This is a genomic window from Deferrivibrio sp., assembly GCF_055117995.1.
Window position 1 is genome coordinate 115,075 of record NZ_JBSQOT010000001.1, and the last position, 56,037, is coordinate 171,111.

Sequence of the window (56,037 nt, forward strand, 5' to 3'; positions counted from 1 at the left end):
TCACAACAGTATTTGTTCTGACCATATAATCGTATTGTTCAAAAACCCACCTTTTGGAAGCAATGTTTTGACTATTTAGAAGGTTGAAAAGGCAGGTGTTAAGATCATCAATCTTTTTCAGCTTTAACGGAGAAAAGCTTCTTAAATCTTCAATATATTCAGGTTTTTTATATGGTCTGTCGTAAACAGGGGCATTGTTTGAAAGAGGATCAGCAGGTAAAAAGGCCACTTCCTCGCCATTCCAGAATAATCTTACAAAGCCATCGTCTGTAACCTCACCAATTATTGCAACATCAAGATCCCACTTTTTAAAAATTTCGATTACTTTTTCTTCAAACCCTTTTTTGGCAACCATCAGCATTCTTTCTTGAGACTCAGAAAGCATTATTTCGTAAGGTGTCATCCCCTTTTCCCTTACAGGGACTTTGTCAAGGTAAAGCTTTACCCCTGAGCCCGATTTGGATGCCATTTCAAAAGATGAGCTTGTAAGCCCTGCTGCACCCATATCTTGAATGCCGATTATATACTCGTTTTTCATAAGCTCAAGACACGCTTCAAGAAGGAGCTTTTCTTTAAATGGGTCGCCAATCTGTACGTTTGGCCTTTTGCTTTCAGAATCGGCACTAAATTCTTCACTTGCCATCGTGGCACCGTGGATACCATCTCGTCCCGTCTTAGCACCCACATAAATTATCGGATTGCCCACCCCTTCAGCCTTTGCCAGAAATATTTTATCTTTCTTCACAATACCCAATGCAAAGGCATTTACCAGAGGATTTTTTTGATAACATTCGTCAAAGAAAACTTCTCCACCTACCGTAGGCACCCCAAAACAGTTTCCATAACCAGCAATACCGGCAACAACGCCATCCATGATTTTTATTGTTTCGTCATTATCCAGTGTCCCAAACCTGAGAGAGTTCATTGCTGCAACAGGCCTTGCGCCCATGGTAAACACATCTCTTAAGATTCCTCCAACACCCGTAGCGGCACCCTGATACGGCTCTATGTAAGAAGGGTGGTTGTGGCTTTCTACCTTGAAGCAGGCACAGATATCACCATCAATTTCAATAATCCCTGCATTCTCTCCCGGCCCCTGAACAACACATTTTCCTTGGGTAGGAAGCTTTTTGAGGTGAATTTTACTGCTTTTATAACTACAATGCTCGCTCCACATCGAAGAAATAATTCCGATTTCTATATAATTTGGATTCCTGCCAAGAATTTTTTTGGCAAGTTCATATTCCTCAGTTTTCAGTCCCATCTCTTTTGCAATTTTTTCATCAACATCTGGGTAATTAAAAGAATTATATACGCTCATATTCCACCTTTAAGATACTTCTTGACGGAGTTGAATATATGAAATCCATCCATATTGCCCAAAATCTCCTCTGCACACCTTTCAGGATGGGGCATCATTCCAAGTACATTCCCTTTTTTATTGACAATTCCGGCAATATTATCCACAGAGCCGTTTGGATTTGCATCATCGAAAGTCTCCCCGGTTTCGCTGCAATATCTGAAAACTACCTGTTCGTTTTCAATCAGTTCATTAAGACCTTTCTCATCTATAAAATAATTACCGTCCATATGGGCAATGGGTATTTTAATAATCTCTCCCGGCGTATAAAATCTTGTAAAAGGTGTGTTTACATTGCTCACAACAAGATTTACGTTTTTACATATAAATTTAAGATCCCTGTTTCTTAAAAGTGCTCCCGGCAATAACCTGGTTTCAGTAAGCACCTGGAAACCGTTGCAAATACCAAGCACAAGGCCACCTTTCTCTGCAAACTCAACCACAGAATCAATAATCTCTGAATGACTTGCAATAGCCCCGCATCTTAAATAATCTCCATAAGAAAATCCACCCGGCAATACTATAAAATCAACCCCTTTTAAATCTCTCTCTTTGTGCCACAAAAATACAGTGTCCACTTCCAAAACATGCTTCAAAACGTGATAGCAGTCATGGTCACAATTTGAACCGGGAAAAACAACTACCCCTGCTTTCATAATTATTCACCTACTTCAATGCTGTATTCTTCAATAATTGGGTTTGCAAGCATCTTTTTTGAGATTTCATCAATCTTTTCATTAAGGTTTTCTGTCTTGGAAACCTCAAGCTCAAAGATTTTTCCAACCCTAACGCTATCAATAAAATCATAGCCGTTTCTCTTTGCTGACTGCAATATAGCTTCACCCTGAGGGTCCAATACCGTCTCTTTAAGTTTAACATAAACCTTTATTTTCATCTGCATACCTCGAGTTTTTCTTAAAACTTAGCACAAAATAAGGAAAGTGTCATTGATTTTTTGCTCCAAATTCAATCAATAAGGTTTAGGAACAAAATTATTAAAAATTACTAAACGACCTTGCCTGAAACTTTGTTTAGAATAAAGTTCCAACCATTTTTAATATGTTTTTCGACCAATTTTTCTACTCTGTCTGCATCCCTCTCTTCAAAGGCCTCAATAATCTCTTTATGTTCTTCAATAACTTTAGAAATCCTCCCTGTCTCAGTAAAAGAATATGCGGTAGCTCGTTTAAACTGTCTGAGCAGGCTCTCAAGAAACCTTACCAGTCTTGAATTATTGCATTTGCTTATAAATAGATTGTGAAACTCTGAATTAAGCTTGATAAGATTGGCAACATTTCGTGTCAATGAATATTTTTCCATTTTGTCATTAATATCTTTCAATTTGGCAATATCTTCAAAACTAAGATTTTTTATTGCAAGCTTTGCAGCAAGAGACTCAAGCTTCATCTTCAAAACAAATATGTCATCCACATCCTTGTCCGTTACTACCGAAACTACTGCCCCGCGCCTTGGAAAAATTTCCACAAAGCCTTCCATTTCAAGCAGTCTCAGTGCCTCTCTTATGGGAGTCCTGCTTATGCCAAGCATTTCTGAAAGCTTTGGCTCTGTGAGCCTGTCACCTGCTTTCAAAGTACCATTTAGAATATATCCTCTAATTGTTTCAGCAATCTTTTCACTCAATGTTGTATTGTCGATAGATATGTCTTTCATAAGCCATTATCCTCTTTATTTATGAATTTTCTTAAATATCTCCAGCTGCTGTTGATGTGCTCTCTGACAGTGTTTTCAGCCAGTACTGAATCTTTTTTCTCAAAAGCTTCAATAATTTTTAAATGTTCGACATAGGCATCTCTTGACCTGTCCGCCTTAGCCACAAGAATACCTTTAAATCTTTGAAAATTCTTTGATAAACCTTCGAGTATTTCAATCAACTTATTATTTTTACTGGCAAGAATAAAAACATTATGAAAATCAACATTATATGACAAATACTCTTCCACTATATTTTTACTGCTATTTGACAAACTGAAAAATTTTTCATTTATTTTTTTTAGCTTTTCAATCTCCTCCGTCCCCATATTCAATGTTGCCTGACTTGCCGCAAGTCCCTCAAGATTAGCTTTGATTGCATAAAGATCGTCCAAATCTTTCAAGGTTATTCTTTTGACAACAGCTCCACGTCGTGGAACAATCTCAATAAAACCTTCACTTTCAAGCTGCCTTAACGCTTCCCTGATTGGAGTCCTGCTTATTCCAAGAGTCTCAGCGAGTTTAGGCTCTACAAGTCTCTCTCCATCAGTATAAACACCTTTAATTATATCTGACCTGATTCTGTCAGCTATTATTTCCCTTAAAGGCTTTGCATCATAATAGTAAATTTCCTGTGCCACATCAAAATCCTTGTCATGTTTAGTAAAATTGTATTCTGTATACAGTATGCAAATATACTATAACATTATTTTATCGTCAATAGATTTTTTTCTTTTAAATTAGGAATTTAAATTAAACACAATCTATACAACAACAAATAAGTTACATAAAAATAACTGTTATTGTTTTTTTTAATTTCACTTGAAGTTTAATTTTCACCATTTTTTAAGAAACTGTAAAGGTGATAAGCACAGTCAGGACCAACAAGTTTTTTTACCATCGAAGTCTTTAATTTAACTTTCTTTTTGAGAATCAATTCTTTGTATTTGTATTTTTTGGCAATAAGTTGCGCTTTGTCAGACAATTCTTTTTCCATATTTATTTACTCAGCTCATAAAAAATAATAGCAGCACTTTGAGAAGCGTTTAGAGAATCGATTTCAGATTTCATTGGTATCTTGAATATCACATCAGCTCTCTTTAGCACATTTGGACGCACCCCTTTGCCTTCAGAGCCGATAACAATTGCTTTTTTACCATCATTTTTTATTTGATAAATATCTACATTCGTGTTCACATCGGCAGCATACACAAAAAAACCTATTTTTTTCAGTTCATCAAGAGTTTTGGCTATATTTGTAACCTCAATAATCTTTGAATATATCAAGCTGCCGGCACTTGTCTTAAAAACAGTGGGTGTAATTTTGCACTGGTTATCCTTTGCAATTATAAAATATCTTACGCCAAAACAGTGGCCTGCTCTTAAAATTGCTCCGAAATTATGGGGATCCTGTATATGATCCAAGACTCCGATGCAAGATTCATTCCTCAAACTTTCCAAAACATCATAAAAGTCATATACCAAAAAATCGATATCAGCAACAACACCTTGATTTTTTTCGGGAAACTTAACATCAAACTCATCCTTTTTCATTACATTGACTTTAACTTTTCCAAGATTTATTTCTCGTATATTTGATGTACCTTCCCTGATTATTATTTCATTTATTTTTATTTTTGCCTTTAACGCTTCAATTAAAGCATTTTTTCCATATATCAGCATATTATCCTCTTTAATTTAACAATAATTTACAATATTAATCTTTACAAAAAAATATTTTTAACTATAAGCTTTTTTCCATGTTAATATTAGAGCATATATCAAAAGGTTTCAACAACGGAATTAAAATCAGCAAAAAAATTGTGATATTTACATTCCCTTTTTACATAGCCGTTGATCTTCTTAAGCAACTTGAAATACTTGATAAAATAGGTTCTTTTTTTTCACCGGTGATGAAACTAATCGGACTTCCGGGCGAAGCATCCATTGCAATTATCTCCGGTATGACGCTTAATCTATATGCTGCCATTGCGGCAATAGGCCCGCTTGATTTAAATGCAAAGCAGATTACAATTATGGGATTATTTTTAGGGATTGCTCACAATCTCATCATTGAAACCGTAATACTTACAAGAACAGGGATAAAGGCTTTACCTGTATTGTCAGTTAGATTCTTGATGGCCTTTTTTGCTGCATTTATAGTAAACGTGTTATGGATATAAATTTAATTGAGCCGTTAAAAAATGCTTTTATGTTGTGTCTGAAACTTACACTTATAATTGTAACATTAATGGTGATTTACGAATTCTACGAAAACTCAAGGCTATATAAATTATCTCAAAAAGTACTGAACAAACCGTTTTACAAACTTGGAATAGACTCAAATGCTTCGATAACAATGGTTGTGGGATTAGTATTGGGGATAGCATACGGAGCTGGCATTTTGATAAAAAACGCCATATCCGGAAATATGACTCAAAAAGAGATAGTCCTGACTTCATTATTTTTAAGTGTATGTCATGCAGTATTTGAAGACACACTACTTTTCGTAGCTGTTGGTGCAAACGGTTTCATAATTATTGGTATGCGGATTATATTGGCATTTTTAATGATTATTGTACTTAATTACTATTATTTAAAGAACAGATAGTAAACATAACCTGTATTTTTAAAAAATAATCCTCATTTCTCTTGATAAATTAAGGTTTTAGTGCTAAAAATCACCCTCAAATAAAATTTTAAGAGGGTAAAATGGAGTATAAAGACACCTTAAATCTGCCTAAGACCGATTTTCCTATGAAAGCAAACCTTAGCAACAGTGAGCCCGAAAGGATTAAAAAGTGGGAAAACGATAAACTTTACCAAAAAATCGTCGAATCAAGAGATAAAAATAAAAAATACATACTTCACGACGGCCCCCCTTACGCAAACGGCCACATACATATTGGTCACGCACTGAATAAAATTTTGAAAGATTTTATTATTAAAGTAAAAACACTCCAAGGTTACTACACCCCTTATGTGCCTGGCTGGGATTGTCATGGTTTACCGATTGAGCATCAGGTAGATAAAATGCTCGGCAAAAAGAAATATGAAATGGAAAAATCCCAGATAAGGAAAGAGTGCAGAAAATACGCTGAAAAATTTATTGATATACAAAGGGACGAATTCAAAAGGCTCGGAGTCCTTGGTGACTGGGAAAATCCTTATATCACAATGGATTATGTATATGAAGCTGTTACACTAAAAGAATTATATAAGTTTTTTAAGAATAAAGGGGTCTATAAAGGACTAAAGCCTGTTTATTGGTGTACAAGTTGCGTGACTGCGTTGGCTGAAGCTGAAGTAGAGTACGACAATCATACATCAAACTCAATCTACGTAAAATTTCCTGTAAGAACAAATACTGCAAAAGAGTTAGGTATACCCGAAAACACAAGTGTAGTAATATGGACAACTACACCATGGACATTGCCTGCAAACCTGGGGCTTGCATTTAATCCGGAGTACAAATACTCGCTTATAAAGATTAACGATACAGAAAATAAAAATCTCTCAAAAGGAGAACATATAATAGTTGCAAACGAACTGCTTGAAAAATTAACAGAAATTTTCAGCATCAGCTCTTACGAAAAAGTTAAAAGCTTTAGCGGCTCTGATTTCGAAAGAAAAACCGCCAAACACCCGTTTTATGACAGAGATTCATTAATGATACTTGGTGACCATGTAACTCTTGAACAGGGTACAGGAATTGTTCACACTGCACCTGGTCATGGTCAGGAAGACTACGAAGTAGGCTTGAAATATGGTTTGGAAATCTTAAACCCTGTTGATGACAATGGTTTTTTCAAAAAAGATACAGAGATATTTGCCGGAGAACATATAGTAAAAGCAAATGATAAAATAATTGCTTATATGGATGAAAATGGTACCCTTTTAAACTCTGGAAAAGTTGACCACTCTTACCCTCACTGTTGGAGATGTAAAAATCCAGTTGTTTTCAGAGCTACGCCACAATGGTTTATTTCGATGGAACAAAATAATTTAAGAGACAAGACTTTGGAAGAGATTAAAAAGATTAAATGGATTCCAGCCTGGGGTGAAAACAGAATTACGGCTATGATTGAAAATAGACCTGACTGGTGTATTTCAAGACAAAGAACATGGGGTGTACCGATAGCGGTATTTTTGTGTCAGGAGTGTGGCGAAATTATTATCAATGATGAAATAATGGATAAAGTTTACAATGCATTTCTAAAGCAAGGTGCAGACGCATGGTTTGACCATGACAATGAATACTTCTTGGGTAAAGACTTTAAATGCCCACACTGTGACTCAGAAAAAATAAGAAAAGAAACTGATATTTTGGATGTTTGGTTTGACTCTGGCGTCAGTCACGCTGCGGTATGTGAAACAAGAGAAGAGTTGGGCTGGCCTGCCAATATGTATCTTGAAGGAAGTGATCAGCACAGAGGATGGTTTCACAGCACCATTTTAGAAAGTGTCGGGACACGAGGAAAAGCACCATATTCAGAAGTACTAACCCATGGTTTTGTGGTTGATGGTAGCGGTAAAAAAATGTCAAAATCGCTTGGAAACGTTGTCACACCTGAGGAAATAATCAAGAAATATGGTGCGGAAATTTTGAGACTTTGGGTAGCTGCAGAAGATTATACTGAAGACGTCAGGATATCTCAAAACATTATCACAAGACTTGTAGAATCATATAGAAAAATTAGAAACTCTTCAAAGTATATCCTTGGCAATATTTCTGACTTTAATCCTGATACCGATATGGTAGATTTTGAAAACTTGCTTGATATAGACAAATATATGTTAATGAAATGGCAAAAAGTTAAGAGTAAAGTATATGAAGCCTTTGATAAATACCAGTTCCATATTTTTTATCATACGCTTAACAACTTTTGCATTAATGACTTATCTGCGTTTTATCACGATATAATTAAAGACAGACTATACTGTTATAAAAAAGATTCAAATTTTAGAAGGTCTGCTCAAACAGTAAACTTTGTCATACTGAAAGAGCTTTGCGTGCTAATGTCACCTATTCTTTCTTTTACTGCCGATGAAGTCTGGGAATATTTGCCGGAATTTAAAGGTAAATCAAGGTATGTTTTTACTGAACATTTTGCTCCCGTAGATGAATCAATATTTGATGATAAACTTTATAAAAAATGGGAAACAATTTACGAAATAAAAAAAGATGTAAATAAAGCTCTCGAACTAAAAAGAGTTGAAAAGGTTATTGGCCATCCACTTGATGCCAAAGTAACAATTGGAGCAAGTGATGATATACTCTCTATTCTTAAAGCTGATGAGGGGATAGAAAAGATATTCATTGTTTCAGAAGTTGTGTTGAAGAAATTTGAAGAGGTTGAAGAGGGATTTATCCCTGAAAACAGAAAACTTAAAATTGCTGTAGAGGCATCAAATAATGAAAAATGCGAAAGATGCTGGATAAAATCTGAAACTGTTGGTAAGTTTGAAGACCACAAGACTATCTGTGAGAGATGCTATAACGAAATTTCTTAAATTTTTTAGGGGCTTTGCGCCCCTTTTTTTATAATCTGAAGGAGTAATTATGAAAAAATATCTTCCTATAATTTTTATCTTGGTGTTAATTGATCAAGTAACAAAATTTTACATAAAACACGTTTTTGATCTATATGAAACAAAAGAGATAATACCGGGTTTTTTCAATCTTACTTTTGTGCTAAACCCCGGGGCTGCATTCGGTTTTCTTGCAAAATTAAATGAGTCGTTCAGGCAGATATTTTTCATTATAGTAACAACTATTGCTATAATTATAGTTATCTACCTTATGTATAAAGAAATGCAACATAAACTCAGGGCATTTTCATATGCTTTAATCCTCTCAGGTGCTATTGGCAACTTTATTGACAGGATTTATCTTGGAAGTGTTGTTGACTTTCTGGACTTTTATATAAAAAATTATCACTGGCCTGCTTTTAACATAGCTGATTCCTGCATCACCGTCGGGATAATTTTGTTAATATTAGATATGATAATAAATAAAAAGGGGGCACAAGATGCTAATCAAACCTAAAAGAGCTCTAATAAGCCTGTCGGACAAAACGGGTATTGTAGAGTTTGCAAGCAAGCTTAATAAGTTAGGAGTTGAAATTATTTCGACAGGAGGAACAGCCAAGCTGTTAAAGGAGTATAAAATCAACATAGTGGAAATTTCTGAATTCACCGGATTTCCGGAAATCCTTGACGGCAGAGTTAAAACTTTAAACCCTAAAGTACATGCCGGAATTTTGAACATAAGAGATAATGAAGCCCATCAAAAGACTATGAAAGAACTCGGGCTTGTTGATATTGATATGGTGGTTGTAAACCTTTACCCTTTTGAAAAAACCATTTCCAATAAAGATGTAAAGCTTGATGAAGCAATTGAGAATATAGACATTGGCGGCCCTACAATGATAAGAAGTGCTGCCAAAAATTTTAAATTTGTTTCTGTTATAGTTGATAATAATGATTTTGGAAAAATAGAAAAAGAGCTTGAGGAAAAAGGTGGCATAACTTATGAAACAAGAATAGACCTTGCAAGGAAGGCTTTTACTCATACTGCAGTTTATGACAGTATTATCTCAAACTATTTCAATCAAATACTCAACATCAAATTTCCGGAAGAAATAGCAATAGCTGCCAGAAAAAAACAGGGTATGAGATATGGAGAAAATCCTCATCAGGAAGCAGCATTTTATACTCAGCCAAATATCAAAGAACCAAGTGTTTCCACAGGCAAACAGTTGCAAGGGAAAGAACTGTCATTTAATAACATCATAGATATAAACGCTGCGGTAGAAATTGTTAAAGAATTTAAAGAACCCGTGGTAACAATAATAAAGCACACAAATCCTTGTGGGACAGCCATTGGGGAAAACAATCTGGATGCATACTTAAAGGCGCTTGAATGCGACCCCGTAAGTGCATTTGGGGGTATAGTTGGAACAAACAGGGAAATTGGAAAAGAATTGGCTGAAAAACTGGCAGAAATTTTCCTGGAAGTGGTAATTGCGCCAAAATTCGATAATGAAGCACTTGAAATATTGTCTGCCAAAAAAAATCTAAGACTCATTGAGATAGAAAATCTTGACAATTTTATCAGAGATGAAGAGCTTGATATTAAAAAAGTTACTGGCGGAATGCTTCTTGCTGACCGCGACCTGCATGTATTTGAAGACGTCAGAACACTTGAAGTACCTACAAAAAGAAAACCCACTGAAGATGAATATAAGGCTCTAAATTTTGCATGGAAAGTTGCAAAACACGTAAAATCAAATGCAATAGTTTATGCTAAAAATGACAGAACAATTGGTGTTGGTGCTGGCCAGATGAGTCGTGTGGATTCATCAAAAATTGCCGCAGACAAAGCAAGAAGCCCTCTTAAGGGGTGTGTAATGGCAAGTGATGCATTCTTCCCTTTCAGAGACAGTGTTGATGAGGCAGCTTCAAGAGGCATAACTGCTATTATTCAGCCTGGTGGTTCAATCAGAGATAAAGAGGTGATTCAGGCCTGTGACGAGCACAACATAGCAATGGTTTTTACAGGCATAAGGCATTTTAAACATTAATAAAGGGGAAATATATGAATATATTACTCATAGGCTCAGGCGGAAGGGAACATGCAATAGCATGGAAGCTTGCTCAAAACGAGAGTATCCAGACAATTTTCTGTGCTCCTGGAAATGGCGGGACCAAACACGAAATAAAGTGCAAAAATACTGAAATTAAACCTGATGACTTTGATGCACTCATCAAATTTGCAAAAGAAAACAATATCTACATGACTGTTGTTGGCCCAGAAGACCCTCTTGCACTTGGAATTGTTGACAGATTTGAAAATGAAGGCCTTAAAATATTTGGTCCACGCAAAGATGCGGCAAAAATAGAGGCAAGCAAAGCGTTTTGCAAGGAGATTATGGTAGCAGCAGGTATCCCAACAGCTTTTTACAGTGAATTTACTGATTTTGAAGAAGCTAAAAAATATGTTTTAGAAAAAGGGGCTCCTATTGTCGTAAAAGCTGATGGCCTGGCTGCTGGTAAAGGGGTAACTGTAGCCTCAACTATTGATGAATCAATAAAAGCTCTTGAAGAAATTTTTATTGATAAAGTATTTGGAGATGCTGGCAACAGGGTTGTCATTGAAGAATTTTTAAAAGGTGAAGAGGCTTCATTTTTGGCTTTTACTGATGGAAAAACTGTTATTCCAATGGTTTCAAGCCAGGATCACAAACCTGTTTTTGACGATGACAAAGGACCAAATACCGGCGGAATGGGGGCATATTCACCTGCACCAATTATGACGGAAAAACTTTATAATTTTGCCCTAAACAAGATTGCATACCCTCTGGTAAAAGAACTCAAAAAACGAAATATCACATATAAAGGGATTATATATGCAGGACTTATGATTGATGGTGACAATGTAAAGGTTTTGGAATTTAATTGCAGGTTTGGAGACCCTGAGACTCAGCCAATTTTGATGAGACTTGAGTCAGACCTTCTTGAAATATTTGACGCCTGCATAAATCAAACATTGGATAAGGTTAATATAAAATGGTATAATGAGCCGACAGTATGTGTCGTAATAGCTTCCGGCGGATATCCCAAAAGTTATAAAAAAGGATATGAAATTACTGGAATTACTGAAGCAGAGAAGCTCGGCAATGTAAAAGTATTTCATGCCGGGACCAAATTTGAAGGTGATAAACTTGTCACTAATGGCGGAAGAGTTTTGGCGGTAACTGCAAGAGGGGAAGAATTAAAGAGTACCATCAAGCTTGCCTACTCTTCAGTGGAAAAAATATATTTCAAAGATATGCACTTTAGAAAAGATATAGCACAAAAGGCATTAAGGAGGCTTTAAATGGCAAAAGTAGGAATTATAATGGGCAGCAAATCTGACTTTGGTATTGCTGAAAATGTAATAACTGTTTTGGAGGAATTTGGTGTAGATTACGAAGTAATTGTATCAAGTGCACACAGGACACCGGAGAGAACTTCTGAATGGGCAAGAAATGCCGAAAAAAATGGCATAGAAGCAATAATTGCAATTGCAGGAGCTGCAGCACATTTGGCAGGTGTGGTGGCAAGTGAATCCAATCTTCCAACAATAGCAGTACCGGTTGCAGCCACTTCACTGGCTGGATTCGACGCCCTTTTATCAATGGTGCAGATGCCAGGCGGAATCCCTGTTGCAACAATGGCTATCGGCAACGCAGGCGCAAAAAATGCCGGCATTTTTGCATGTCAGATTCTGGCTGTAAAATATCCTGAAATAAATGAAAGACTAAAAAAATACAGACAATCAATCAAGGATAAAGTTTATAGGGATAACGAAGAAGTTCAGGAAATTCTTAAAAATAAGAGGCAATAATCTTTGCTAATATTAAAATCAAACAAAGAAAATTTTATAAATATTTTTTCACAGGCTCATAAAAAAAATGAGCCTGTCATTTTTCCTACCGACACAATCTATGGAATCGGTGCTTTTTTTAACGATGAAAAGGCCAACAATAAAATATTTGAACTTAAAAATAGGGACTACTCAAAACCTTTCCCCGTTTTAATTTCAAATATCAATCAATTGTCATATTTAAAGGCTGATTTATCTGATGCCCAGTTAAAAGTTTTGAATAAATTCTGGCCAGGAAAATTTACTTTTATCTTGAATACAAATTTAAACTATAAATATTGTGTTTTGGAAGCAAAAATAGCCGTAAGATTGGTTTCAAACTTACCGGTAGCAGATATGATAGATTATTTTGATAAACCAGTAACTGCTACAAGTGCTAACTTTTCAGGTCAGGAATACGACCCATCAATTAAGAATATAATTAAAAATTTTTCCAATAAGGTAAATTATTATATTTATCAGGGCACAGATAATAAAAATCCATCCAGTATTATAGATTTGACAATTCCAGGCTATAGGATTATAAGAAATTCCCATAATATCAAATTAGAAGATTTATAAAAATTAAATGGGACTGCTTATGAGTAAAATACTTTATTTCGCTTTTCTAACACTATCATTAATGCCTTTTGTAAAGTCGCATCATGCGTTGTTATTGGGTCTTATTTTAGGTATCTTTTTTGAAAATCCATTCCCCAAACAGTCAGCAAAAATTAGCAAACAGCTGCTTAAACTTGCTGTTGTAGGGCTTGGATTTGGAGTGCCACTTTATAAAGTCGTTGAAGTGGGTAAAAATTCTATTCTCTTCACTTTTTTAGGTATAATTTTTGTTATTTTTACAGGCTATATATTAGGCAAATATATAAAAATAGAGCCTAATGCAAACAAATTGATAAGTTTCGGTACAGCAATCTGCGGAGGAAGTGCAATTGCTGCATTAAGTCCTGTTATTAATGCTGATGAAAAAGATATTGCAGTATCACTTGGTGTGGTATTCAGTCTAAATGCCTTAGGACTTTTAATATTTCCGTTTTTTGGCCACCTTTTGGAAATGAGTCAACATGCTTTTGGAGTATGGGCTGCTCTGGCAATTCATGATACAAGTAGTGTTGTCGGAGCAACATCGGTTTACGGCAATGAAGCGCTTATGGTAGGCACAACAGTAAAACTAAGCAGAGCGTTATGGATTGCTCCTTTTGTAATATTCTTCAGTATTAAAAACAGAAAAGGTGGCAAAATAAATCTTCCATATTTTATACTGTTTTTTATCTTAGCTGCTTTTATCAATTCCTACTTTAAATCTTTTTCAGATGTTTGGCATATTATTTACTTAACAGCCAAACAGATGTTGGTGGTGACACTTTTTTTAATAGGGACAGGCATCTCCCGAGAAACTTTAAAAAAGGTAGGACTAAAGCCGATAATTTTCGGAATAGCCCTATGGATTATTGTAGGTATTTCAAGTTATTTTGCAGTAACCGTATTTAATTTCATTTAGCATTTATAATTTGCAGGAATGTAGTCGCAAAATGGCTCTTCAGCCATATATGACCCTGTAACAGCATATGCCCTGGCTCTACACCCGCCACACACACCTAAGTGTTTGCATACACCGCACTTGCCTTCATAATCTTTAAAACTTCTCAAATCATTAAATAGTTTTGAGCTTTCCCATATATCTTTCAGGCTTTGTTCAAACACATTACCGGCCGGCATTGGAAAATATGAACAAGGCAACACATCCCCATCAGAGTTTACAAAGCAGATAGACTGGGCAGCAATACAGCCTTTTCCGCCACCGGTAGAAAATGTCAAGCTCCTTCTCGTTTTGTCAGTCCCATCCTCTTTGCTTCTTTCATGCCAGATTCTATAATATTGAGGTGCACAGGTTGGTCTGACAAGAATCTCCTCTTCACCTTTTTCCATTTCATAGTGCCAATTTAAAATATCCTCATAATCCTCTTTACTAACAAGCTCTTTCATTATTTCTTCCCCTCTTCCGGTCGGCACAATCAAAAACATATACCAGGCAGTAGCACCAAGCTTCTTTGCAAGTTTATACGTATTTTGGATATCATGCTGATTTCTCTTTGTAAAAGATGAGTTTATAATAAATTTTATACCGTGCTTATTAAAATATTCAGAAGCCTTCAACACACCTTCAAATGCACCTTTTTGCCCTCTAAAATCATCATGAATTTCAGCCGTTGACCCATCAAGACTCAAAGAAACTATTTTGATTCCGCTACTCTTAATTTTTTCGCAAACTTCATCATTTACCAGCACACCATTTGTAGCCATGCACATTCTAAAACCTTTATCAGTTCCATATTTGGCAATATCAAATACGTCCTTTCTCAAAAGTGGTTCGCCCCCGGAAAGCACTATAACAGGGGATGCAAAAGTGGAAATATCATCAAGAAGTGCTTTGCACTTTTCTAATGTAAATTTCCCTTCGGCAGAATGTATGTCTGAAGAGGAACGGCAATGCACACAATTTAAATTGCATTTTGCAGTTATTTCCCATGCCATCCATTTTAAAGTCCAATCTTTATTCATTTGATTCTCCATAAAAATTATTTTCTTCTATCAAATCCATAATATTATTGTAGAGATTATAGTTTTTATTCAGTTTGTCAATAGTTTCTCGAAAACCACTTCTTAAATTACTTTGAAAAGTACACTTATTTTCAATATCATATAGATTATTTTTCCTTGCATAAGTTTCAATATATTTTCTATCGCAAAATGCAAAAGGTCTTAAAAAATTGTACTTGCCAAAATACGTTCTTTTTAGAGGCATACTTTCAAGTCTTTTGTGGTAAATTTGATTGTATAAAAAATTTTCTACAAAATCACTTTTATTATGTCCAAGAAGTATGTTGGTAATATTGCTTTTTTCAGCATATTCAAGCAATGCCCTTTTTCTTATTCTGCTGCACAAACTGCAGTTTACGGGGAATTTTATACTATCGTTGATTTCAAGCTCCACTACGCCAGTAGATTCAAGACGTTTGATACCCTCAGCAAAAACAGGGACATGACATGCGATTGTCCTGGCTTTTATTTTCATATCAGATTTATACCTTTTAATGACATCCAGGAGCACCTGGCTATCAAGGCCACCTGAAAATGCTACGATACAATCATCTTTTAAAAAACTATGAATCTTCTCAAATTTTATTACCGCACCGATTATCTTTTCATAAACCTTCATATGTCAAATATCACAAATGCATTCCAATTTCCTTCTTTATTTTTCACAAAAAAATTGTGCTTTGTAACGGCCTTCACTTCAATTTGCAAAATATCATCAGCTAAAATTATTTTCAAAGAAACTTTATATGAGCCATCCTTTTTTTCAACTTTATCAACTTTTAAAATACAGCTTTTTGTATAAAGATAAAAAATAGCCTCATCAAGAATTTCGAAAACCAGCTCTTCAACAGTCTTAAACTGAAAAGAGATTATCCCCACTTCATTTTTGACATCAGGCATTTTGTCAAAACATATAAAATAAAGTCCTTGAAGACAATTTTCCAAAAGCTCTTTTTCATTGGTTCCAAAAGCCTCAATACCTACATCAGCAGTAGTTGGCACAATCCTATATTTATCAGGCATCAATATATACCTATAAACCCAAGTTTGTAACTAAAATATCCGTCCACATTAAGCCTCTCTAAACCAAAAGAGTCGCTCAACGGAACCTTGCCCATATTATTCAGCGCATTTACAGCTGCATTGTCAAGATCAGGATAACCGCTGCTTGATACAATCTGAATATTGGTAATAGTACCATCTTTCAATATGGAAAATTTTATTCTTACAGTTCCTTCTTCATAATTCATTACTGACCTTGAAGGGTATGTCCATACATTGTATAACCTTCTCTTAAATTTATAAAAATATGAGGCATATTTAAACTTCATAGAATTAAAATTTACATCGTCCTCCCCTTCTCTGGACGTACTTAAATTATAATTTGCCACATCATTGATAATTTCGCCCGGATTAAGTATATTTTTTATAAGAGACTTGTTATCAAGAATGCTTATCTGTTTATCATTTGCATTGTTTTCTTCCCTTTTATTTTGCTCATCTTTAAAAATTTTATCATCTTTTTTTTCTGCAATATCCTTTGATATTTTTTCTTTTATCTCATTTTTATCAATTTTCTTTTCGACATTTTCTTCCTTAACAATTTTATTTTGAGGTTTTTCAGGCAATATATATTTTTCAGCAGGAGAAGATTTTATTTCCTTTTTTGTATCTGAAAAATCATCTTTTTTGACATCAGTCTTTTTTTTCAAATCAATATCTTTATCGCTTAAAATATCAGGCTTGTCTTTTTTTTCACTTTGAGTTTCTTTTTTTTCCTTTTTTATTATATCTACATATGTAGGTTTCTCATTTTTAGGCTCTGCTTTTTCAAAATGAAAAAGATAAAAGAATCCAATATGCACCAAAAACGATAAGATTATAAAAAATATTATTTTTCTGTCTTCCATACAAAGTTTATAATATTCAAAATTTTTATACAAATAAAGGATTTTTAATTTTTTGAAACGTTCAGAAAATAATATTATAAATACTCAATAAAAAAACTTGACATAAATACACTCAAATATTATTATATTGTTAGAATAAAATTTCAGGAGGTGCGATATGGCAATCGTAAGATGGGACCCATTTAAAGACATCATGTCATTGCAGGAAAGAATCAACAAAATATTTGACGAAACTGTTCAAAATGACAGAAAGTCTCAGTATGGTGAATGGTACCCACCAGTAGACATATTTGAAAAAGAGAACGGAATCTCTATTGTAATGGAAATACCAGGTGTATCAGAAAATGATATTGACCTTCAGATTACTGATGGAATACTCACAATCAAAGGCGAGAAAAAACTGCCTTATGAAAAAGACAGCGACAATTTTTACAGACTTGAGAGAAACTTTGGTAAATTTGCAAGATCATTCTCATTGCCAAACACAGTTGATCACAACAAAATTAAAGCAAGTCTCAAGGAAGGGATATTGAAGATTGAAATTGGCAAAAAGGATGAGATAAAGCCAAAAGTAATTAAAGTTGAAAAAGAGGACTAATATAACAAATAAGTGGTGATTCTATGACAAAACAGAACTATTATGAAATACTTGGAATAAACAAAAATGCGACTCAGGATGAAATAAAAAAAGCTTACAGAAAGCTTGCACGCAAGTACCATCCTGACATAAACCCTAACAACAAGGAAGCTGAAGAAAAGTTTAAGTTGGTTTCGGAAGCTTACGCTGTTTTGTCAGACCCAGAAAAAAGAAAGCAGTATGACACATTGGGGCATGATGCCTTTACATCCGGTGGTCAGGGATATGATTTTTCAAACATGAATTTTGAAGATTTGAGAAACTTCAAATCCCATGGTTTTGACATATTCGGAGATATTTTTGATGAGCTTTTTGGAGGCAGAAGAGGTAAAAAACACTCCTCTTCTGCTGCTCAAAATGGTGAAGATATCTACTATACAATAAACATACCTTTCAGGGATGTAATTTACGGCAACACGTATGAACTCAACATAGCAAGAAAAGTCACCTGTAGCAAATGCCTTGGCAAAGGTGGAAGCAAAACAGTTTGCCCTACCTGTAATGGTACGGGGGTTTCAGGGCAAAGGTCAGGATTTATCAATATGATGTCCACATGCAGATCATGCGGTGGTAGCGGAGAAGCTTTTACATCAGTTTGTTCAGGTTGTGGCGGTTCCGGATTTGTTACTGCAAAAGAAAAACTAAAAGTAAAAATCCCTGCCGGGGTAGACAATAATTCAAAAATCAGAATTTCCGGTAAAGGAAACGACGGAAAAAATGGCGGGAAACCTGGAGATTTATATATAATTACAAATGTAAGCCCTCATAAATTGTACAAAAGACAGGGGAATAACCTGTATATAGACGTGGAAGTTGATATGTTTGAGGCATCACTTGGAGAAAAGATAACTATCCCAACCCCTTATGGAGCGGTAAATATAAATATCCCTGCAGGGACACAGCCAAATCAGCAACTTAGAATCAGAGGAAAAGGTGTACCAATAATAAATGGGAGCTCAAAAGGTGACCTTTATGTAAACATAATCGTCAAGGTCCCACAGGTAGCAATCGAACAGGATAGGCAAACACTTAAAGAAATAAAAAAGAGATACAGCATTGCTGACAGAAAACACTTGTTAGAAAAAGGACAATTATAAATCCGGGGTGACTTATGAAAAAAAAACCTTTGTATATGATAAGCATAGTTTCGGAAATGTTTGAAATTCACCCCCAGACACTAAGGCAATATGAAAGGCTGGAGCTTCTAAAACCTTCAAGGAGCGAAGGTAACACCAGATTATACTCTGATGAGGATATTGAAAAGTTAAAATTTATCCTGACACTTACAAGGGAAATGGGGGTAAATTTGGCAGGTGTTGAAATAATAATGAACATGAAGGAGCAGATTGAATCACTGCAAAATCAGGTAGATATGCTTCTGAAATATATAAAAGAAAATTGCGACAAATCAAAAAAGGAAGGTGCACTTGTACCTTCCCCCAAAAAGGAAATTATAAAAATAAAAGTGGAAAGAGAGGAGTAAGAATATGATAAACTGGAACAAACTAACAATAAAATCTTCCGAGGCCATTCAAGGTGCACAGGCACTTGCTGAACAGCTCAGCCATCAGCAAATTGAACCGGAACACCTTCTTACTGTTTTACTCAAACAGGAAGAAGGGATAGTTAAACCTATTTTGCAAAAAATCGGTGTAAACGTACCGGGACTGCTTGAGGATACACAGGATATTTTAAAAAAACTTCCAAAGGTAAGCGATGTAAGCCAGATTTACATTTCTGGTGACACAAAAAAGGTGCTTGATTATGCCTTTAAAGTTTTAAAGGAATTTCAGGACAGTTACGTTTCAACTGAGCACCTTCTGCTTGGAATTGTCGAAAATGCCGGTTATTCTCTAAGACAAATTCTAACCAAACAGGGGATAGACAGCAGCACAGTTAAAAAAGCCATCAAGGAAATCAGAGGCTCAACAAAGGTTGATAGTGAAGATCCAGAGTCAAAAACTGAAGCACTAAAAAAATATACAATTAACTTAACAGAATATGCAGAGCAAGGCAAACTTGACCCGGTTATCGGAAGAGATGAAGAGATTAGACGTGTAATACATGTTCTTTCCAGAAGGACAAAAAATAACCCTGTGCTTATTGGAGAGCCAGGTGTAGGTAAGACTGCAATTGTCGAAGGTCTTGCCCAGAGAATTGTAAATAAGGACGTGCCTGAGACATTAAAAGATAAAATTGTGCTGACACTTGATCTTGGAGCCCTTATAGCAGGCACAAAATACAGAGGTGAATTTGAAGACAGATTAAAGGCAATATTGAAAGAAATAAAAGAAAGAGAAGGAGAAATTATCCTTTTCATTGATGAAATTCATACACTTGTGGGTGCTGGTGCTGCAGAAGGTGCTATGGATGCTGCTAACCTATTAAAACCTGCTCTTGCAAGAGGTGAACTGCACTGTATCGGTGCCACAACCCTTGATGAGTATAAAAAACATATTGAAAAGGATGCTGCCCTTGAGAGAAGATTTCAACCGGTGATGGTAGATGAACCATCTGTTGAAGACACAATTTCAATTTTAAGAGGATTAAAAGAAAAGTATGAGGTTCACCACGGAGTAAAAATAAAAGACTCTGCTCTTGTGGCTGCTGCATATCTTGCCCATAAATACATTTCTGACAGATTTATGCCCGACAAGGCAATAGATTTAATTGATGAAGCTACAGCAAAACTTAGAATGGAGATTGACAGCCTCCCAACAGAGCTTGATGAACTTGACAGGAAATACAGGCAACTTGAGATTGAAAGACAGGCTCTTTTAAAAGAAAAAGATGAAGCAAGTAAAATCAGACTGGAAAAAATTGAAGAAGAGCTTGCAAACCTCAATGAAAAGATTAATCAACTGAAAGCTCACTGGAAAAATGAAAAAGAACTTATTCAGAGCATCAGGGAAGTAAAAGCTAACATCGAACAGCTTAAAACAGAAATGCAAAACGCAGAGCGCAACGGCAATTTTGAACTTGCTTCCCAGATTAAGTATGGAAAACTTGTGGAAGAAAACAAAAAACTTGAAGAACTCAACAGCAAACTGAAAGAGATACAAAAAGACTCCAAGATGCTCAAAGAGGAAGTTGAAGAAGAAGATATAGCTGAAATTATCTCAAAATGGACAGGGATTCCTGTGACAAAGCTTTTAGAAGAGGAAGCCGATAAATTAATTAGAATGGAGGATTTTCTTCACAAAAGAGTAATTGGTCAGGAAAAAGCGGTACAGGTCATAAGTGATGCTGTAAGAAGAAGCCGCGCAGGACTTAACAATCCAAAAAGGCCTATTGGTTCATTTATATTTTTGGGGCCAACAGGTGTGGGAAAAACCGAACTTGCAAAAGCCTTGGCTGAATTCCTTTTTGACACTGAAGACGCTCTGATAAGACTTGATATGAGCGAATATATGGAAAAGCATTCCGTAGCAAAACTTATAGGAGCCCCTCCCGGATATATAGGATACGAAGAAGGGGGACAGCTCACGGAAAAAGTAAGAAGGAAACCTTACAGTGTTATTTTAATGGATGAGATTGAAAAGGCACATCCTGATGTATTTAATCTCCTGCTTCAAATATTGGACGATGGAAGACTAACTGATGCTAAGGGTAGAACTGTAAATTTCAAAAACACAGTAATAATAATGACATCCAATATTGGCAGCGAAACCATACAAAGCTTTTTTGAACAAAATAAAGACTTTACATCAAAATATGATGAAATCGCTTCTATGGTGTTTAAACAGTTGTCAAATTTTTTCAAACCAGAATTTTTGAACAGGGTTGATGATATTATAGTATTTCACCCGCTTGATGAAAATCACCTTAAAAACATTGCAAAAATTTTGCTTGACGAATTTAAGGAAAGATTAAAGGAAAACTTTATAGAAATAGAATTTGACGAAAGCGTTATAAACGAAATAGTGAAAGTTGGCTTTGACCCCAAGTTTGGAGCAAGGCCGATGAAGAGAGCGATACAAAAAATAATAGAAAACAAAGTAGCCGAAGCAATACTTAAAGGGATAATTGTTAAAAACTCAAAGGTGTTTGCAACATTTGAAAATGGAAATTTAAATTTTGATGTTAAAATAGGATAATTATGGTATAATACAGTGAACAAAAAGTGATTTTTTTAAATCATTATCTTAAGGTAGGTAAATGGATAAAGAAAAAAGCAAGATAGAAGAGATTGATGATATTGAAACAGAAGAAAATGACGAGGGGATAGATTTCCTTGTGGAAGATATCCCCTTCCCCCCTGTTTCTGAAGACTCCCTAAAAACCTATTTAAACAAAATCTCCGAATATACTCACTTTACAAAAGAGAAAGAGTATGAGCTTGGAAAAAGAATCCAGCAAGGGGATGAAGAGGCCATCAAAGAGCTCGTACTTGGCAATTTGAAGTTTGTTGTTTCAATTGCAAACAGGTATCGAAATTCAGGGCTTTCCATGAGCGATATAATAAATCAAGGAAATTTGGGCTTATTAGAAGCTGCGAGAAGATTTGATCCGGATAAAGGGGTTAAATTTATCTCTTATGCCGTCTGGTGGATTCGTCAGGCAATAATTCAGGCGCTGGCTGAGCAGTCAGGCACTGTAAAACTACCAATAAAACAGGCAAGCATTTTGTATAAAATTAATGAAGCCACTGAAAAATTAAGTAAAGAGCTCGACAGAGAGCCAACGGCAGATGAGATTGCATCATATCTTGACATGGAACTTGCTGACGTAGAAAATGTTTTAAGGGTTTCAAGAAATTACCTCTCCCTTGAAGCACCCCTTAAAGAAGGTGAAGATAAAACATTTATAGATCTTCTTGAATCCGAAAGCAAATCTGTCGAAGATGAAATAATACATACCAATCTTAAAAACTCCCTTGAAGAAATTGTAGAAGAATTACCTGAGAGGGAAGCTGAAATTATAAAACTTAGATTTGGACTTGAAGGCGAAACACCAAAAACTCTTGAAGAGATTGGTGAAATGATGAAAATAAGCAGAGAGAGAGTCAGGCAAATTGAAGCAAGGGCTCTCAGCAAGCTCAAAAAAAAGGCTATGAAGAAAAAACTTTACGACTATCTTAACTAATGACTCTAAGAAAAAGACTATATGAAATTATATTTGAAGCTGAAACAAAAGCAGGTAAGCTTTTTGATCTAATTCTTCTTTTGTCAATTTCACTTAGTATATTTGCATCGATACTTCAAAGTGTAAAAAGCTTAAATTTTGAATATGGTAACATTTTCTATGCTGTTGAGTGGCTTTTCACTATTCTATTTACAATTGAATATTTCTTAAGAATTTATACCATTGGCAAGCCATTAAAATATATTTTCAGTTTTTATGGCATTGTTGACCTTCTGGCTATCTTGCCTACATATCTTGAAATTTTTTTGGAAGGCACACATTTTTTGGTAGTAATCAGAGCAATTAGACTTCTTAGAATTTTCAGAATATTAAAACTTACTAAATATGTAAATCACGGCTCTGTAATTATAATGGCATTAAAAGCCAGTAGATACAAAATAACTGTTTTTTTATTTGCCGTTTTGAATGTGGTTATAATTGTAGGAGCAATAATGTATGTTGTTGAAGGGCCCGAAAACGGTTTTACAAGTATCCCCCGCTCGATATATTGGGCAATAGTTACACTTACAACAGTAGGTTACGGAGACATATCCCCTTCAACTGCTCTCGGGCAGTTTATTGCGTCCTTTGTAATGATAATCGGTTACGGTGTAATTGCAGTGCCAACAGGAATTGTTACATCTGAAATGAGCAGATACAATAAACCTGTGACCACCGAAGCCTGTCCTGCATGTGGTCAGGATGGACATGATCTTGATGCCAAATACTGCAAATATTGCGGTGCAAAGCTATAAACTTTGTTTTTAAAAATTAACTAAATCGTTTCAACTTTATCAATTACCTTTTTTGCAATAAAAAACAAAACCACCATCATGACAAATAAAAGAAAAAAATCATAAAAAGAAAAACCGTTACCAAGCAAAGAACTTCTTATCAGCCTGTTAGAATATGTTAAAGGGAAAAAATACGCAATATATCTGATAACTGCTGGCATATCCTCAACAGGATAGAATGTACCGGACAAAAAAATCATCGGTGTCATTACAAATGTATTCACGCTAAATTGATCTCCATGATTTTTTACAATTAATGCAACAATAAAACCGATTAAAGAAAATGTCAAAAGATGCACTATTAGAGATATTATAAATAAAAAACCAGGTCTCATTCCTACATTCAGGAACACGCCATAAATATAGACAATTAAAACAGGAATTAACCCTTTTACTACACCGTATAAAGACTCACCGGCAATTATCTGCCATCTTTTAACCGGGGCAAGCAAATATTCATCAAAAATTTTGAAATAAAACCTTGAAATATTGATTTCAGTTGAAATTCCATACGCCTGATTCATCGAACTCATAGTAATAAGACCTGGTATCAAAAAATGTACATAATTGATTCCACCTATATCAGAATTTTTTTCAATTCCAAAGCCAAATGCCAATAAAAACAACAATGGGGACACAGAACTTGAGAGAATAACTTTCCAGATTCTTGATTTAAGTACTAATATTTCTCTTAAAAAAATACCTGAAATCCCATGCATCAATTTATCCTTTTACCCGTTACTTTAAGATAAACATCCTCTAAATTCACTTCTCTTATTTTTGCAAATGTTGCATCTTTTATTGACTCAAGCCTATGTACAGCGTCGTCCCTACTCTGATAAAACTCTTCCAATGTTTTGTCATCCTTAAAAATCTCAAGAGCATATTTACCCATTTCACTTTTCAGAATCTCAGGCTCCCCTTCCTTAACAATCACCCCATCACTTATAAAATATACATAATCTGACAATCTTTCAGCCTCTTCAATGTAGTGAGTGGTAAGAAGTATAGTGCACCCGGTTTCAATCTTTATCTTTTTAATAAAATCCCACAATATTCTTCTTGATAAAGGGTCAAGCCCCACAGTTGGCTCGTCAAGCAGTAACACTTTTGGATTGTGAAGAAGCGCTCGTCCTATAACAAGACGTCTTTTTAATCCTCCTGAAAGATTCCCTGCCTTTTTGTTTTTATGTTCATTTAGTCCGGTAAAATGTAACATCTTATCTATGGCATTATCTATTTCACCTTTTTTATATCCAAATAAAACAAGATGGATTAACCAATTTTCAATAACGGTTAAATCTCTGTCAACGTTATTGATTTGAGGAACAACACCTATAGCCCTTTTAACATTGTTATTTTCGGTATAAAAAAGAGATTCTCCATAATAAACTTCACCGGCGTCTGCTTTTAAAAGGCCTGTCAAGATATTAATAAGAGTTGTTTTGCCCGCACCGTTTGGTCCAAGAAGCGCGGTTATGGAGTTATTTTCAACATTTAATGTAACTCCGACTAATGCCTTAACATTTTTATAACTTTTGCGTAAGTCCTTTATAAATATGTTCATACTTTACCAAAAAAATTGTCAACCTATATAATTCTACTCATTACATTGTTATTTCAACAAACCCATATCTTTCCAGAGAATTGCATAATAGCAAATAACTTATTCTACTCGCAAACTTTCTTTATCTCCTCTTTTGAAAGACCAATTTCCTGCATTTTCAATATCTTATCTACTGTGCATTTGGTGCCTTTATTTTCTGTATTATCAGTTGGCTCTTTTGGCTCAGGTTTTACAAGGTCAAGTTTTATTGGCTTTGCCTTAATTGAAGCCAGAGCCTCAACAAATTTATAAGCTGCATCCTTATTGTTAAATGTCAACTCAAGATTATGAGAGCAGCCAAATTTGGAATAATCATCCCAGACAACTTTCACGCCATTATCAGAAACTCTTGGCTCATCAAAAACATATCCGTAACAATTGTTATCCACCGAGTCGCTCTTAACCTTTATAGTATATTTGCCACTGTTTTCTTTTACATAAGCTTCAAGATTGCTCCCATAAACTTCCCAAAATCTCAAAAATTTTTTATTTGTACCTTCCTTGCTCCATAAAAAAGCAAAAGCATTCCCCTCATCACTTACAATTGTTTTCGCAAACTTTAAGTTTGAATCAATTTCCAGAGATTGAAGGCTTGACTTTAGGATATTTATTGCCTCACTTCTCTTTAATTTTGCCCCCTTTGTATCTATTTTCACACCTTTGGAACACGACACAACGAGCAAAACAGCAACCAAAATGGCAAATAACTTCTTCATAAAACACCCCTTTATATAAATTTAAAAAATATAATCTGAACACAACCAAAAATAAATCCAAGCACAAAACCAAGTATGTTAATCCATTTAAACTGGTCTTTCATAAAAGAAAACAGCATATTCTCAACTTCATACAAATTAAGAGAATTTATCTTTTCCTCAACAATACTCTGAATATTAAGTGTTTCAAGTACCGGAGTGATATTCCTGTGTAAAAGTTCATTTGCTTCTCTTGTAACAAAATCAACAATATTTCTGAATGTTTTTTGGGAAATTTTGTCATAAATTCCGGAAATTTTTAAATTACCAATATTTTTGCAAGATATTCTCACAATGGTGCTTTTTATATCTTCATTTTTTAACTTTTTCAAAAGAATCTTTTTATAAACATTTTCTGAAGAGCCTGGACTAATCAAATCGTAAATATCTCCGACTTTTATATTATTCAATTCACTGGCATTTGAGTCAATAATGTATGAAATTTTATCAACTATAAAAGGGGAGTTCATAAAGCTTAATAGTTTCCCCTCAAAGAATGTTTTTATCGAGTAGAAATCTTCTACTTTTAATTTTTCTACAAGCTTATAAACCGGCATATCAAGAAAATCAGCTACCTTATTCTTTATTGTAATGCTTATCTTTTCTTTAATCTCTTCACTTTCTGTTATATTTTCAATAATTTCTGGAAATTTGGAGTTTACAATATCTGCTATAACGTCCTCATTAAGAAAAAGATTCAGCATTCCAAGTTTGAGCTGGTCAAAGAGACCAGTTTTGAAAGAATTATTTTTAATATCAACAAGTTTTTTTACAATTTTCTTTTTTACTTCTTCATCTTCTGATAATTTTTTTATGTACTCAAGTATTTTTAATGTGATATTTCCCGAAGAATTTATCAGCGATTCATAAAAACTTGCAGGGATAATCTGCCTTAAGCAAACACCTGAAAGTATTATATTGTTTAAATAAGCAGAAATTTCCTTTATAAGTTTTTGCTTCCACTTTTCATTTTCAAATACTTTTTTAATGATGTCAGTCAACACTTCACCAACATCAATAAAATCACCAAGTTTGAATTGTTTTATATTTTCAACTATAATTTTAATCAAAGAATCGATAAATTCTTCATTCAGCAATATTCTGTCGTATACCAATTCAATCAATTCACCTAAATTTAAACCAACCTTATTAATCAGCTGCTCGAAATCACCGTAATCCTTGCTTAAAATATTTCGCAGCTCTTTCCTGATAAATTCCTGCAAGTAAGCTTGAAACTCTTCTTTCTTGAATGATTTCAAAATCTCTTTTTCTGTAAGAAGGTTATTGCCGACAAGGATACCAACTTCTTTGGCAAGTTTTCCTCTGTTTTTAGGTATTACGCCCTGCCAGCCAAGACTATATATCCTTTTTTTGTGTGGCCTGAAAAGCATTTTGATGGCAAGGTAATTTGTGAAATAACCTACAAAACCGGTAACAAAAGGTATTGCTATCTCATTTGCAGTAAGAAACAACAAGTCCCTCCCTTAACCCAAAATCACTGATTATCAATTCATCAATTGAAAATATTTCCATACTTTTGATAACTATTGCAGCACCTGCAATTATCAAATCTGCCCTCCCCTTTTCAAGGCCTTCGATTTTTTCTCTTCCTTTTATGTCCAAATTACAAAGAATATCAAATATCTCTTTTATCCTTTCATATTTTAACCTGTAGTTGTTTACCTTTCTATAATCGTAATCAACAAGTTTCATATCGATTGCGGCAAGTGTTGTAGCTGTCCCTGCAGTTGCTATTGCGCAGTCAATTTTGCGAAGTGGTAAACTTAAGATTACAGAATTAACTCTGTCAAAAAGCCTAACTTTCATCTCTTCTGAAATTTTGCCGGTAAAATCATACTCGTCAGACAATTTCACCACACCAAGATCAAAACTTTTGTTAAATACAATACTTCCTTTATCAGATATAATATATTCCGTAGAACCACCACCTATGTCGAAAATAAGAGATACCTTATCCTCAATATCAATTACAGAAGCCACCCCTTTAAACATGTACTCAGCTTCCTCCTCGGAAGAAATAACCTCAATTTTTATTTTAAGTTTTTCAAATATTGCATCAACTATTTCCTTGCCGTTTTCTGCTTCCCTGAGGGCACTTGTTGCAACATATCTTATACCAATATTATCAAAATCAGCTACTGATTCTTTTACGGATAAAAGTGCGCATAAAAGTCTTTCAAATGCTGCCATAGATATTCTATTGGAATTTTTAATACCTTCAGCGAGCCTTATGATATGCCTTTGCTCATACAGAATGTTGTTAATCTTACCTGAAACAACATCTGCAACAATAAACCTTAAAGTGTTGCTTCCGATATCAACAGCACCGCAAATCACTTGTTAACACCCTGCAATAACTGAGCTATATTAAATGTATGGTCACCTGCTTTTTCAAGGTTGTTTAATATATCCACATACACAATACCTGCATCCACTGTACAAACCCCTTCATTGAGCCTTTTCATATGGTTATTCTTAAATTCCTTACGTAATTTATCTATAATATTCTCGTCCTCAGTATTAATATTTACTTCATATGTTTCTTTATTATAGATATTCAAGATATTTCTGGCAAACCTGATAACCACATCAAATATCTCTGCCATTTCCTCATTGGCCTTTTCTGAGAAATATATATCCTTTTCAATAATTTTTTCCGTAAATTTTGCTATATTTTCAGAATGGTCAGCTATCTTTTCTATATCATGAAGAACATGAAGTATGCCATCAACAGTTTTGGAACCTTCATCGCTTAGAGATTTTTGAAATAATTTTACTACAAATACCGAAATGTCTTTTTCCAGCTGGTCAACTATATTTTCACGTTGATAAATACTTTCAATAAGTTTCAAATCTCTGTTAAAAAATGCTTTTTTTGCATCTTCAAGCATGGACAGAGCAATATTTGACATCCTCTCGACCTCTTTTTTTGCCTGAGCAACAGCAAGTGCTGGTGTATCAATAAGTCTGTCATCAATATATTTTGTAGTTTTGGTTTTCTCGGCACTATCTTTGACAAGCCTTTCGCAAGCTTTAGCTAACAGGCCAAGCATAGGTAAAAATATTATCGTATTAATTATATTAAACATAGTGTGAAAATTTGCGATGTGTCTTGCTATATATGGCGCATTCCCCTGTGAGTCAGTAAAATAAGGGTCACCTGGTGTTATAATGTCCACAAAATGACCAAAATATTTTAAGAATATATACATATATGCTACACCAAAAACATTAAACAGGAAATGGCCTACTGCAGCCCTTTTGGCATTAGCATTTGCACCGATTGCAGCAAGATTGGCTGTTATAGTAGTTCCGATATTTTCACCAAGTACAAATGCTATTGCAGCTGAATAGTCAATTATACCTGTGCTTGCAAGTGCTATAGTTATACCCATCATAGCAGAGCTACTCTGAACAATCATAGTCAAAACAGTACCAGCAAATATGGCAGCTAAAGGATTTTGTGAAAAATATACAAAAATATCCATAAATTCTTGACTCTTTCTCAAAGGTACAAAAGCACCTTCCATTGTTTTCATTCCTAAAAACAAAAGGCCAAAGCCAAGCAATATTTCTCCAAAATATTGACGTTTTTGTTTTTTTGAAAACATTTTAAAAGCCACACCAAGTGCAATTGCTGGATAGGCAAGCTTACTTATTTTAAATGCGATTAGCTGCGCAGTCATTGTTGTACCTATATTTGCTCCCAAAACAACACTTAATGATTGGGACAAATTCATTAGCCCTGCATTAACAAATCCCACTACCATCACCGTAGTAGCGGAACTACTTTGAATAATTGAGGTTACAACAAGACCTACTATAACCCCTAAATATCTATTGGTAGTAAGCTTTTCAAGTATCTTTCTAAGACTGTTACCTGCCCTTTTTTGCAAACCTTCGGACATTATTTTCATACCAATAAGAAAAAGTCCCAAACCACCAATAAAGCCAGAAATTACCGTCGACCAAGCAATATTCTCCACTTCGCCCCCTTATTTTACTTAATATTTTGAATTATTTTTTCCACTATATCAAAACTTCTTTTTGTACAATCATTAATTCCAACCCCGTACAAGATATTGCCGCCAACATAAAAATTCCCAATCTCTGAAGAAATCTGCTCAACAGATTCAGCTATTTTTAAATGACCAATATAATATTGTGGTATTGCATATTCCCATCTAAAACAAACATTGCTGACAGGCTTACCGGTTATTTTTAGGGTATCCTTTATCTCATTATAGGCAATATCAATAAGCTCCTCATTTGACTTTTCAAGAATCCATCTGTTTCTATCACCACCCATAATTACCCTTATAAGCCTCTTATCATTTTTAACTCTTTCTGGAAAAATTGAAGATGTAAAAAGGGCACCTAAAATCTTTCTATTTTCTTTGGCAGGGATAAGATACCCAAATCCATCGAGACTATCCTTAATATCTTTTTCATCAAACCCAAGACCTACCACAAATGCAGGGGCGTAAGGGATTTTGCCAAAATTAACGGCAAGTTTTTCACTCAAAGGTCTTATAATTTTTTCTGCTTCATAGGCCGGGCAGGTTAATATGACCACATCAAAAGAAATGGAATCATCACCATAACAAATTCTAAATTTTTCATTTTCTTTAAAAATACTCTTAACTGCAGCATTAGTCTTTATGGTAACATTCTCAAATTTCTTTGCAACATCGTTTATTAGATTTATAAGTCCACCTGAATATGATGTAAGCACACCGCCAGGCCCGGCAGGTCCACTTTTCTTCTCTCTTTTTTTAAGCATCCCTTTAAAAAGACCGCCAAATTTAACTTCCAGCTCATAAATTACAGGAAAACATGCCCTCAGGCTCATTTTTTCAGGATCGCCTGCAAAAATTCCTGATACCATAGGGCTGATAAGATAATCACATGCCTCAGAGCCAAGTCTTCTTCTTGCAAAGTCAGCAACTGTTTCATCTTCAAGTATCTTTTGGGGTACAAAATATTCAGCAATTACTCTCAACTTACCCTTCAAGGTAAGAAGGTCTGTTTTGAAGAACTGCGGTGGTTTTTCCGGCAACCTGATAAGCCTGCCGTATCTCATAATATACCTTTTTCTTGCCAGATCGTTGCTTTTGTATAATTTATCCGACAATCCGGCATCATCAACCAACTTTAGTGTATAAGGCTTTGAGTCAAGGAATCCATTGGGGCCAGCCTCAACAGTAAAATCCCCTTTTGTCACTGTGTCAATCGACCCACCAAGCTTTTCATTTTTTTCAAAAAGTGTGATTTCATAGTCTTTCTTGAGCTCTTTCAAGCTCTTGGATAACCAAAACGCGGCAGAAACGCCCGAAATACCACCACCAATTACAGCTATTTTCATCGTCTACCCCTTAAAAACAAGTATTGTTCAGATCAGATAAACTTTCAAATGGAACAAGAACAATACCAGTTTTATAATTTTTAATCAACGTACAAATGCTGTTAACCTCTTTGCTATTAATTAAGCTTTTATCTGAATTAAATTTTCTTACCTGAATTTTCATAAGAATATTGTCAGCAGAAACAGAACTTAAAAGGTTATTTAACATTTTATTCAAGACTTCAAGACTTTCATTAAAATTGAGATTAAGCTCATTCATAATTTGTTCATGGTATCCCATCACTGCAAAATACGAAAACCCAAGCTCTTTATACCTTTCAATAGTTTGTGAATACCATTTTAACCCTTTGGAAGCATCAAGGGGGGTTTCATAATAAATATTAACTGCAAATTTTATTTTGGGATTAACCTTTCTTGTTTCATATCGTAACTCATTCAAAAAATCAGACAAATTTTTAACCTTCCACTTAAACCAGTCATAATCATCAACAGAAGGTAATTTCCCGTAATCAACACTATATCTGTAACTGCTTAAACCTGAAATCCCCTCACCCATTCTTAAGATAAAATCATCCTGTATCAGGATGCCATCAATATCATAGGATGCAAGTTCTTTGAAAAGTGTTATTAATGAATCTCTTGAACCCTTTTTGAAAATGTTTACACCATAACCGTTTTGAATTTTATTATCCCTAATTTCTACTTCATAGCCGTATTTTTCCTTTAAAAAACTCAAGGAGCGTGTCGCCATCCAGGCAAACACTTTGATATCATATTTTTTTGCATAAGGAATTATCAAATCAAGCAAATCAAAAACTGTACAGGTTACTTCGGATTTAAAATAAACACCGGAATCACAATTTGAGACTTCATTAAAGTGAACTCTGTCTGAATTATTTTGAAACACCCTCAAAAATACGGCATTCACATTGTGAGATTTCAGTGTTTTAAAATAATCATCCAGTTGATACCTATACTTTTTATCAAAATTAAATATTTGAACACCATTTATTTTATAAACGGTGTTATCAATAATTGTTATTGCAAAACTGATGTCCGCAATAATAAAAAAGAACAATGTGAACAAAATTCTAAACATCACTTTTTCACAATAAATCCCTTTATTTTAAATCTATTATCTAAATCCTGCAATTTTGACTTTGCTTCTTCGATTGTTGCACTACTGCAGCACCTAACTCTGTACCAAGTCCCCTTTTCTCCAAGATCAGCTTTGATATAATAAATATCATTTATATTGTTTCTCAGTTTATCAACAGCAGATTTTGCATCATTTTCATCTTTGAATGCCATTAATTGAATCACAAAATTAGAATCTGAATCTACGGCTTTTGGAGGTTTTGAAACAGTTTTTAAATTTTCCATTACATTGGAAGAGGTTTCAAGTTTTTCCGTTTTCTTGTTATCAGTATTTTTGGAAATATTGGTAACTTCTTTTTTTATTTGTTCAGAACCGGGATATTCTGTTTTTTTCTCAACAGATTTTTCTTTTTCAATATTTTCAATTTTTTTTTCATTTTTCAAAGTCTTGTTATCAGGTAAATTAATATCAACACTATCTTCTCTTAAAATATTTTCGGCCACTCTTTCAGCTTCTTTCTTTATTTCCTGTACTTTTATCTTATCCCCTTCAAGCTTATACTCAATTTTTTTACCATCTTCGGCCGGTATGGTAGTCAATTGCTCTTTTTTGGTCTCTTCCAGCTCCTTTTTGAGCGCAAAATATTGCGTGGATAGTTTTATAATTGCGTAAGTTATTATTCCAAATATTATAAGAAAGAGGAGGATGAAGCCCAAAATAGATTTCACTTCATCCTTTTCATTCTTTTCTTTTATTTTATCAATATCTTTCATCATATGCCCTTCTACATCCTTTCAGGAGCATCAACACCGATAAGATTCAGTGCAAATTTTATAACCTCTTTCACAGCAAGACAAAGAGTTACTCTTGCAGATGTTACCTCAATATCATCTTCATTTAAAATTTGATTGTTTTTGTAATAATTATGAAACAATGCCGCCAGATCCTGAAGATAATAAGGTATCCTGTGCGGTTCTCTCAGGTTTGCAGCAGTCTCAAGTACTGACTTGAATTCGTATAATTTTTTAATCAATGCCATGTCCTGCTCAAGGTTAAGTTTCTCAAGATATTTTCCGACAAAAAACTTTACCCCTTTTTCTTCGGCATTTCTTAAAATTGAACACACCCTCGCATGGGCGTATTGGACATAATATACAGGATTGTCAGATGATTTGCTTAATGCCAAATCTATATCAAACTCAAATTGAGAATTAATGTCCCTCATAATATAAAAATACCTTGCTGCGTCACTACCTACTTTATCAAGTAGCCATCTAAGCTCAACAAATGTCCCGGCGCGGGTCGACATAGATATCTTTTCGCCACCCTCTACCAAACCAACCATCTGAACAAGCTTAATTTCAAGCATATCTTCATTAAATCCAAGTGCACTTACGGACGATTTCAGCCTTTTAACATATCCATGATGATCTGCACCCCAGACATTTATCAAATAGTCAAATCCCCTTCTGATTTTATTCCTGTGGTAAGCTATATCCGAAGCAAAATATGTCAGCTCGCCGCTGCCTCTTTTCAAAACTCTGTCTTTGTCGTCCCCATATTCCGTCGATTTAAACCACAACGCACCGTCATGTTCATAAACTTTTTCTTTGTTTTGAAGCTCAGTCAGAGTATCATCGACTTCACCACTTTGATACAAAGACTTTTCACTAAACCAGTTGTCAAAAGTAACACGGAAATCTTCCAGATCTTTTCTTATAGTCTCAAGTATCTGCTCCACCCCGATTCTGAAACACAGATTTATCGCCTCTTCTTCTTTCATTCCCAGTAAACTATCACCGTATCTATTTTTTATATCCTTTGCGATATCAATAATATATTCACCTTTGTAGCCATCCTGCGGAAATTCATAATTGACCCCTGACAGTTCAAGGTATCTGCTGTAAATACTAAGAGCGAGATTATTCATCTGATTTCCGGCGTCATTAATATAATATTCCTTCTGAACATCAAACCCGCAGGCAGACAACAATCTTGCAAGACTATCACCGTATGCAGCGCCTCTGCCATGTCCTATATGCAAAGGACCGGTAGGATTTGCGCTGACAAATTCCACCTGCACTTTTTTACCACTACCAATATCCGACATTAAATTATTTTGGTTTTCAATAATTTTTAATAAAAAATCATAAAAAAAGCTTTTTGAAACAAAAAAGTTTATAAAGCCCGGACCTGCCACTTCTATTTTCTCAAAAAAAGAATCTCCAATTTTCAACTTAATTTCTTCAGCAATTGCTCTGGGAGATTTTTTTAACATTGAGGCAAGTTTCATGGCTACATTTGTAGCAAAGTCCCCATTTTTAGAGTCCTTGGGTACTTCAACATCAAATGTAAGTTCTGATAATAATTCTTTATTGTCAACAAGTTTATAAAGAGTTTCGTTTATTTTTTTTCTTATTAAATTTTCCATAACACCTCCATTTGTCTGCTACCATATAATTGATATAGCTGTTTATGTAAAGAGTGAAATACACTATTTTTGACAAACTTTCTTACCATTTGCAAAAATAAAAAAACTTTAGTTGCAAAATAACATTTATAGTGTAAAATGTTTATATGAAAATCAAAATAATATTTTCTGTTTTAGCTTTCACTATTGTTTCATCCTTGGCAAATGCTTATGAATTTTACAGCAATAATTTTGTCGCTCAGTATCAAAAAACTATCAAAAATCCAACAGAAGAGAATTTAAATTCTTTATACAAAGCCTTTATAATAAACAAGGGGATTAGTGACAAAACTGTGGCATACGGCCTTGTCGAGGCACTAATTAATCAGCCGGAGAAGATAAATGATAAAACTATATCTGCTGTAATAAACTTTAACAAGGAAAACGCCAGTAAGATAAAGGCAATTTTATCCCAAAGCTTTGTTAACAAAATTTTAGGATTTTATTTGTTTTTTGATAAATTTTCGATCTTTGTTATCTTAAAATATGTTTCTTCAATTTTTATATTTCTTACAATGCTTTATCTGTTGTTTAAAAATTACTATATATTTTTTCACAGTCACAAATTTAAAGGATTTTTTATTGGAGTATCAAAGCTTTTAGCTTTCATTGTTATAGTAATAGTTTGCTCGGTAATCTTTAACAACCATATGTTTGCAATTTTAGGAGGTTTCTGTATTTTATTGCTTGCTCCTGAAAAAATTAATTTTAAAATGCCTATAATAATAGCTACAATCGTCTTTGTTTTGATTAATTCAGTAGATTATCTGCAATCTCCATCTTCAAAATCTCAATACATCAATATTGTTAACAAGCCAGTTTCAAAGGAGTACCTTATTTCAATAGCCGAAAAAAATGACAGCCCAATGGCAAAAATAATTGCAGCAATAAAATATCCTGAGCTTATAACCTCTTATAAAAATATTTCATTCAACCCTAAAGACAGGTTTGAAGCAGGCAACTATGCTGTTTATCTGCTGATGACAGAAGACATAGATAAATTTAACAAAATAGCAAAAGAGTATAATCTGCTTGAAGACCCTATAATTCTTATAAATGTTGCATCATTGTTTTCAAAAAACTTCAAGTATGAAGAATACGAAGAAACCATAAAAAATCTTTATACATTCTACCCTGAATACCATAAATTACTGCAAACTTTTCAAATAAACTTAAATTCATATGTTTTTTTACCATATTTTACAGAAATATATAAAGTCCGTACAAAACTGTACCTTGATTACGTGAACATTATAGTTTTTTCAATACTTTTAATAATAGGACTTGTTACTAACAATATATTATCAAAGTTCAGATTTTTCAGGTGTACACAATGCGGTGAAAGCTTTTGTGTAAAGTGTGATGATGGATACCTGCATAACAATGTATGCGAAAAGTGCAGAATATTGTCACACAAAATTGCCAAAGCCGATGCTGTTACACTTGTAAAAAAACAGTTTCAGGTCGAAAGATACAGACAAAATAAAAATTATAAAAATATAATTCTTACATTTGTTGCCCCTGGAGCTGACAGACTACTAAACAATCAGCCAATTGCCGGGATATTGATGGTTTTGATTCATTCAATCTTTATTTTTATTGTCACTTTCAGAGGGTTATTTTTTATAAGCCCAGAAAATATAGGTTTTCACCTTGTCATAAAATATTTGTACTACATCTATGGAGCATTTTTCATAATTGCTTACATACTAAATATTTTTGTAAAAAGGGATTTTGATGGCGTTTAAAGGAAATATAAAAGAGTTTAGCCTTATTGATGTTATACAACTTATCTGCCAATCGTCCAAAACCGGCATATTGCAGGTAGAAACAGATAATTTTAATGCAAAAGTTTTCATCAAGGAAGGGAAGCTCATCGATGTAAAAGCTGATACAGAAACATTCGATTTTAAACTTGGTAATTATCTTGTTTCAAGAGGAATAATTTCTGAAAATGATCTTGAAGTTTATCTGGAAAAACAGAAAAAAATGCCAATCAGACTTGGCCAACTCCTAATAGACGATAATGTTGTCACAAATGAAACTTTAAAAAAGCTATACACAGAGCACATTAAGTCAAACTTTGAAAAAATACTTGCGCTGGAAAAAGGTAAGTATGAATTCGTCCCATCGGTGGTTGAATATAACACTGACGAAGTAATGCCTATAAGTATAGACTCAATTCTCCTTGATACGCTTAAAAATATTGATGAAATAAAATTGTTTAAAACTAAAATCAAAAGTTTGAGTCTCATATACAAAAAGGTTGAAAAAGATTTATACATTGCAGTTGACAATAAAGTAACCAGCAAAGATGAGCCTGTAGTTGTGAAAAAAAATCGTGTATTTTTCAACTCAGATGCGCAAATTGTTTTTAACTTTATAGATGGGCATAATACTATTCAAAAAATTATTTCCAAATCCGCCCTTGATGAGTTTTACATTCTTAAAATAATTTATCTTCTAATAGAAAATAATCTAATTGAACTTAGCACCACTGAAAAGGAAACTGTCCAATCAAAAAAGATTAATTTAGTAAATGTATTGGTCGGGCTTGTATCATTTGCCATTCTTGTGACTTTAACCTTTTTTGTCTCAAAGAAACTGCTATCTGTAAAACTTACATACAATGCAAAGTTTATTGAATATCAAAAAGAAAGAATGAATGAATACAAAAGCGAACTAATCAGCATTTCAAACATCTATCATAACAATAATAACTACAAAGACCTAAAACTTTTCTACCAAAATGAAAGGGTATTCAAATGAGCAAAAAGCATATACATATTATTGAAGACTCAGAATTAACAATTTATACAATAAAAAATGCTCTCGAAGGGGAATACATAATCTCGTACAGCGCAAATTCTTCCGAGTTTTACAGGACGTTCAAATCTGGAATTTTGCCGGACTTATACATAATAGATTTAAATCTGCCCGATATAGACGGCACTGAAATTTTGCTTCAACTAAAAGAAATAAAAGTCCCCAAAATAGTATATTCAGCCCAGACAAACCCTGAAGTTATTGAAAAATGTTTTGAACTGGGTGCCTATGATTTTTTCAAAAAACCCACACCTATCAAGGAAATGAAAACCAAAATCTTTAAAGTTCTTCAATATCATGAAATGATTTCAAACAATAAGAATGTTAATATTGATGAGGTTAAAGGAACTATTGCTCACTTTTTCGGACAACCACTGACTGCAATAGGCGCCGAAATCTACATTCTTAAAAAAGAACTCGCTGAATCAGATGATTCTACCGCATATACATCCTTGCTGAGGCTCGAAAAGGCATACGATATTCTGGTAAAATATTATCACGCATTTAAGAATATTGACTCTTCAAAAAAACTGCCTTATTTGAATGAAAAAAATATATTGGATCTGCTGAATGAACAGAAGTTTTAATTCTAACATAAGATACAATGGCAAAATATATCATATACAAACTGAAATTTACTCGGATAAAGTTGTCACACAGATTTTTGACGGTGGAAAAATAATAAACTCAATAAAATCACCTTTCGTGGACTTTAAAACCACTGTCAGTCAACATAAAAAAGTGGAGCAGGCCGTACTTAAAGGAAATTTCTTAAAAGATGATAAAACTTTTTAATGTATCTGTTTCATTCTATGGGGAAAAAAAAGCATTAGACAACGTAAGTCTTAAAATTGACAAAGGGGAATTTGTCTATATTACCGGAGCAAGCGGTGCCGGGAAGTCAACAATGTTAAGACTTATATACGCAGACCTTCTGCCGACACGTGGTGTTGTTTTAATAGCAAATAAAGATATTACTAATATCACCCCCAAAAGTATTCCGTATCTTAGAAGAAACATCGGAGTAATATTTCAAGATTTCAAATTGCTTGAAGAAAAAACTGTTTTTGATAATATATTTATGACTCTTGAAATATTCTACATTAAGCCTGAACAAATTGAAAACAGAATTTTCTCCATACTTAGAAGGTTAGGACTATTCAGCAGAAGAGATACTATAGTAAAAAAATTATCCGGTGGAGAAAAACAAAGGGTAGCTATTGCAAGAGCACTTATTAATGAACCATCAATTATCCTCGCAGATGAACCAACCGGAAACCTCGATCCGGAACGCGGAGAAGACATAATAAAGCTATTACAGGATATTGCCAACCAGGGGAATACAGTTTTGGTTGCAACTCACGACAAGGCGCTTATTGAAAAAATGCCGGCAAGAACAATTTACCTTAAAAATGGCAAAGTAGAGGCTGACACAAAAAATGAGTAAATTTTCCTACCTTTTCAATAGAAGTATTAAATTTTATAAACTGAATTTTAAAACTTCAATAGTTTCTTTTCTCACTCTTACCACAATATTTTTCATATATCAGTTTATTTTTACCATAGGCTATTCAACAAATTCTTTTTTTAAAAATCTCTCTTCAGTCCAAAATGTAAGAGTTTACCTTAAAACTGACGATACTGAAAAAATAAACGAATTCATTAAAAATATTAAGAACTTAAACTCAGTTGAAGATATTATATATTACACACCGGAAGACTCCTACAAATATCTGAAGAATAATACTCAAAATCTAAAATATTTGGAAAACATATCAAAGGACTTTTTCCCATCGTTTATAGAAATAAAGCTAAAAGACAACTTCAAAGACCTAATTTTTATAAATCAGATCAAAACAGAAATTAACAAGTTTGAAATAGTAGACAAGGCATCATTTGGTGAACAGTGGGTTTTAAAATTTGCATCCATAAAGTACTCCCTGCAAATATTTATATTCATTGTAACAATATTGCTTTCGATATCAATCGCATTTATTACAATAAATGTAATCAACCTGAATCTCTACAAGTTTAAAGAAGAAATTAAAATTTACAGCCTTGTTGGCGCTACAAGAACATTTATAATCGTTCCGTTTCTTTTTGCATCTGTTATTGAATTTATCCTGAGCTTTGCCATATCTGTTCTTATAAATTTTTCAATCTTTTTTGGAATTAATGACTATATATTATCTTCGCTGAACATAAACTTTATCAAATTACCAAATATTTATATATATTCTGCCATGGCAGTCTATTTTTTTCTAATAAATGTGATCGCTGCTTTTTACATCTCTTTAAAATTTTTAAAAAAGGCAAGCAGAATAAATGATTAGATGGATTTGCATTTTATTCTTGATTCTTACAAAAATTGCTTTTTCAAACGTTATTGACGATTACGCAACATATGAAAAATATATAAACCAACTGCAGGAAGACATAAAAAAACAAAACAAATTCTTAAAAGAAATAGATAATTCCAGAAAAAATTTGTTGTCAAAAATACAGGCAGTGCAAAAAAAGGTCTCTGCCCAGGAAGAAACGGTAAAAATTACTACCTTGAGCATAAAAAAATTAAATGAGCAAATTAAACAAATTGATGAAAAAATAAACATACTCAATGCTGATATTGACAGACTCTCTTTACAGATTAAAAATTTTAATATCTATCTAATTGATAACAGAGATATCGCTTCAATCAAAGTTCTTTTATTTTCCAAAGATTTTTATACACTTCTCAAAAATATGGAAATTATCGAGCAGATAAATTCCAATCTCAAAGAAAAAATCGATCAGGTAAACAGGAAAAAAAACGAAATCAGTGAACTAAAAAATGAGCTGGATTTAAGGAATAACGCTCTTCTTCGCATTCTAAATCTAAAAGAAACTACACTAAACGACTTAAAAAATGAAAAGTTAAAACTGGAGCAACTTGTAAAAATATTAAACGAAGATGAAGAAGGTAAAAAAGAATATATTAAACTATTAAATAAGAAGTACTCTGAACTTCAGGAAAAATTAAAACAAATAAGGCCACAAATTGAAAAAGAAGGTGGAGAAAAATTAGCCTCAAGCAACTTTTTTAAATCTCAGGGTAAAATCCCATGGCCTGCCACAGGAGAAGTCATAGAACATTACGGGCCCAAAAAGATTAATGACTTCAACGGTGAGATTTTCATTAAGGGTATAAAAATCAGGATAAAAGATGAAGGGTATATCAGGGCAGTTTTTGATGGTATTGTAAAATATATCGATTGGGTAAGAGGTTATGGAAATATTATTATTGTAAAACACGATGAATTCTTCTATACACTTTATGCGAATCTCGACGAAATTTTTGTAAGTATTGACCAGAAGGTAAAAATGAATGAAAAAATTGGTATTATAGATGTTGACGTAAAAGATATAACACCATATCTTTACTTTGAAATTAGAAAGCAGGATAAAGCAGTTGACCCGGAAAAATGGTTGGCTGCAAACGGAGGTTAAAATGATTAAAAGAAAGGTGTTAGCTTTGTTTTTCAGCCTTATTGCAATGGTGGGTTTTGTTTTGGGCGCCCTTACGATTAAAATATCAGATGTATATGCAAAAAGTGAAAGCCGGTATCAGCAGCTTGAAAATTTTTCAGATGCCCTGAACATTATCGACAAATATTACGTAGAAAAAGTTGAGCTGAAAGACCTTATAAATGGAGCAATCCAAGGTATGCTTCAAAATCTTGACCCTCATTCAAGCTATATGGACAAGGAAACATACAAAGAGTTTAAAGTGGAAACAAAAGGGGAATTTGGCGGATTGGGTATTACAATAGGGATGAGAGACAAAATCCTGACTGTAATTTCACCGATTGAGGACACACCGGCAGACAAGGCTGGAATAAAAGCAGGCGACAAAATAATAAAAATTGATGATAAGTCTACTGCAAATATCACCCTTGATGAAGCGGTAAAAAAACTGAGGGGAAAGCCCGGCACAAATGTTAAAATAACAATTTTGAGAGATGGAGTTGAAAAACCATTTGACGTCACCATCACAAGAGCAATTATAAAAATTCAGGCTGTCAAAAGCAAGATGATTGATGACATAGCTTATATCAGACTTACAAACTTTAAAGAAGATGCTTCCAGGGAAATAATGGATGCTCTTAAAAAACTTTCAAAAAATAATTACAAAGGGATTATTCTTGATTTGAGAAACAACCCCGGAGGTCTGTTAACCGAAGCTGTAAATGTGGCCAACCTTTTCCTTGATTCAGGAAAGACTGTTGTCTTTACCAAAGATAGAGATGGAAAGGAAAATCACCTTAAAACTTCGATGTTTGCTGACTTTGATGACTCAACTCCTCTTGTCGTTCTGATTAATGAAGGCAGTGCTTCAGCATCAGAGATTGTTGCCGGCGCTCTTCAAGACTATAGACGAGCAGTAATAATCGGGCAAACAAGCTTTGGGAAAGCTTCAGTCCAAACTATAATTCCATTATCTGACGGGTCGGCAATAAAGCTTACTACGGCCAGATACTACACACCAAAAGGAAGATCCATTCAGGGTGTTGGTATAAAACCCGATATAGAAATAAGTGCAGGTAAAATTGTTTTGACAAAGTCGCACTTTTCCCTGAAGGAAAGCGATCTTGAAAATCACCTTGTAGGTGAACAGGAAAAAATAATGGATAACTCCACAAAAAGTGAAGAAGATGCAGATAAACCGGAAGATATCAATAATGACATACAATTAAAGTCTGCTGTCGATGTATTAAAAGGTCTTATCATATATGGCAAGAAAAGCAACTAAACCCAAAAAAAATAAACGAAAAAATATATCAAAAATTCCGCCGGGGCTAATTGTCGGCGGAGTTTTTTTTCTTATAATACTTATCATTATTTTTTCAGTTGTAAATCTCAAAGTCAACAGCCTAAAGTCTGAGGTTGTGCAGCTAAACAATTATCAAAATGAAATCAGTTCGGCAGAAAACATAATAAAAATTGTGTTGTTTGATTATGAGTTAGATAAAGAACACTTAAAAAAATATTCCAAAAACAATATTACAACATTTGAAATATCAATACCGGAAGACAAAATTTACAGTATAAAACAAAGCTTAATTTCAAGACTTTCCAATAAAGGTTATGCACACCGTAATAGTTTATCATTTTACAAAGATAACAATCTTATTTTTAATATAAATATTGTATCTTTTGAGGAAATTAAAGACAAAGTTGACAAAAACCCTGTCAATGTTGAAAATCTTATCAATAAAGAGATAAAACACAAAATAGCACTTATCCTTGATGATGCCGGCAACAGTCTTGAACTTGCAGAAGAAGTTTTAAGCCTCCCCTATCCTGTAACTTTATCGGTAATCCCATTTACCAGATATGACAGAGAAACTTCTGAACTGGTAAGAAAAAATAACAAAGAGCTGTTTTTGCACCTGCCTATGGAACCAAAGTCTTATCCTGAAACTGACCCGGGAAAAGGCGCTATTCTTTTAAACACACCTGAGTCATTAATCGAAATCATTATCAAAAAAGATGTTGAAAGGCTTGGTAAAATTGATGGAGCAAATAACCACATGGGCTCCGCCCTCACGGAAAGCAGGACAAAAATGCAACAGGTTTTGAAATATCTTAAAATATATACTGATACTTTTGTAGACAGTCATACTTCCAAAAATACTGTTGCTTATGATATATGTAAAAAATATTTACCTAATTGCGGTATTAATAATGTATTTATTGATAATTCTGACGACCCCGAATACATCAAAAACAAAATCAACAAGGGGATTAATCTTCTTGAAAAAAATAAAAATGTTATTATGATTGGCCACCTAAGACCAAATACGGTTAAAGTATTAAAATCATATCTCCCGGAGCTTGAAAAAAAGGGGATAAAATTTTCTACTGTAAGAGAGGTATTAAATAATTGATAACACTTGGTATCGAAACTTCATGTGATGAAACTTCTGCTGCTGTTATAAAAAATGGATCCGAAATACTGGCTTCCAAAATATTCTCACAGGCAGACATACATAAAAAATTCGGTGGTGTAGTACCTGAGGTTGCTTCAAGAAACCATGCATTAAAAATACATTCTGTTGTAGCTGAAGTTATTGAAAATGCTAAAGTTAGCTTGAATGACATTGACCTGATAGGTGTTACAAACTCACCAGGACTTATAGGAGCGCTGTTTGTGGGTGTATCATTTGCAAAAGGCTTAAGTTATGCACTAAAAAAACCTCTTATCCCTGTAAATCACCTTACTGCCCATATACTTTCAGGAGAGATTGAAAATAAAGAGCTTACTCCGCCCTATGCTGCTCTTGTGATTTCAGGGGGGCATACACACCTGTTTTTAGTTTCCACATCATACAACTTCAATTTGATTTCCAAAACAATCGATGATGCTGTCGGAGAGTCATTTGACAAGGTGGCAAAAACCCTTGGACTTAATTATCCAGGTGGCCCGGAAATTGAAAAAAACGCACTCAGGGGAGATGAAAATAAAATTAATTTCCCTATAGCAATAAAAAATAAACTGGATTTCAGTTTCAGTGGCCTTAAGACCGCAGTTATAACTGCATTTAAAAGTGATCATTATCTTCCTGAAGATATATGCGCATCTTTCCAAAAAACAGCAGTTGACACACTTATCCATAAAGTAAGGCTTGCCCAAAAAAAATTTAGATTTTCCAAACTTGTAGTTGCAGGTGGTGTGGCATGCAATGGTTATTTAAGACAGAGATTTAAGGATGAGCTAAAGAACATTAACGTATTTTTTCCTTCAAAGGTTTTATGTACAGACAACGGCATAATGGTAGCTTACACGGCCTTCAAATTCTTTAACAAGAGAATATTCATGGACTATAACTCAAGAGTTTTTGACAGGGATGAACGTATCAAACTATTCTAAAGAAGCTTTTTATAAAGAAATTTTATCGAAAAATGATCTTGTGGCTGCACCAATGGCAGGTGTGACCAATATCCCTTTTCGAAAAATAATCAGAAAATTTTTTGACGGTTTAATTTTTACAGAGATGGTGTCTACCGAAGGGGTATCAAGAAATATACAAAAGTCCATAAAACTTGCCAGAATAACAGATTTTGACAAACCTGTTATAATTCAACTTTTTGGTAAAAACCCTGAAACTTACAGTGAAGCCGTAAAAATCCTTGAAGATAATTTTGACGCACAAGGTTATGACATAAATGCAGGCTGTCCGGTAAAAAAGGTTTTAAAATCAGGCTCAGGCGCCTATCATCTCAAAGATTTAAAAAATCTTGCTTCTATTATTGGCGCTCTTAGAAAAGCTACTGATAAACCAATTTCCCTAAAAACAAGGCTTGGGTTTGAAAAGGATAATTTTGTTCACAAAGAAATCGTTAAAATCTGCCATGATGAGGGTGTAAACGCATTAATAATCCACGGCAGGACAAAGGCAGAGCTTTTTTCCGGGGAAATACATTATGACAAAATTAGTGAAATAGTAAGTCTTTCAAAAATCCCTGTTATAGGAAATGGTAACGTTACAGATTACGAAAGTTACAAAAGAATGAAACAAACAGGTGTGGATGGGGTAATGATTGGCAGAAAAATGATGAAATCCCCATGGATATTCAAATCAATAAAATCTTTTCCTGAAAAATACGAGCCAGACAAAAAAGAATGTATGGAGCTCGTTCTGGAAATTGCTGAATATGAAAAAGGGTATAGAGGGGAAAAATACTACCTTGATATTGTCAAAAAATTTGCTGTCTGGTTTTCCAAAGGCTTTGAAGACTCCGGTGAATTCAGAAAAAAAGTCTATGATGCAAAGTCTGAAAAAGAATTTTACTTTATATTAAATGATTTTTATTCAAAATAATTGCTCCAATCAAATATATCTGCTATAATAGCACATGGAAGCGGATTTTAACAAACCTGTGGAAATTGCTGAAGATACTTATTGGGTTGGTCATAATCTTGAAGGTGACCCTTTCCAGTGTCACGTATATCTCATAGTAAACGGAAAAGAATCTATTTTAATAGATCCTGGCTCAAAACTAACATTCAAGGAAACGCTCAACAAAATAGAACAAATTATCCCTTTTTCAAACATAAAATATATTATATGTCACCATCAAGACCCTGATATAACAGGCGCACTTTACATAATTGATGAAATATTAAACAGAGATGATGCAATAATAATTTCCCACTGGAGAGCAATCGCACTTTTAAAACATTATGGACTAAGAATTCCATTCTTATGCGTTGAAAAAAATCAGTGGAAATTAAAAACAGAAAATAAAAGCCTTGAATTCATATTTACTCCGTATTGCCATTTTCCCGGAGCTTTTTGCACATATGATAATAATACAAAAGTTTTATTTTCCAGTGACCTTTTTGGTGGATTTACCGATAAATGGAGTTTATACGCTAAAGATATAAATTATTTCGACTCAATTGCAGCTTTCCATGAACATTATATGCCTACAAGAGAAGTATTGTTAAACTCTCTATACAAGATTGAAAAATATGAAATTGAAATGATTGCCCCTCAACATGGTTCAATTATCAAAAAAGAACTTATAAAACCGATTCTGGCAAAATTGAAAAATCTTGACTGCGGTCTGTTTTTGCTATCTCAAACAAACTCTGAAGTAAAAAGATTAATAAAGCTTAATTCATACCTTTCAGGGCTACTTCAGACAATGGCTACTTACAAGACATTTTCAGAGTTAGTCAAATACATTTCATCTGAGATTACAAATCTACTTGGAGCAAAAGAGATTACATTTTACACAATTTTTAACAATAAATACTTTACTTTCAGTGAAAACAGACTCATCTGGGATGAAGTTGACAATATAGACAACAAGCTCAATATGTTAGTAAAATTTAAAAGTGAGTTTAAGGAAGATAATCTGGTTATTCAAGGAAAGTATTTATATCTCAATATTTTTGATAATGACGACAAACTTTACGGGATAATTAAGGTCAAAATCTGCAAAAATTCCGATATCAATGATGAGGTAAAAAATATCCTCAATAAAACTGCAGAACTTTTTAGTGTAGCCCTTGAAAGAGAATTTATAAGAATAAATCTGGAAAAAGAAAAACACAAATATTATAACCTCTCTACAAAAGATCAATTAACATGGTGTCATACAAGACATTACCTTTCTGAAATGGTCAAAAGGGTGTTTGCACTTCATGACAGAGGTAAAATCGACTCAGTTTCATTAACTATGATAGATATTGATGACTTTAAATGGGTAAATGATACTTTTGGCCACGATATTGGTGATATTGTTTTGCAAGAAATAGGCAATGCACTTTTAACTCATACAAGGGAAGGGGATGTAGTAACGCGGTTTGGTGGCGAAGAATTTTCTATTCTGTGTATTAACGAAAATGAAAACTCTTTAAAAAATCTCGCTGAAAGAATCAGAAGTGCTATTGAAAATACAAAATGGAGCAAACCTCTTGATAAAGTAAAAATTACAGCAAGTTTTGGAATAGCTTTCAGGAAAAAGAATGAGACCTATGAATCACTTCTAAGGCACGCTGATACAATGCTTTATAAATCCAAAAAATCTGGCAAAAACTGCGTCAGTATTGATATTACACAATCTTAAATTTTAGACCAACTTTTGAAAAATAAATTTTTTCTTTTAACATTTCTTTCAATATGTAGTAAGCATCCACACCTGTACAATGCCCCGTAATGACTTTTGTTATACCTGAATTATTAAGCAAATTTGCAATCCTTGAAACTTCTTCAGTTTTCGAACGAAAAAGGTGAAATCCACCAATTAAAGCATATATATTAACGTCACCAAATTTTTTTCTTGCATCAATAAGAATATTTTCAATACCGCAATGGGAGCACCCCGTAAAAATAACCAACCCTTTGTCTGTTTTAATACCAAGATATTGTTCATCAGGGAAAAAATCTTTTACATATCCGGATAAAGTTTTCATAAAAAGGTTTTCATCTGCATCAAAATCTACATATCGAGGCACTGAGCCTGACAGATAAACATTATTAGCAACTTCCGTAAAATCTTCATTCAAAATAAATTTGATATTTTCCATTTTTAAAATATTTTTATCCAAACCTATATAGTCAAAAGCATCATCTCTTCGTCTTAAGTGCTCTGAAAAAACATTTTTATGGGTATATATGTTCAAATCAATATTTTGAAAATTTAAAAATCCGTTGGCTTGGTCATAATGCCCGTGGCTTAATACTGCAAAATCAATTTTTTTATCCTTAATCAAACCAAAATTATTTTTTATGGCAGGCCCTTGCCCAGAATCAAACAGAATATTTACGTCGTTATATCTTATTAGGCAGGAAAACCCATGCTCACTAACAAGCATGGGTTTGTCAACATAATTGTCACATAAAATAGTTATTTCAAGACTGCTCTTATGCATCAAAATAGAGTTTAAATTCGTATGGGTGTACCCTTGTATTGACAGGTTTACACTCATTTTCCCTCTTATAGGTAATCCAGGTTGATATAACGTCCTCTGTAAATACATCACCTTTGAGTAAGAACTCATGGTCTTTTTCAAGCTCATTAAGCGCCTCATCAAGACTTCCAGGCATTTGAGGAATGTTTGAAAGTTCAATTGGATCAAGGTCATAAAGGTTTTTGTCCATTGGCTCACCTGGATCAATTTTATTTTCTATACCGTCAAGACCTGCCATAAGCATTGCAGTAAAAGCAAGATAAGGGTTGCAAGATGGGTCCGGGAATCTTACCTCTACTCTCTTTGCCTTTGGAGAATTGCTGTACATTGGTATTCTTAACGCTGCACTTCTATTCCTTGAAGAATATGCAAGATTCACAGGGGCTTCATAACCTGGAACAAGCCTTTTATATGAGTTTGTACCTGGATTGGTAAATGCAGCAATTGCCCTTGCATGTTTTATAATACCACCGATATAGTAGAGAGCAAGTTCACTAAGGCCGGCATACTCATCACCTGCAAAAAGCGGTTTACCATCTTTCCATAGTGACTGATGGCAGTGCATTCCACTTCCGTTATCGCCAAACATAGGCTTTGGCATAAAAGTTACAGTTTTACCATGCATTCTGGCAACATTTTTTACAACATATTTATAAAGCTGCATATTATCAGCCTGTTCTACCATTGGTGCATATTTCACATCAATTTCACATTGCCCGCCAGTTGCAACTTCATGGTGATGAGCTTCTACGGTAATCCCAAGCTGCTCCATTATCAAGCACATTTCAGCTCTTAAATCCATCAAAGTATCGTGTGGTGGTACAGGGAAGTATCCTTCCTTATGTCTGATTTTGTAGCCAAGATTTTGTCCATCCTGTTTGCTTCCGGTATTCCACTCACCTTCAGCGCTGTCAAAGAAGAAAAAACCGCTGTTTGAAGTATAACCATATCTTACATTATCAAAAACAAAAAATTCTGCTTCAGGTCCAAAAAATGCAGTATCTGCAATTCCTGTCCCTTTCATGTAATTGATTGCCTTTTTAGCTATATGCCTTGGGTCTCTTGTATAAGGCTCCTTGGTAATAGGATCATAAACATTACAAATCAATATAAGGGTAGGTGCAGCAGAAAAAGGGTCTATCTTTGCAGTAGCAGGGTCAGGGAGCAATATCATATCACTGTTGTTGATCGCCTGCCACCCTCTGATACTTGAACCATCAAAACCCATTCCGTCTTCAAAAGTATCCAAAGTAAGCTCGTGGGCAGGATAGCTGCAATGTTGCCATAATCCGATAAAGTCCATAAACCTTAGGTCGACAAATTTAATATCCTTCTCTTCAACAAGTTTTAAAATCTCTTTAGGTGTCATAAGTCCTCCTGTTTTTTTAATATATTTTTTAAAGAGCGTTTTCTCCCAACTCGCCTGTTCTTATTCTTATAACCTGTTCAACAGGCAATACAAAAATTTTGCCATCTCCTATTCTTCCGGTTTTTGCGGCATCCATAATTACCTTTACAGCATCTTCAACCAATTCATCCGGCAAAACCAACTCGATTTTAATCTTAGGTATAAAATCGATAACATATTCAGCACCTCTATAAAGCTCAGTATGCCCTTTCTGACGGCCAAATCCCTTTACCTCAGATATCGTAATCCCTTTTATACCAAGCTCAGTCAATTTTTCCTTAACGTCGTCAAGTTTGAATGGTTTGATTAAAGCCTCAATTTTCTTCATAATTCCTCCATTTATTGTTCTAAATTTATATCAAAATATATGCCAAATTTTTCCATTATTTTCACTATCATATTCAACAAATTTTCCATAATGCTGCCTATATTTTAATCACTACAGTTTATTATTTAATCATAAGAATACTCTCAAGATTTTTAACTCTAATTTCATCTTTATCCGTATTTTTACCCAGTTTGTTCATTATTTTTATTTTTATCAATAAATCCCTATAAATATTGAGTGTCCAGCCATTAAATCTGTCTATCTGATAGGCTTCATCAATCAACATTAGCCCTGTTTCATTCATCAACAATGCCGCTTCATTTCTCAAAACCCTGCTAACGAAATATTCGGGAAACTCAGCAAATTTTTCTTTAATATTATTGTAATTATTCTGTTTTATGATTTTCAAATACTTCTGATAATATTCAGGCAATTTAGTTATTTCATATTCTTTCCCTTCAACAAAATTTAAAAAATTGTCCTCCTCACTACATCTTCCATTTTCTGCAAAAAATCGTGCATCTTCGAGAGCTTTGGTGTCTTTATACTCCTCATTCAATAAAAACCTGGACACATAAATCCTGCTCAGATTGCAAAAATCATCATTTCTCTGAAATATATTCACTGCCTTGTCAAAATACACAGATGAAACACGATTTCCTTTAAGATAATTATCTATGTACTTTTCGTATAAAGACTCCCCTTCCTGATATTCAGGGGATATTTTTTTTGAGCTGCACGAGAACAAAAATACTGTTATTATCAAAATCATAAATGTTTGCTTCATGGTAATTTCAATTTCCTTACTTCTTCTTCATTCTTAGAATCAAAGGGCCATTTCCCTTTTAAATTCAAAATCAAATCATTGGTATTGGACAAAATATAATCAGCCTCGTTTCGGATTTTGCTAATATTATCGGTAGCTTCCCCTATGTCGCTTGTAATCTTGTTAACATTTGCCAGAATCGGGTCAATTTCAGATACGCTGTTATTAATATTTTCAATCAGTTTTTTTGAAACACCTACCAGCGTATTGATGCCATTAACATCAACCTCATCTATTTTGCGATTTACTGAATTAGTTGTTTTTATAGTATTATCAGCTATTTTGTCTATCTTCAACTGCAAGTTGTAAACGTTGTCCAACAATTTTACAGTTTCATTTTTCAAGTAATCACTTCTTAACAGGTATCCAAGCGAACCCTCTTTGTTTACAAGATCGCTGCCAAGGCTTTCAAGACCCTTCATAAAAGTATTAAATGACCCTTTCTCATCTGCTACTCTATCAGTTATTACCCTTATATTTTCTACAATAATTTTCAAGTCATCCATGACAGGTTTAGCTTTCTCAATAATCTCATCAAGCCCTTTATCTTTTTTAAGTAAAAATTCATATCCATCTTTCACCTGTTGACCAGTCCCGCCCTCAAAAACAACCGATGATGAACCAATAAAATTTTGAGCCACAAGTTTAGCCACTGAATCTTCTCTGACCCATTTTACATAATCTTCAGGAATATTTATTTTCATTATTACTTCACCAGTATCCTTCAGATCCACAGAGTCAACTCTTGCTATCTGAAATCCAGAAAATAGGACAGGCATACCTTTTTTTATTCCATCACCGGAAGGCGCTTTTACAAAAACATGAATCTTTTTTGTAAAGACTTTTTTATTAATACCTACAAGCACACCGGTAGCAATAATAATAAATATGGCAGCCAGTATAAACAAACCAACTTTAAACTCTAAATTTTTAAACCTTGGGTCAGCCAATTTTTATAATCCTCAATTGTATTGTATTCAAAGCCATCATAAATATTTTTATATCTATTATACTCCATAAAAAGCACATTGTCACTTTTTTCTGCCTTTAAAAAACTAACAACACTTTTTTTTTCCTCGAGAGTTAAATCGTAAATCTCATTTATTACAACTATTTTGTCAAAACCTGACAGATACCCCTGCAAGAATCTTACAACAAAATTTTCATATTTACTCAATTCATTCTGCCTAAAGTGAATCTTTGTATCCATGTTAAATTGTTTTAATAATGATGCAACTTTATCATAATATTTGTCCAATTTTTCACCTGTATGGTAACAAACTGGCAAAACAATATTTTCAAAAACAGATAGGTTGCTTATCAGAGGAAATATTTTGTTTACAACCGCAATGCGAACATTTTTCAATGCCAAAATATCATAAATTATTTCTTTGTCATTAATTTTATTATCTATCCAACATATATTCATATCAAAAATCCGGTTATTTCCACAAATATAATTCCATAAAAAAGTCTCATCATCCCCTTTAACAATGCCACAGGAATCTCAGTATTTGCATTTTTAACACTTTTGGAAGTATATATTGGAATGGCCATTAGTAAAAATCCAAAAAATGTTGATTTATATAAAAAGCAAAATATATCAGTAAGATTTACATAGTCCAGGATAATATTGGTAATATATGCGAAATCCGCACCTGTCTGAATGCTCAGTAAAAAATATCCACCTGCCAAAGAAAAAAAGGTAAAAAATGTTGATAAACATACCATAGAAATAAGGCCTGCCATAACTCTTGGGACATATAAATAATCTGTCAGGTCTACTTTATACATCTTCAGCGTCCTTGTTTCGCCTGTAATATTCATTACCGCAATCTCTGCACCAACTGCAGTAGAGGAGCGAAGAGCAAGCATAATCACCGAAATCAATGGTGCAAGCTCCCTTATTATCAACACAGACAATACCTGCCCTATTTCCTGATAAGCATTTAATTTTATAAGAAACTGGGTCAAAAATCCTACAAACACAAACCCCATGAAAAGGGAAATGATGGAAAAAACCGATAAAATTTGAACGCCAGTAAAATATATTTGTCTAAAAAAAACAAGTTTTACTGTCGGATTAAACATATTCATTTTCAAAATATTTCTAATCAAAAAAGAAGAAAATCCGATAAATTCAACAATCGTTTTAGAAGATTCAACAAAAAATTTTCCTGCTTTTATGCAAACATTAACAAACATCCATTTATCCAATATTATTTAATGATAATGACTTTTTTAATAATAACATATTTTATTTGATAAAGTAATGATTTTGTTAGGTGAATTTAAAAAGAAACAATTTGTTGTGGTTTATAGTTTAAAAAAAGCGTGCAAATAAATGCACGCTATGAAAATTATTTATTAAACACCTCTTTAAGGTATTCTGTAAATCTTTTCCAGGATTTTTTATCTGCATCTTCTCTATACCTGTCGCTTCCAAAAACTGTAAATGCATGAGGTGCACCACTATATGTAATCATTTCATGTTTTACTTTGTTAGCCTCAAGCTCTTTCACAAGGTTTGCAAAATCTTCAATTTTGACTGACGCATCTGCACTTCCGTGAAAAACGAGCATTTCACCTTTAACATTGGAATAATCCTGGCCTTCAGGTGTTGCAAGCCCTCCATGAAATGGCACAAATGCTTTTAAGCTGGCACCACTTCTTGCAAATTCAAGGATTGTAGTCCCGCCAAAACAATAACCCATTCCAATCGCATTTTTAACATTTGCATTCAAAGAAACAGCTTTGTCATAAGCGGCATACAAAATGCCTCTCATTTTATTTCTGTCTTTGTATAATGCACCTGTAAGTGCCCTTTTTTCATCTACTGTAACAGGCTTCACACCTTTTCCAAACATATCAATTACAAACACAGAATACCCAAGCTCGTTTAGCATTTCAGTTCTCTTGATTTCGTAATCAGTTATACCATCCCAATCATGCACCATAAAAACAAGCGGGGAATCAGCTTTTACTCTGGAATAATATCCTTCATACTCTGCCCCCTGATAGTTATAAATCACAAAGTCACCTGCGATGCCGATTCCTGAAAATACAAAAAAGATTATGATAAATTTTATCAGCTTCATATAAGCCTCCTTTCACTAAAGCATACTACACAAATATGATTTATCTATAAAAAATCAATAGCTTTTTAAAAAATCGCTTATTATTAATGTATTTTCTTTTGTAACTTTTACGTCACATTTTCTTGCTGCTGAATGTCAAATTATAATGGGCAGTCCGGTTCTTTCAAAATGAAATTTATACAGCTTAAATGTAAAAACATTAAAATTAGACTATTGAGCACCAGGAAGATATTTTTATTTTATTTTGCAAAAACTTTGTAACTAAACTTTACTGTTTTTAATGGAAAATAACACAATAAGTAAAATATTATGGTAGTTACAGATGAAGCTATACATTTTTGATAATAGCAATGAAATAAACAAACAATAATGTTAAAAAAACATTTTAAATAACAGTATAATTTATTATAATTACCTAAATAAACGGAAAATTGGATGAAAATTCAACCTGTTGCAAAATTTGCAACAGTTCAAATTGAAGGTAAGCGAAAAGTCAAAAATACCTTATTTCTCAAAAACCTGATACGGCAATATGACTTCCTGCACTTTGTCAGCAATTTTGCTATATTTATTGTAAAACTCCGTAAATGTTAGCTCCTCAGCATATCCATATAACAAATTAAAATTTACAGTCTTATCATCGGTAGCTGCAATCAAAAATGCTTCACTATCCTGACTATGACCATCAAACGTTGACATTTCAAGGTCATATATTGCACCTTTTTCAGGAAACAAAAATTCTTCGCCTTTTGTCAACATTTTTTCCCTGTGATAAGTGTTTGGGTAGAGCATTACAACTTTGTCATTTGCCATAAGATTAAATATCGCAAATTGTGCGTCTTTTCGTGCCTTTATTTTTATAAATGCTTTATCCCCCTTTATGAATGTTATCTTGTTTAATTTTGCCTCAAGCCCAACATCAACCAACTTTTCAGGCACCATAACTTCAGCTTCTATCCTTACCCTATATTCAGGTATAGGGACGGCAGATTCCTCTGACCTGTATTCACCAAGAGGCAACCACTCCTTCTTTTCGCTTACAATATACCCGGATGTAAATGTCTTAATCAAATCTACAGCCAATTTACCATTTGTGACAATTGTATTTGCTGCCACCTTTATACCGCTTGCCTTTTCAATAGCATCTGCCCTCGCCCTTTGAAGTGCGGTAAGCCTTGCCTGCTTCGCAGTAATACCTATAATCGCACATGAACCTTCCCCTACTACCTTTGTTACCATACCGGCAAAACCGCTTTTCATAACAAACAGGGTAAAAATTATAAATACAAATCTTTTCATTATTTCAGCACCACAAGTACATCAGAAGGGTTGCCATCAGTTTGTGGAGTTTGTTCAACACCATGCTGTTTCCTTGCCTCGTAAGGGACATTGTCTTTTAAGTAATTTGCCATTTCAGCCACTGTAATCTTTTTATCTCCATTACCATCAGCATTACCCTGCAAACCTTTTAGAAACCAATATGTAAACATTGAGTGCTCTTTTTCAGGATACCATGTGGACACATGATTTACCAATGAGCTTGTAAAAAGCATCGCCTGCTTTGGCTTTTGATATTCAGATTTTACTTTCAAGGCTCCGGGGCTTATATTTTAAAATAACATCCCCTTCGCAGAGTCACCCGAAAAACATGCATCAATTACAATCGTAATCTTTTTGGCTCCTATCTTTGCAAGATTATCATAAAATTGCTGCAATTTATATCCGCTTGTAGAAATATATTGAGGGTCACCATCAACAGGTACAAAGTAAGCATCGTTAGTATTCAAATCAGGTGCCCCATGACCTACATAATAAACAAAAACATTTGAAACACCGGGTTTTACATAGTTTTTAAGCTGGCTTCTATTTGATGTATTTGTACCAAAAATTTGGTTAAATTTGGAAAGTGTCGCATCCTCTACAAAAATAATATTCCCTTCCATGAAACCAAATGTCTTGATCAAATGTTTTTTACAGCAAGTGCATCATTTTTGGCAAAGTCAACTTTAGGAATATACTTGTAATCAGAATTACCTATTACAACCGCCACATCGTATCTGTCAGCTTTTTGCAGCCCTTCGGGTATATTTTTTCTTTCAATATCTGTTGTATAAGATACCCCCTTTTGTCAAGACTTTTTTTCATAGATTTTAATTTTCCTTCATTCATGCTGTTTCACTCAGTAAAGTGTCTTCTTTTAACATACCCTG

At 33.9% G+C, this 56,037-nt stretch carries 59 protein-coding genes (1 of these 59 only partly in view); 27 read left to right on the plus strand and 32 right to left on the minus strand.

Annotated features, from left to right (window positions below; translation table 11 throughout):
* The 7 genes from purL to rlmB all read right to left on the minus strand — a co-directional run.
* A protein-coding gene (gene purL, locus ACTCAF_RS00565) for a phosphoribosylformylglycinamidine synthase subunit PurL (RefSeq protein ID WP_463061352.1) crosses the window boundary here: on the minus strand, window positions 1-1,321 show its 5' portion. The gene continues 911 nt to the left of window position 1, outside the view; only the first 1,321 of its 2,232 coding nucleotides appear in the window; its start codon is at window positions 1,319-1,321; the stop codon falls past the left edge of the window.
* Window positions 1,318-2,016: a phosphoribosylformylglycinamidine synthase subunit PurQ gene (gene purQ, locus ACTCAF_RS00570; protein WP_463061353.1), complete on the minus strand. Its 699-nt coding sequence runs from the start codon at window positions 2,014-2,016 to the stop codon at window positions 1,318-1,320. The genes purL and purQ overlap by 4 nt, the downstream gene beginning before the upstream one ends.
* 2 nt (window positions 2,017-2,018) lie before the next feature.
* The gene (gene purS / locus ACTCAF_RS00575; RefSeq protein WP_463061354.1) at window positions 2,019-2,255 is read right to left on the minus strand and encodes a phosphoribosylformylglycinamidine synthase subunit PurS; all 237 of its coding nucleotides are present in this window, start codon (window positions 2,253-2,255) and stop codon (window positions 2,019-2,021) included.
* A 110-nt stretch (window positions 2,256-2,365) separates the two neighbouring features.
* Complete coding sequence (locus tag ACTCAF_RS00580) at window positions 2,366-3,031, minus strand: GntR family transcriptional regulator (protein ID WP_463061355.1); 666 nt, start codon at window positions 3,029-3,031, stop codon at window positions 2,366-2,368.
* Window positions 3,028-3,711 (minus strand): GntR family transcriptional regulator, encoded by a 684-nt coding sequence (locus tag ACTCAF_RS00585; protein ID WP_463061356.1) that lies wholly within the window; start codon window positions 3,709-3,711, stop codon window positions 3,028-3,030. The genes ACTCAF_RS00580 and ACTCAF_RS00585 overlap by 4 nt, the downstream gene beginning before the upstream one ends.
* 188 nt (window positions 3,712-3,899) lie before the next feature.
* A complete protein-coding gene (locus ACTCAF_RS00590; protein ID WP_463061357.1) occupies window positions 3,900-4,067 on the minus strand; it encodes a hypothetical protein in 168 nt (55 codons plus the stop codon).
* A gap of 2 nt (window positions 4,068-4,069) precedes the next feature.
* Window positions 4,070-4,753, minus strand: a complete 684-nt coding sequence (gene rlmB, locus ACTCAF_RS00595; protein WP_463061358.1) for a 23S rRNA (guanosine(2251)-2'-O)-methyltransferase RlmB — start codon at window positions 4,751-4,753, stop codon at window positions 4,070-4,072.
* A 77-nt stretch (window positions 4,754-4,830) separates the two neighbouring features.
* Between rlmB and ACTCAF_RS00600 the strand changes: the two genes are divergently transcribed.
* From ACTCAF_RS00600 to ACTCAF_RS00640, 9 genes are all read left to right on the plus strand, one after another.
* Window positions 4,831-5,253: a nucleoside recognition domain-containing protein gene (locus ACTCAF_RS00600; protein ID WP_463061359.1), complete on the plus strand. Its 423-nt coding sequence runs from the start codon at window positions 4,831-4,833 to the stop codon at window positions 5,251-5,253.
* Window positions 5,244-5,681 (plus strand): nucleoside recognition domain-containing protein, encoded by a 438-nt coding sequence (locus tag ACTCAF_RS00605; RefSeq protein WP_463061360.1) that lies wholly within the window; start codon window positions 5,244-5,246, stop codon window positions 5,679-5,681. The genes ACTCAF_RS00600 and ACTCAF_RS00605 overlap by 10 nt, the downstream gene beginning before the upstream one ends.
* Window positions 5,682-5,782: 101 nt before the next feature.
* Window positions 5,783-8,584, plus strand: a complete 2,802-nt coding sequence (gene ileS, locus ACTCAF_RS00610) for an isoleucine--tRNA ligase (RefSeq protein ID WP_463061361.1) — start codon at window positions 5,783-5,785, stop codon at window positions 8,582-8,584.
* 49 nt (window positions 8,585-8,633) lie between these two features.
* Entirely contained in the window at window positions 8,634-9,119 is a 486-nt protein-coding gene (gene lspA / locus ACTCAF_RS00615; RefSeq protein WP_463061362.1) for a signal peptidase II, read from the plus strand.
* Complete coding sequence (gene purH, locus ACTCAF_RS00620) at window positions 9,103-10,656, plus strand: bifunctional phosphoribosylaminoimidazolecarboxamide formyltransferase/IMP cyclohydrolase (protein WP_463061363.1); 1,554 nt, start codon at window positions 9,103-9,105, stop codon at window positions 10,654-10,656. The genes lspA and purH overlap by 17 nt, the downstream gene beginning before the upstream one ends.
* Window positions 10,657-10,670: 14 nt before the next feature.
* Complete coding sequence (gene purD / locus ACTCAF_RS00625) at window positions 10,671-11,951, plus strand: phosphoribosylamine--glycine ligase (RefSeq protein WP_463061364.1); 1,281 nt, start codon at window positions 10,671-10,673, stop codon at window positions 11,949-11,951.
* Entirely contained in the window at window positions 11,952-12,461 is a 510-nt protein-coding gene (purE, locus tag ACTCAF_RS00630; RefSeq protein ID WP_463061365.1) for a 5-(carboxyamino)imidazole ribonucleotide mutase, read from the plus strand.
* A 3-nt stretch (window positions 12,462-12,464) separates the two neighbouring features.
* A complete protein-coding gene (locus ACTCAF_RS00635) occupies window positions 12,465-13,061 on the plus strand; it encodes an L-threonylcarbamoyladenylate synthase (protein WP_463061366.1) in 597 nt (198 codons plus the stop codon).
* A gap of 19 nt (window positions 13,062-13,080) precedes the next feature.
* Entirely contained in the window at window positions 13,081-13,998 is a 918-nt protein-coding gene (locus ACTCAF_RS00640) for a YeiH family protein (RefSeq protein WP_463061367.1), read from the plus strand.
* On the opposite strand, the gene ACTCAF_RS00645 is transcribed toward ACTCAF_RS00640, so the two are convergent.
* From ACTCAF_RS00645 to ACTCAF_RS00660, 4 genes are read right to left on the minus strand one after another with little or no spacing between them, the layout of a single operon-like run.
* Window positions 13,995-15,059: a radical SAM protein gene (locus ACTCAF_RS00645; RefSeq protein ID WP_463061368.1), complete on the minus strand. Its 1,065-nt coding sequence runs from the start codon at window positions 15,057-15,059 to the stop codon at window positions 13,995-13,997. The genes ACTCAF_RS00640 and ACTCAF_RS00645 overlap by 4 nt on opposite strands.
* Window positions 15,052-15,717: a PP-loop family protein gene (locus ACTCAF_RS00650; RefSeq protein WP_463061369.1), complete on the minus strand. Its 666-nt coding sequence runs from the start codon at window positions 15,715-15,717 to the stop codon at window positions 15,052-15,054. Before ACTCAF_RS00650 ends, ACTCAF_RS00645 begins: the two co-directional genes overlap by 8 nt.
* Window positions 15,714-16,121 (minus strand): archease, encoded by a 408-nt coding sequence (locus ACTCAF_RS00655; RefSeq protein WP_463061370.1) that lies wholly within the window; start codon window positions 16,119-16,121, stop codon window positions 15,714-15,716. Before ACTCAF_RS00655 ends, ACTCAF_RS00650 begins: the two co-directional genes overlap by 4 nt.
* Entirely contained in the window at window positions 16,121-17,008 is an 888-nt protein-coding gene (locus ACTCAF_RS00660) for a cell envelope integrity TolA family protein (RefSeq protein ID WP_463061371.1), read from the minus strand. Before ACTCAF_RS00660 ends, ACTCAF_RS00655 begins: the two co-directional genes overlap by 1 nt.
* Window positions 17,009-17,165: 157 nt before the next feature.
* On the opposite strand from ACTCAF_RS00660, the gene ACTCAF_RS00665 reads away from it, so the two are divergent.
* The 6 genes from ACTCAF_RS00665 to ACTCAF_RS00690 all read left to right on the plus strand — a co-directional run bounded on the left by ACTCAF_RS00665 (window position 17,166) and on the right by ACTCAF_RS00690 (window position 23,524).
* Window positions 17,166-17,606 carry an Hsp20/alpha crystallin family protein gene (locus ACTCAF_RS00665; protein WP_463061372.1) on the plus strand — a complete coding sequence of 147 codons (441 nt, stop codon included), beginning with the start codon at window positions 17,166-17,168 and terminating at the stop codon, window positions 17,604-17,606.
* Between the two features lie 23 nt (window positions 17,607-17,629).
* The gene (dnaJ, locus tag ACTCAF_RS00670) at window positions 17,630-18,742 is read left to right on the plus strand and encodes a molecular chaperone DnaJ (protein ID WP_463061373.1); all 1,113 of its coding nucleotides are present in this window, start codon (window positions 17,630-17,632) and stop codon (window positions 18,740-18,742) included.
* A 14-nt stretch (window positions 18,743-18,756) separates the two neighbouring features.
* Window positions 18,757-19,128 (plus strand): heat shock protein transcriptional repressor HspR, encoded by a 372-nt coding sequence (locus ACTCAF_RS00675; protein WP_463061374.1) that lies wholly within the window; start codon window positions 18,757-18,759, stop codon window positions 19,126-19,128.
* A 4-nt stretch (window positions 19,129-19,132) separates the two neighbouring features.
* Entirely contained in the window at window positions 19,133-21,742 is a 2,610-nt protein-coding gene (gene clpB / locus ACTCAF_RS00680) for an ATP-dependent chaperone ClpB (RefSeq protein WP_463061375.1), read from the plus strand.
* A gap of 61 nt (window positions 21,743-21,803) precedes the next feature.
* Window positions 21,804-22,730 carry a sigma-70 family RNA polymerase sigma factor gene (locus ACTCAF_RS00685; protein ID WP_463061376.1) on the plus strand — a complete coding sequence of 309 codons (927 nt, stop codon included), beginning with the start codon at window positions 21,804-21,806 and terminating at the stop codon, window positions 22,728-22,730.
* A complete protein-coding gene (locus ACTCAF_RS00690) occupies window positions 22,730-23,524 on the plus strand; it encodes an ion transporter (RefSeq protein WP_463061377.1) in 795 nt (264 codons plus the stop codon). Before ACTCAF_RS00685 ends, ACTCAF_RS00690 begins: the two co-directional genes overlap by 1 nt.
* Window positions 23,525-23,544: 20 nt before the next feature.
* Here ACTCAF_RS00690 and ACTCAF_RS00695 read toward each other — a convergent pair whose 3' ends face one another.
* The 10 genes from ACTCAF_RS00695 to argS all read right to left on the minus strand — a co-directional run bounded on the left by ACTCAF_RS00695 (window position 23,545) and on the right by argS (window position 34,840).
* Window positions 23,545-24,282 carry an ABC transporter permease gene (locus ACTCAF_RS00695; protein ID WP_463061378.1) on the minus strand — a complete coding sequence of 246 codons (738 nt, stop codon included), beginning with the start codon at window positions 24,280-24,282 and terminating at the stop codon, window positions 23,545-23,547.
* The gene (locus ACTCAF_RS00700) at window positions 24,282-25,130 is read right to left on the minus strand and encodes an ABC transporter ATP-binding protein (protein WP_463061379.1); all 849 of its coding nucleotides are present in this window, start codon (window positions 25,128-25,130) and stop codon (window positions 24,282-24,284) included. Before ACTCAF_RS00700 ends, ACTCAF_RS00695 begins: the two co-directional genes overlap by 1 nt.
* Before the next feature lie 104 nt (window positions 25,131-25,234).
* On the minus strand, window positions 25,235-25,885 hold the full coding sequence (locus ACTCAF_RS00705; RefSeq protein WP_463061380.1) for a hypothetical protein: 651 nt from the start codon (window positions 25,883-25,885) through the stop codon (window positions 25,235-25,237).
* An 11-nt stretch (window positions 25,886-25,896) separates the two neighbouring features.
* Complete coding sequence (locus ACTCAF_RS00710) at window positions 25,897-27,396, minus strand: DUF445 family protein (RefSeq protein ID WP_463061381.1); 1,500 nt, start codon at window positions 27,394-27,396, stop codon at window positions 25,897-25,899.
* Window positions 27,377-28,282 carry a Ppx/GppA phosphatase family protein gene (locus tag ACTCAF_RS00715; protein WP_463061382.1) on the minus strand — a complete coding sequence of 302 codons (906 nt, stop codon included), beginning with the start codon at window positions 28,280-28,282 and terminating at the stop codon, window positions 27,377-27,379. Before ACTCAF_RS00715 ends, ACTCAF_RS00710 begins: the two co-directional genes overlap by 20 nt.
* Window positions 28,279-29,931 carry a Na/Pi cotransporter family protein gene (locus ACTCAF_RS00720; RefSeq protein WP_463061383.1) on the minus strand — a complete coding sequence of 551 codons (1,653 nt, stop codon included), beginning with the start codon at window positions 29,929-29,931 and terminating at the stop codon, window positions 28,279-28,281. The genes ACTCAF_RS00715 and ACTCAF_RS00720 overlap by 4 nt, the downstream gene beginning before the upstream one ends.
* Before the next feature lie 14 nt (window positions 29,932-29,945).
* Complete coding sequence (hemG, locus tag ACTCAF_RS00725; protein ID WP_463061384.1) at window positions 29,946-31,310, minus strand: protoporphyrinogen oxidase; 1,365 nt, start codon at window positions 31,308-31,310, stop codon at window positions 29,946-29,948.
* A gap of 10 nt (window positions 31,311-31,320) precedes the next feature.
* Window positions 31,321-32,409 carry a poly-beta-1,6-N-acetyl-D-glucosamine N-deacetylase PgaB gene (locus tag ACTCAF_RS00730; protein WP_463061385.1) on the minus strand — a complete coding sequence of 363 codons (1,089 nt, stop codon included), beginning with the start codon at window positions 32,407-32,409 and terminating at the stop codon, window positions 31,321-31,323.
* Window positions 32,409-33,185: an SPOR domain-containing protein gene (locus ACTCAF_RS00735; protein ID WP_463061386.1), complete on the minus strand. Its 777-nt coding sequence runs from the start codon at window positions 33,183-33,185 to the stop codon at window positions 32,409-32,411. Before ACTCAF_RS00735 ends, ACTCAF_RS00730 begins: the two co-directional genes overlap by 1 nt.
* 8 nt (window positions 33,186-33,193) lie before the next feature.
* Window positions 33,194-34,840: an arginine--tRNA ligase gene (argS, locus tag ACTCAF_RS00740; protein ID WP_463061387.1), complete on the minus strand. Its 1,647-nt coding sequence runs from the start codon at window positions 34,838-34,840 to the stop codon at window positions 33,194-33,196.
* A gap of 146 nt (window positions 34,841-34,986) precedes the next feature.
* Here argS and ACTCAF_RS00745 point away from each other — a divergent pair, with 146 nt between their 5' ends.
* From ACTCAF_RS00745 to ACTCAF_RS00800, 12 genes are read left to right on the plus strand one after another with little or no spacing between them, the layout of a single operon-like run.
* Window positions 34,987-36,627: an Rcat domain-containing protein gene (locus ACTCAF_RS00745; protein WP_463061388.1), complete on the plus strand. Its 1,641-nt coding sequence runs from the start codon at window positions 34,987-34,989 to the stop codon at window positions 36,625-36,627.
* Window positions 36,617-37,648, plus strand: coding sequence for a DUF4388 domain-containing protein (locus tag ACTCAF_RS00750; protein ID WP_463061389.1), 1,032 nt, complete (start codon window positions 36,617-36,619; stop codon window positions 37,646-37,648). The genes ACTCAF_RS00745 and ACTCAF_RS00750 overlap by 11 nt, the downstream gene beginning before the upstream one ends.
* The gene (locus ACTCAF_RS00755) at window positions 37,645-38,292 is read left to right on the plus strand and encodes a response regulator (protein WP_463061390.1); all 648 of its coding nucleotides are present in this window, start codon (window positions 37,645-37,647) and stop codon (window positions 38,290-38,292) included. The genes ACTCAF_RS00750 and ACTCAF_RS00755 overlap by 4 nt, the downstream gene beginning before the upstream one ends.
* A complete protein-coding gene (locus ACTCAF_RS00760; RefSeq protein WP_463061391.1) occupies window positions 38,276-38,500 on the plus strand; it encodes a hypothetical protein in 225 nt (74 codons plus the stop codon). The genes ACTCAF_RS00755 and ACTCAF_RS00760 overlap by 17 nt, the downstream gene beginning before the upstream one ends.
* A complete protein-coding gene (ftsE, locus tag ACTCAF_RS00765; protein ID WP_463061392.1) occupies window positions 38,484-39,152 on the plus strand; it encodes a cell division ATP-binding protein FtsE in 669 nt (222 codons plus the stop codon). The genes ACTCAF_RS00760 and ftsE overlap by 17 nt, the downstream gene beginning before the upstream one ends.
* Window positions 39,145-40,038, plus strand: coding sequence for a cell division protein FtsX (locus ACTCAF_RS00770; RefSeq protein ID WP_463061393.1), 894 nt, complete (start codon window positions 39,145-39,147; stop codon window positions 40,036-40,038). The genes ftsE and ACTCAF_RS00770 overlap by 8 nt, the downstream gene beginning before the upstream one ends.
* Complete coding sequence (locus ACTCAF_RS00775; protein ID WP_463061394.1) at window positions 40,031-41,191, plus strand: murein hydrolase activator EnvC family protein; 1,161 nt, start codon at window positions 40,031-40,033, stop codon at window positions 41,189-41,191. The genes ACTCAF_RS00770 and ACTCAF_RS00775 overlap by 8 nt, the downstream gene beginning before the upstream one ends.
* Before the next feature lies 1 nt (window position 41,192).
* Complete coding sequence (locus ACTCAF_RS00780; RefSeq protein ID WP_463061395.1) at window positions 41,193-42,494, plus strand: S41 family peptidase; 1,302 nt, start codon at window positions 41,193-41,195, stop codon at window positions 42,492-42,494.
* Window positions 42,475-43,632: a divergent polysaccharide deacetylase family protein gene (locus ACTCAF_RS00785; protein WP_463061396.1), complete on the plus strand. Its 1,158-nt coding sequence runs from the start codon at window positions 42,475-42,477 to the stop codon at window positions 43,630-43,632. Before ACTCAF_RS00780 ends, ACTCAF_RS00785 begins: the two co-directional genes overlap by 20 nt.
* The gene (gene tsaD / locus ACTCAF_RS00790) at window positions 43,629-44,615 is read left to right on the plus strand and encodes a tRNA (adenosine(37)-N6)-threonylcarbamoyltransferase complex transferase subunit TsaD (protein WP_463061397.1); all 987 of its coding nucleotides are present in this window, start codon (window positions 43,629-43,631) and stop codon (window positions 44,613-44,615) included. Before ACTCAF_RS00785 ends, tsaD begins: the two co-directional genes overlap by 4 nt.
* Window positions 44,593-45,567, plus strand: a complete 975-nt coding sequence (locus ACTCAF_RS00795; protein WP_463061398.1) for a tRNA dihydrouridine synthase — start codon at window positions 44,593-44,595, stop codon at window positions 45,565-45,567. The genes tsaD and ACTCAF_RS00795 overlap by 23 nt, the downstream gene beginning before the upstream one ends.
* Window positions 45,568-45,601: 34 nt before the next feature.
* Complete coding sequence (locus ACTCAF_RS00800) at window positions 45,602-47,323, plus strand: oxygen-binding di-iron domain-containing protein (RefSeq protein WP_463061399.1); 1,722 nt, start codon at window positions 45,602-45,604, stop codon at window positions 47,321-47,323.
* Here ACTCAF_RS00800 and ACTCAF_RS00805 read toward each other — a convergent pair.
* The 11 genes from ACTCAF_RS00805 to ACTCAF_RS00855 form a co-directional block, all read right to left on the minus strand.
* Window positions 47,310-48,128 carry an MBL fold metallo-hydrolase gene (locus tag ACTCAF_RS00805; RefSeq protein WP_463061400.1) on the minus strand — a complete coding sequence of 273 codons (819 nt, stop codon included), beginning with the start codon at window positions 48,126-48,128 and terminating at the stop codon, window positions 47,310-47,312. The two genes, ACTCAF_RS00800 and ACTCAF_RS00805, sit on opposite strands and share 14 nt — an antisense overlap.
* On the minus strand, window positions 48,121-49,536 hold the full coding sequence (gene glnA / locus ACTCAF_RS00810) for a type I glutamate--ammonia ligase (RefSeq protein ID WP_463061401.1): 1,416 nt from the start codon (window positions 49,534-49,536) through the stop codon (window positions 48,121-48,123). The genes ACTCAF_RS00805 and glnA overlap by 8 nt, the downstream gene beginning before the upstream one ends.
* Window positions 49,537-49,564: 28 nt before the next feature.
* A complete protein-coding gene (locus ACTCAF_RS00815; RefSeq protein ID WP_463061402.1) occupies window positions 49,565-49,903 on the minus strand; it encodes a P-II family nitrogen regulator in 339 nt (112 codons plus the stop codon).
* 121 nt (window positions 49,904-50,024) lie between these two features.
* Window positions 50,025-50,675 (minus strand): hypothetical protein, encoded by a 651-nt coding sequence (locus ACTCAF_RS00820; RefSeq protein WP_463061403.1) that lies wholly within the window; start codon window positions 50,673-50,675, stop codon window positions 50,025-50,027.
* An 11-nt stretch (window positions 50,676-50,686) separates the two neighbouring features.
* Window positions 50,687-51,637: an MlaD family protein gene (locus ACTCAF_RS00825; protein WP_463061404.1), complete on the minus strand. Its 951-nt coding sequence runs from the start codon at window positions 51,635-51,637 to the stop codon at window positions 50,687-50,689.
* A 14-nt stretch (window positions 51,638-51,651) separates the two neighbouring features.
* A complete protein-coding gene (locus tag ACTCAF_RS00830; RefSeq protein ID WP_463061405.1) occupies window positions 51,652-52,158 on the minus strand; it encodes a hypothetical protein in 507 nt (168 codons plus the stop codon).
* Window positions 52,155-52,934 carry an ABC transporter permease gene (locus tag ACTCAF_RS00835; RefSeq protein ID WP_463061406.1) on the minus strand — a complete coding sequence of 260 codons (780 nt, stop codon included), beginning with the start codon at window positions 52,932-52,934 and terminating at the stop codon, window positions 52,155-52,157. The genes ACTCAF_RS00830 and ACTCAF_RS00835 overlap by 4 nt, the downstream gene beginning before the upstream one ends.
* Before the next feature lie 155 nt (window positions 52,935-53,089).
* A complete protein-coding gene (locus tag ACTCAF_RS00840; protein WP_463061407.1) occupies window positions 53,090-53,827 on the minus strand; it encodes a dienelactone hydrolase family protein in 738 nt (245 codons plus the stop codon).
* 504 nt (window positions 53,828-54,331) lie between these two features.
* Window positions 54,332-55,126, minus strand: a complete 795-nt coding sequence (locus ACTCAF_RS00845; protein ID WP_463061408.1) for a DUF4384 domain-containing protein — start codon at window positions 55,124-55,126, stop codon at window positions 54,332-54,334.
* Entirely contained in the window at window positions 55,126-55,419 is a 294-nt protein-coding gene (locus ACTCAF_RS00850) for a hypothetical protein (RefSeq protein ID WP_463061409.1), read from the minus strand. Before ACTCAF_RS00850 ends, ACTCAF_RS00845 begins: the two co-directional genes overlap by 1 nt.
* Before the next feature lie 18 nt (window positions 55,420-55,437).
* Complete coding sequence (locus ACTCAF_RS00855; protein WP_463061410.1) at window positions 55,438-55,791, minus strand: caspase family protein; 354 nt, start codon at window positions 55,789-55,791, stop codon at window positions 55,438-55,440.
* Window positions 55,792-56,037 lie beyond the last annotated feature (246 nt).

Bases quoted from the DNA above. Each gene is read 5' to 3' on its own strand.
- purQ (WP_463061353.1), bottom strand. From the start codon at position 2,016: ATGAAAGCAGGGGTAGTTGTTTTTCCCGGTTCAAATTGTGACCATGAC.
- purS (WP_463061354.1), bottom strand. From the start codon at position 2,255: ATGAAAATAAAGGTTTATGTTAAACTTAAAGAGACGGTATTGGACCCT.
- ACTCAF_RS00580 (WP_463061355.1), bottom strand. From the start codon at position 3,031: ATGAAAGACATATCTATCGACAATACAACATTGAGTGAAAAGATTGCT.
- ACTCAF_RS00590 (WP_463061357.1), bottom strand. From the start codon at position 4,067: ATGGAAAAAGAATTGTCTGACAAAGCGCAACTTATTGCCAAAAAATAC.
- rlmB (WP_463061358.1), bottom strand. From the start codon at position 4,753: ATGCTGATATATGGAAAAAATGCTTTAATTGAAGCGTTAAAGGCAAAA.
- ACTCAF_RS00600 (WP_463061359.1), top strand. From the start codon at position 4,831: ATGTTAATATTAGAGCATATATCAAAAGGTTTCAACAACGGAATTAAA.
- ACTCAF_RS00605 (WP_463061360.1), top strand. From the start codon at position 5,244: ATGGATATAAATTTAATTGAGCCGTTAAAAAATGCTTTTATGTTGTGT.
- ileS (WP_463061361.1), top strand. From the start codon at position 5,783: ATGGAGTATAAAGACACCTTAAATCTGCCTAAGACCGATTTTCCTATG.
- lspA (WP_463061362.1), top strand. From the start codon at position 8,634: ATGAAAAAATATCTTCCTATAATTTTTATCTTGGTGTTAATTGATCAA.
- purH (WP_463061363.1), top strand. From the start codon at position 9,103: ATGCTAATCAAACCTAAAAGAGCTCTAATAAGCCTGTCGGACAAAACG.
- purD (WP_463061364.1), top strand. From the start codon at position 10,671: ATGAATATATTACTCATAGGCTCAGGCGGAAGGGAACATGCAATAGCA.
- purE (WP_463061365.1), top strand. From the start codon at position 11,952: ATGGCAAAAGTAGGAATTATAATGGGCAGCAAATCTGACTTTGGTATT.
- ACTCAF_RS00640 (WP_463061367.1), top strand. From the start codon at position 13,081: ATGAGTAAAATACTTTATTTCGCTTTTCTAACACTATCATTAATGCCT.
- ACTCAF_RS00645 (WP_463061368.1), bottom strand. From the start codon at position 15,059: ATGAATAAAGATTGGACTTTAAAATGGATGGCATGGGAAATAACTGCA.
- ACTCAF_RS00650 (WP_463061369.1), bottom strand. From the start codon at position 15,717: ATGAAGGTTTATGAAAAGATAATCGGTGCGGTAATAAAATTTGAGAAG.
- ACTCAF_RS00655 (WP_463061370.1), bottom strand. From the start codon at position 16,121: ATGCCTGATAAATATAGGATTGTGCCAACTACTGCTGATGTAGGTATT.
- ACTCAF_RS00660 (WP_463061371.1), bottom strand. From the start codon at position 17,008: ATGGAAGACAGAAAAATAATATTTTTTATAATCTTATCGTTTTTGGTG.
- ACTCAF_RS00665 (WP_463061372.1), top strand. From the start codon at position 17,166: ATGGCAATCGTAAGATGGGACCCATTTAAAGACATCATGTCATTGCAG.
- dnaJ (WP_463061373.1), top strand. From the start codon at position 17,630: ATGACAAAACAGAACTATTATGAAATACTTGGAATAAACAAAAATGCG.
- ACTCAF_RS00675 (WP_463061374.1), top strand. From the start codon at position 18,757: ATGAAAAAAAAACCTTTGTATATGATAAGCATAGTTTCGGAAATGTTT.
- clpB (WP_463061375.1), top strand. From the start codon at position 19,133: ATGATAAACTGGAACAAACTAACAATAAAATCTTCCGAGGCCATTCAA.
- ACTCAF_RS00685 (WP_463061376.1), top strand. From the start codon at position 21,804: ATGGATAAAGAAAAAAGCAAGATAGAAGAGATTGATGATATTGAAACA.
- ACTCAF_RS00690 (WP_463061377.1), top strand. From the start codon at position 22,730: ATGACTCTAAGAAAAAGACTATATGAAATTATATTTGAAGCTGAAACA.
- ACTCAF_RS00695 (WP_463061378.1), bottom strand. From the start codon at position 24,282: ATGCATGGGATTTCAGGTATTTTTTTAAGAGAAATATTAGTACTTAAA.
- ACTCAF_RS00700 (WP_463061379.1), bottom strand. From the start codon at position 25,130: ATGAACATATTTATAAAGGACTTACGCAAAAGTTATAAAAATGTTAAG.
- ACTCAF_RS00705 (WP_463061380.1), bottom strand. From the start codon at position 25,885: ATGAAGAAGTTATTTGCCATTTTGGTTGCTGTTTTGCTCGTTGTGTCG.
- hemG (WP_463061384.1), bottom strand. From the start codon at position 31,310: ATGAAAATAGCTGTAATTGGTGGTGGTATTTCGGGCGTTTCTGCCGCG.
- ACTCAF_RS00730 (WP_463061385.1), bottom strand. From the start codon at position 32,409: ATGTTTAGAATTTTGTTCACATTGTTCTTTTTTATTATTGCGGACATC.
- ACTCAF_RS00735 (WP_463061386.1), bottom strand. From the start codon at position 33,185: ATGATGAAAGATATTGATAAAATAAAAGAAAAGAATGAAAAGGATGAA.
- argS (WP_463061387.1), bottom strand. From the start codon at position 34,840: ATGGAAAATTTAATAAGAAAAAAAATAAACGAAACTCTTTATAAACTT.
- ACTCAF_RS00745 (WP_463061388.1), top strand. From the start codon at position 34,987: ATGAAAATCAAAATAATATTTTCTGTTTTAGCTTTCACTATTGTTTCA.
- ACTCAF_RS00750 (WP_463061389.1), top strand. From the start codon at position 36,617: ATGGCGTTTAAAGGAAATATAAAAGAGTTTAGCCTTATTGATGTTATA.
- ACTCAF_RS00755 (WP_463061390.1), top strand. From the start codon at position 37,645: ATGAGCAAAAAGCATATACATATTATTGAAGACTCAGAATTAACAATT.
- ACTCAF_RS00760 (WP_463061391.1), top strand. From the start codon at position 38,276: ATGAACAGAAGTTTTAATTCTAACATAAGATACAATGGCAAAATATAT.
- ftsE (WP_463061392.1), top strand. From the start codon at position 38,484: ATGATAAAACTTTTTAATGTATCTGTTTCATTCTATGGGGAAAAAAAA.
- ACTCAF_RS00770 (WP_463061393.1), top strand. From the start codon at position 39,145: ATGAGTAAATTTTCCTACCTTTTCAATAGAAGTATTAAATTTTATAAA.
- ACTCAF_RS00775 (WP_463061394.1), top strand. From the start codon at position 40,031: ATGATTAGATGGATTTGCATTTTATTCTTGATTCTTACAAAAATTGCT.
- ACTCAF_RS00780 (WP_463061395.1), top strand. From the start codon at position 41,193: ATGATTAAAAGAAAGGTGTTAGCTTTGTTTTTCAGCCTTATTGCAATG.
- ACTCAF_RS00785 (WP_463061396.1), top strand. From the start codon at position 42,475: ATGGCAAGAAAAGCAACTAAACCCAAAAAAAATAAACGAAAAAATATA.
- ACTCAF_RS00795 (WP_463061398.1), top strand. From the start codon at position 44,593: ATGAACGTATCAAACTATTCTAAAGAAGCTTTTTATAAAGAAATTTTA.
- ACTCAF_RS00800 (WP_463061399.1), top strand. From the start codon at position 45,602: ATGGAAGCGGATTTTAACAAACCTGTGGAAATTGCTGAAGATACTTAT.
- ACTCAF_RS00805 (WP_463061400.1), bottom strand. From the start codon at position 48,128: ATGCATAAGAGCAGTCTTGAAATAACTATTTTATGTGACAATTATGTT.
- glnA (WP_463061401.1), bottom strand. From the start codon at position 49,536: ATGACACCTAAAGAGATTTTAAAACTTGTTGAAGAGAAGGATATTAAA.
- ACTCAF_RS00815 (WP_463061402.1), bottom strand. From the start codon at position 49,903: ATGAAGAAAATTGAGGCTTTAATCAAACCATTCAAACTTGACGACGTT.
- ACTCAF_RS00820 (WP_463061403.1), bottom strand. From the start codon at position 50,675: ATGATTTTGATAATAACAGTATTTTTGTTCTCGTGCAGCTCAAAAAAA.
- ACTCAF_RS00830 (WP_463061405.1), bottom strand. From the start codon at position 52,158: ATGAATATATGTTGGATAGATAATAAAATTAATGACAAAGAAATAATT.
- ACTCAF_RS00835 (WP_463061406.1), bottom strand. From the start codon at position 52,934: ATGTTTGTTAATGTTTGCATAAAAGCAGGAAAATTTTTTGTTGAATCT.
- ACTCAF_RS00840 (WP_463061407.1), bottom strand. From the start codon at position 53,827: ATGAAGCTGATAAAATTTATCATAATCTTTTTTGTATTTTCAGGAATC.
- ACTCAF_RS00845 (WP_463061408.1), bottom strand. From the start codon at position 55,126: ATGAAAAGATTTGTATTTATAATTTTTACCCTGTTTGTTATGAAAAGC.